Here is a 57,671-nt window from a genome sequence, read left to right on the forward strand (position 1 = left end):
TTTACAAGTGTGGACGCTTTTGTCCGAAACAAATATGGAGCGAACTCCTCCTGCAGCGGCGTAATATCTGCGCGTATCTTGCCCACCCCGTTTTTATAGACAATCTCGCAGTAATGAGTGGATTTAATCGTCTCGATATAGTAGATATCGGACAACATTACTTTCCTCCAGATATGCTCGCTGTCTTGAATGTAGATGTACTCCTTGTCTTCCGTAATGATTCACTCCTTTGGTCCACTTACATTGAGAAAAACTGTATTACATATAAATTACTACAGAAAGTCCAGCCATGTTTATAAAATTCATATTTTGTCGTTTTTTGTCATATTATGGTGGGGATAGTAAAGTGGACGCCAATGGGAAGGTATGGGGCAGATGCTCCGATGCGTACGGGAACTCCGACTATCACGCAGATTTTCCTGTAATCTTACATGACTTACAAAAAGACCTCCGGGGAAAGAAATTTTCAAGATTTCTTTCCCCGGAGGTCTTTTCAAGCAATTCACGTTCTTCATGTCTTTTTAATCGCCGGGCGGGCTAATCGGAGCCTCGGACACATCGGAGCAGATGTCATCCGGCTTCCGCCCGGCGTCCACTTTATCACTCCTGACTAATCCTCCAGCCCGTGTTCTACAATTGCCGTCATAGCCTTGAGTGCCTCTTCTTCCCCTTCTCCTTCGCACATAAGCTCAATCTCATCACCTTCTTTGACACATGCTCCGAGAATGCTCAGGATGCTCTTTGCATTTGCCGTCGTGTTCCTTATCTGGAACATCACTTTACATTCATACTTAAGAGCCTCGTTGCAGAATATTCCTGCCGGCCTCAGATGCAGTCCTGTCGGGTTGGTAATCTTTACCTTCTGGCTAACCATAATATCCTCCTATTCCTTGTCCTCCAGTACAACTTTCACTTTGATGCTCTGCTCAAGTGAACAGCTGGCCGGAAATTGTATATTGACCGGTATCTCATATGTTCCTGCTTCTTTATAGTTTTTCAAGTCTATGCCCGCTGTGATATCCACGCCTGTTTCAAGCTTATCCAGAATTTCTCTCGGTCCGCGTATCTGAATCTCTATATTCTCCGCCATTGCGTATGTCAGCTTCAGGTCTTCCGACAGATTGTTGACTGTTATAGAGCCGAGCGGCAGCTCAAAAGATTTCGCACCGTTCTTTTCCACGCTGATGGATACGACTATGGAACCGGCATTTTCGTCTGCCAGATTGATATTATCCGGAAGGTACAGGGTGATATCGACTATCTTTTCGGTCTTTTCACTTACATCAGACACCTCCAGCGCACTTGCAGGAATCTGGATGCTCGTAATCTCCTCCAGTGCGTCTGCCTCCCCTGATATCTGTATCTCCTGAGGTTCATAAGTAATCTCGGAAAATGAGTAGCCGTCTGCAGCAGATATCCCAGAAGTGTCAAATTCGAGCCCAACCTTCTTCGTGTGCAGCAGCTGTATGCTGACTCCTACTCCTTTGCTGCCCAGGTTATTTGTGAGCAGTGACTGGTCTATCTCGTTGTTGTCTTCATCGTACAGTGTCAGCTGGGACTTCAGCACCGCATCAGACGACATGCCCGATACATCGACTTCCGCTGCCACTCTGCTGATTTTGCTTATGACAGATTCCGGTCCTCTTATGAATACGGACTCCGGATCTGACGCTATCTCTCCGAGCACATAGCCGTCTCTTACCGTGCCGGTCGTCATCGGAGTAATCGGGAATTTCTTGCCCTGCTCCTTCTCAAGCTTCACCTGCAGATTCCTCGGCGTGGCATAGGCGCTGCTGTATCGCCCCTCGTATCCATTTACCGTGATATCTATCGGAATCTGGGTCTTCAACGTCAATTCCTTCATATCAGCCGTAGCAAGGATGTCCTCCGCCTTGATTTCATTCAGCAGCTTCCTCTTTCCAACCACGGTTACGCTCACCGTCTGGGTCCCGTCTACAATCTGATAGGTCTGCGGATTCTTAGGATCCGCCGTCAATACTTCCTCATTGGTCACGGTTACCGGTATATTGGTAAATGTCTTGTCAACAACCGGATTGTCGATATTAACCACTATGAGCCACAATAGCAGTGCCGCAAAGAAGGCTAATATCTTGAGACCAATATTATTCATCAGTCTTCTCTTCATGGCTGTGCCTTCCTTTCCACATTGCTATTAATTTGTTCGTATCCGTCTTTTTATTCTGGATAGCGGCAAGCTTATCCCTAAGCTCCTCACGGCTGATATTCCGGTACAGCTGTCCGCCCGAAGCCACGGATACTGCGCCGGTCTCCTCGGAAACCGCTATAACGAGCGCATCGCTGACCTCGCTCATGCCCACTGCCGCCCGGTGCCTCGTCCCCAGATCTTTGCTGAGTCCCATATTGTCAGAAAGCGGCAGATAGCATGTGGCAGAGACAATCCGGTCTCCCCGGACGATGATGGCCCCGTCATGCAGCGGCGTATTATGTTCAAATATATTAATGAGCATCTGCCTGGACACGATACAGTCCAGACGGATGCCGGTACTTTCATATTCTGTCAGGCGGATGGCCTGCTCAACAACTATCAACGCTCCTGTTTTGACGGCTCCCATGCTGTAAGCCGCATCAATCATGCTGTCCATCGTCTCTTCACTGAACCTTACCCGCTCCCGGTTCGTCTCAAAGGGCACGACGGACGTAAGAAATTTCCGTTCTCCCAATTTCTCGAGCGCCCGGCGCAGCTCCGGCTGGAATACGACGATAGCCGCCGTTGCCATGACCGTAACCGAATTTCTTGCCACAAACAGAATCGTGTGCATCTTAAATATGGCAGCAACAAGAATAAAAACAGCAAGCACGATGATTCCCTTCAGAAGCATCCACGCTTTTGTATTCTTGATCCATATCATTATCTGATAAATCAGAAAAGTCAGAATCATCACTTCGATGATATCTGTCAGATGTATCTCTGGAAAATAGACGTCCACGATACTCAGATAACGTTCCATCATTTGTGTAATCCGCTGTTCCATCTTGTCACCTCCTTCTTAACTATCCATACTTCCCCACCATATTATTCTTTATCCAGGTTCAGATCTTTTTTCATGCTCTGTGTCAGCAGAATCTGTTCCGTGTTGCCTATCACGCGGCCCTTTGCAGAAGGCCCTCTCTTAGGAGCAGGTTTTTTCCTGTCCGCTGCCGGTGCTTTTGGGGCTGCTTCTTTACCGGAATGCGCCCTTTTTGATTCGGCTCCGCCGCGTCTCGCCTTCCTTCTTACTTCTTCCGTATCTATAATCTCTGTCTCCTGTCGTTCATTGATGCGCTTTACCGTCTTTTCAGGCGTGGCCACAGATATCTTCGGAATCGCCTTCACGAAATAATAGTATTCGTCATCCTCATACTGCAGGTTCTCGCTTCTGGCATAATCTACCGAGAAGAAGAAAAATTCCAGCACGAGTCCGATTATGACCGCGGCTATACTTCCCACTATCAGAGTTCCATATGAAGTATGTACTCCAAGAGCAATATCCCCTGCCGCTATGACGACTACGTCTGCGACAGCTCCTGCCACGACCGCTATCTTCCAGGCATGGTCCATGGACTGCCTGCGAAGCGTGTATACGACAAAGAAGCAGATGATGAATGCTACGATTACTATCCACATCTCTTTGCTTTGAAATACCTGTTTGGCATATGCGCTGATCTGTGTCATGAGCCCTTTGGCTCCGCTGCCTTCTATGACTGCCGCCGTACTCTTTACATATTTCAGCATATAGAATACGACCGTACCGCAAGCAACTGCCACAAGAGATACCGGGGCGCTCACAAGGCCGAAAGCTACCGGAATGACATATGGTATCTTAAAGGCGAACGCAATCGGCGTAAGCAGCACGATCAGCGTCATCTTCGGTGTCAGGCGGAAATAGAAGATATACATGACGAGAAATACAATTGCTGTCACTGCAAGCGTTGCAAGTGAAACAGAAAATGTATGTGCCAGTATAAGAACCGTAGCGGCGATGACTATCATGACCATGGGAAGAAATGTACATATGACCGCCAGAGCGACCGTAGCGGCCGGTGATGCTGCCATCTTCATAAATCCTATGTTATGATTGATCAGATAAAATGTTACAAGTGCAAGAACAAACTGGATTGCCTTATCTATAATCTTAGAATTTCTGGCATACACTTCCTGCAGCCGTCCCCGAAGTACGAATAAACTTTCCATTTACTTATTCTCCTTTTCATACATCTTAAGCAGTCTCGTCAGATTATGATTATACTTCTTAACACGCTGTCTTGCTTTCTTATGCCTCAGATTATAAAGGTGGCTCGTTATGACCGCATAAGCAATGACCAGTACGATATATCCTATAATCACGGCCAGGCCCAGCGTGAGTATCAGACCATTGGACATCTTGGCCATCAGGTTCTCCATGCCGGCCAGAAAAATGAGTGCGAGCGCGCATACATAACCGACCGTCACCCATAGGATGGAGCAGATCGTATGCATCCCCGCATAATCCTTTCTATAGTATTCACTTATCTTAAAATCCTGCTTCCCCTGCGTCTGTTCATAGAAGGCAAGCTGAGTCATCAGTTTTATTCTCCGCTCATCTAACATAATCCACCTCAAATTCCTGTCACATATAATTAAACATCATTTTTAGTATAACAAATATCAGTATCCTTGTCCAATACTTATAGTCAAAAAATAGACATTTTGAACTCCGGACTTTTTCAGTATTTCGGCAGCCGCATCTATCGTATTTCCTGTCGTATAGATATCATCGACAAGCAGGATGGACGGAACCGGTACGAATCTTTCTGTGACTGCGAAAGCTCCCTGCATATTCCGCTTCCTCTCCCTGCTGCCAAGCAGCTTCTGCGGACTAGAGCTGCGTATCCTGGCCAGCCCCTTGCTGTCCACGCGGATGTCCGTCAGCTTCCCGAGGCAGTCTGCCAGCACTTCTGCCTGGTTATACCCTCTCTTGCGTCTTCTGGCCGGATGTAACGGGATGGGAACGATTAGATACGGATTACATGCTCGTATAAATGTATTGCAGCACTCTGTCATTTTGTTAGCATAGTAGCTTCCATAATTTCTCTGATTCTGGTATTTAAACCGATAGATAGAATTGCTGACAGGTGATTTATGCAGCCATATGCTTCTACCCCTGTCATAATGATGATATGTATGCGAACAGTCGCGGCAATATTCCTCTTCTGCCCGCCGGACAGGTTTGCCGCACTGCATGCATCTTGGTTCTTTCACTTCCAGCCGCTTCACTGCAGCCAGACAGGCCGGACATGCGCCGCCTCTCCACACCTTTCCACAGAAAGGGCATGTATCCGGCCAGAAAAGCGACAGCACTTTTACATCTCTCATTTTAATTCCTGGATTCGTTCCGCCAGACTCGTATTCCGGTTCTGCTCATTCGTGTTCTGAATCATCTCCCTGAATACCGTGTCACTCCCCACAAGTGTTACGCATTGTCTCGCCCTCGTCACCGCCGTATATAGAAGGTTCCTGTGATACAGCTGTCTTGGCCCCTGCAGCAGCGGTATCACTACCGCGGGGTACTCGCTTCCCTGAGACTTGTGTATAGTAATAGCATATGCAAGTTCCAGCTCGTCTAATAAGCTAAAAGGATACTTTACTACTCTGTGTTCATCGTATTCTACCGATATAGTTTCTTCATATGTATTGATATCCTTTATAATACCCATGTCACCATTGAATATCCCAAGCCCTTTATCTATCGTCATCCCATATTTTGTAGACACTTCCCATTCAAGCTGGTAATTGTTCTTAATCTGCATCACCTTGTCCCCGGTGCGGAATATCCGGTCTCCATATTCCTTTTCCTTCTTGGACTCTGCCGCAGGGTTTAAGTATTCCTGCAGAATCCGGTTCAGACGTTCCACTCCAAGCAGGCCTTTGCGCATCGGAGTGAGCACCTGGATATCATAAGGCTTTGCGTCCACATATTTAGGAAGCTTCTTCTGTATGAGCTGTATGAGCACGCTGATAATAACATTCGCATCCTGCCTTTTCAGAAAGAAGAAATCCCGGCTTTTGTTGTCGAGCATGACCTCTTCCCCTCTGTTGATCTTATGGGCATTGACTACGATATCGCTTTCCCCCGCCTGGCGGAAGATCTTCGTAAGCATGACGACCGGAAAGCACTGTGCGTCAATGATATCCTTCAGCACGCTTCCGGGACCTACGGATGGCAGCTGGTTTCTGTCGCCGACAAGCACAAGCCTGGTCCCCGGACTTACAGCATAAAGCAGGGCCGCCATAAGAGGCAGATCCACCATTGACATCTCGTCTATAATGACCACGTCCGCCTCCAGCGGATTCTCCTCATTCCGCAGGAAGCCTGTCTTTCCTTCTTCTTCCGGATTCCCGTTTACTTCCAGAAGACGGTGTACCGTCTGTGCCTCATATCCTGTGGCTTCTGTCATACGCTTGGCTGCTCTCCCTGTCGGTGCAGCCAGGAAAATATCCATTCCTTCACTTTCAAAGAAATGTATCATCGCGTTGATGGTCGTGGTCTTACCAGTTCCCGGCCCTCCGGTCAGCACGGTGATACCGTGTGCGGCAGCTTCCATGACCGCATTCCGCTGCATATCATCGAGCAGAAGCTGCGTGTTCTCTTCAATGGCATGAAGCCTGTGTCTCAGAACACTTTCCGACAAATCAAAGGTAATATTCAGATCATGCAGCATTCTTGCAACGTTCAGCTCCATATAATAATAGTGTGACGCATATACACGTACACCGTCCTCAGCGCCCTTCATGATAATCTTCTTCTCCATCGCCAGATCCATGAGATACTTCTCGACGTGCTTTATCTCTACGCCGAGCAGCTGCCCTGAACGGTACAGGAGGACTTCCTGGAGCAGGTAGATATGGCCCTCGTTGATGCTCTGAAGAAGGGTATAGAAAATACCGCTGCGTATGCGGTAGTCAGAATCGGTATGAATTCCAACCTTAGCCGCAATCTCATCAGCGGTTTTAAAGCCCACCCCAGATACATGGTCCGCAATCTGGTATGGGTTCTCTTCTATTACCCTGTATACGTTCTGTCCGTAATGCTGGTAGATCTTTGCAGCCAGGGCCGTGGATATCCCATACTTCTGGAGGAATATCATGGCCTGGCGCATGTCCTTCTTCTCTTCTACCTGAAGCGCAATCTCTCTCGCCTTGCGCTCGCTGATTCCTTTGACTTCCGCAAGCCGTTCCGGCTCTTCTTCTATAATGCGGAACGTATCTTCCTTGAACCGTCTCACAATGCGTCCCGCCAGTGCCGCCCCGAGCCCCTTTACAGCTCCTGATCCGAGATAACGCTCTATCGATACCAGGTCTTCCGGCTCGCACACTTCCGAGGATTCTACAGAAAACTGCATACCGTACAGCTTATGCGTCGTGTAACCGCCGCTGAGGTTCAGAAGCTCCCCTTCCTCAATAAACAGGAAGTTGCCGACGCACGTCAGCTCCCCGCCTTCATTGTTCAGGTTAAATACCGTGTAGCCATTGTCTTCGTTCCGGTACACGATGTGTTCTACATATCCTTTTATCGTTTCCATCAAATATCTTTTCGCCCACTCATAAATTCGACGAACTGGCCTGTCCCAATCGCGACCACTTTCATCGGATCTTCCGCTGTCATCGTGTTGATTCCTGTCTTTTCCTCGATAAGCTCTTCCAGTCCGCGCAGCATGGCTCCGCCCCCGGTCAGTACGATGCCCCGGTCCAGAATGTCGGCAGACAGTTCCGGCGGAGTCCGCTCCAGCACGCCTATGACAGCTTCCACTATCTGTCCCGTAGTCTCTCTGAGCGCCTCTTCCGTCTCAGAAGAGGTAACCGTGACCGTCTTCGGAAGCCCCGTCACCAGATTCCTGCCTCTGACTTCTATCGCCTCATCCTCAATCAAAGGGTAGGTCGTTCCAATCTTAATCTTTATATCTTCAGCAGTACGCTCTCCAATCAACAGATTATGCTTCTTGCGCATATACCGGACGATTGCCTCGTCAAAGTCATCCCCCGCTATCTTGATAGAAGTATTCACTACTGTCCCGCCAAGAGAAATCACAGCAATATCAGCAGTTCCGCCGCCGATATCCACAATCATGTTCCCGCACGGCTTGGATATGTCTATTCCCGCGCCGATAGCCGCCGCTACCGGTTCTTCAATAAGGTTTACTTCCCTTGCCCCTGCCGCGTATGTCGCTTCTTCTACCGCTTTCTTCTCTACCTCTGTCACGCCGCTCGGCACGCAGATGCTGATACGCGGCTTTTTGAACGTGCGTTTTCCCATCGCCTTCTGGACAAAATACTTGATCATCTTCTCTGTCACCGTGTAATCAGAGATAACGCCCTGCCTGAGCGGCCGGATAGCCACTATATTGCCCGGCGTCCTGCCGAGCATAAGACGGGCCTCTTCTCCTATCGCCTTGATTGCATTCGTATCCCTGTCAAATGCGACGACGGAGGGCTCCTTCAGTATTACGCCCTTGCCCTTCACATATACGAGGATACTGGCAGTCCCTAAATCGATTCCAATATCTACTGACATTCTTCTTCCCCTTTCATTATGCTATCTATATGATTATCATTTGTTTATCATCCACAGCACGCATCTGGATAATCCTGGGAACGTGCATGTATCATTATAATCAAATTTTCAAAAAATGGAAACCCCTTTTTCCTTAATTATTTGTGAATCAATGCGTAAGACCAGGAACTGCAGGCGTTTTTCTAATAATATGCAACAATCGGGCCGGATTTATGCATCATTTGTTTTGCGGAGCATGGCATCGATATATTTCCCTGTATATGAGACAGGATTCGCAGCAATCTCTTCCGGCGTGCCTTCGGCGATTACCGTCCCTCCTTTGTCCCCTCCTTCAGGTCCGATATCAATGATATAGTCAGCCGTCTTAATCACATCCAGATTATGCTCGATGACGATGACCGTATTGCCGTCAGACGCCAGACGTCTCAGAATCTCGGTCAGCTTATGCACGTCTGCAAAATGGAGGCCTGTCGTTGGTTCATCCAGGATGTATACCGTCTTTCCTGTGCTCCGCTTGCTGAGTTCCGTCGCGAGCTTAATACGCTGCGCCTCACCGCCGGAGAGCTGCGTGGACGGCTGGCCGAGGCGGATATAAGACAGTCCGACATCATAAAGCGTTTCCATCTTTCTGCGAATGCTGGGCACATTCTCAAAAAATTCCAGTGCTTCTTCCACTGTCATGTCCAGCACATCATATATGCTCTTTCCTTTATACTTTACATCCAATGTCTCTCTGTTGTAGCGTTTTCCCCCGCACACCTCACAGGGGACGTATACATCCGGAAGGAAGTGCATCTCAATCTTGATGATGCCGTCTCCGCTGCACGCTTCGCAGCGGCCTCCTTTTACATTGAAGCTGAACCTTCCCTTTTTATATCCTTTGGCCTTTGCATCCGGCGTCGCCGCAAATAAGTCCCGTATCAGGTCAAACACTCCTGTATAAGTAGCGGGGTTGGATCGGGGTGTCCTGCCTATCGGGGACTGGTCGATATCTATCACTTTGTCGAGCTGGTCGATGCCTTCGATATCTTTGTGTCTGCCGGGTATGGTCCTGGCACGGTTCAAATCCCTCGCCAGCCGCTTGTACAGAATCTCGTTGATAAGCGAGCTCTTGCCGGAACCGGACACTCCGGTCACACACGTCATGATTCCAAGCGGTATCTTCACATCGATATTCTTCAGGTTATTCTCTCTTGCCCCTTTGATTTTCAGCCATCCTGACGGCTTGGCTCTTCTGTCCGGGACAGGGATTGCCAGCCTGCCGCTCAGATATGCGCCGGTAATAGAATCTTCCTTCATCATAATCTCTTCTGCCGTGCCCTGGGCCACGACAGCCCCACCGTGTTCTCCGGCGCCCGGTCCGATATCCACGATATTGTCCGCCTCGCGCATCGTGTCCTCGTCATGCTCGACCACGATGACAGAATTCCCAAGATCTCTCAGATGCTTCAGCGTATGCAGCAGCTTGTCATTATCCCGCTGGTGCAGCCCTATGCTCGGTTCATCCAGTATATACGCCACGCCGACAAGACCGGAGCCAATCTGGGTCGCCAGACGGATACGCTGAGCTTCCCCGCCTGACAGGGAACCTGTCGCTCTGGACAAAGTCAGGTAATCCAGTCCTACATCCATGAGGAATTTGATTCTCGCTTTTATCTCTTTTAGTATCTGTCCGCCGATAAGCATCTGCTGCTTATTCAGTTTCAGACTGTCCAGGAATTTCTGAAGCCTTCCTATAGAAAGGGCGGTCACTTCCGCTATGTTCCTGCCGCCTATCGTAACAGCGAGCGCACCTGGCTTCAATCGCTGTCCGCCACACTCATGACACGGCGTGATGCGCATGAAAGTCTCGTATTCCGCCTTGGATGATTCGGAACCCGTCTCCCTGTAACGCCGCTCCACATTTTTGATCAGGCCTTCAAACGCCACATCGTATACACCTTCGCCGCGCTGCCCCTTGTAGTGTACCTTAACTTCTTTTCCGCCGGTGCCGTAGATGAGGACATCGTGTATCTTCTTCGGATACTTCTTAAACGGTGTTTCCAGCGAGAATTTGTACGTATCTGCCAGGGCGTCAAGTATTGCCCTCGTGAAGCTTCCCTTGTCCGTGCATGACTGCCATCCCATAACCGCGATTGCCCCTTCGGCTATGCTCAGATTCTTGTCAGGAATCATCAGGTCCTCATCGAACTCCATCTTATAGCCGAGGCCGAGACATTCCGGGCAGGCCCCGAACGGATTGTTGAACGAGAAGCTTCTCGGCTCAATCTCATCTATGCTGATACCGCAGTCCGGACAGGAAAAGCTCTGGCTGAAGTTCATCGGCTCTCCGCCGATGACGTCCACGACGAGAAGCCCTTCCGCCAGTGCCAGGACGCTCTCCACGGAATCCGTCAGCCGCTTCTCGATGCCTTCCTTCACGACAAGGCGGTCCACGATAATCTCGATATTATGTTTGATATTCTTATCCAGGACGATATCCTCAGACAGCTCATACAGATTACCGTCAATGCGTACGCGGACATATCCGCTTCGCTTCGCCCGTTCCAGAAGCTTCTCATGTCTCCCTTTTCTCCCTCTGACAACCGGAGCCAGGAGCTGTATCTTCGTACCGGAAGGAAGCTCCAGAATCTGGTCTACCATCTGGTCTACCGTCTGCTTCCTGATCTCCTTCCCGCACTGCGGACAGTGAGGCGTTCCCACACGCGCATACAGCAGCCGGAAATAGTCATAGATTTCCGTCACGGTGCCCACCGTAGATCTCGGATTACGGTTCGTAGACTTCTGGTCGATAGAAATCGCCGGCGAAAGCCCCTCGATGCTCTCCACATCCGGCTTCTCCATCTGCCCGAGGAACTGCCTCGCATAAGAAGACAGCGATTCCATGTACCGTCTCTGCCCTTCCGCATAAATCGTATCAAACGCCAGGGAAGACTTCCCAGAACCGCTAAGGCCGGTCAGGACGACCAGCTCGTTCCTGGGAATATCCAAATCGATATTTTTCAGATTATGCTCATTGGCGCCTCGTATCTTGATATATTGTTTCTCATCTGATTTGTTCTGCATCATACATTCCTTTCCGTCAATTTCCATAGGGGTCAGACCCCTGCTGCGCGAGGGGTCTGACCCCTATGGAAATTTTATAAGTCTTCTGATATCTTTTTCAATTCAACTAATTTATCACGCAATTCTGCTGCCGCCTCAAAGTTCAGTTCTGCCGCTGCGGTCTTCATTCTCTTGGTTATCTCTTTTATGAGCTTGTCCAATTCTTTCTTGCTCATAGATTCGGGATCTTTTTCCAGGCGCATCTCTTCTGCCGCAACTTTCTTCGAGATGCTGATAAGGTCACGGACAGCCTTCTGAATCGTCTGAGGCGTGATGCCGTGTTCTTCATTATACTTCATCTGAATCTGGCGCCGGCGCCTCGTCTCTTCAATCGCAAGCCGCATAGAATCTGTCATCTTGTCTGCGTACATGATGACATGTCCTTCGGCGTTACGGGCCGCACGGCCGATAGTCTGGATTAACGATACTTCAGAACGCAGGAAGCCTTCCTTGTCTGCATCCAGAATCGCCACAAGCGTAATCTCCGGAATATCGAGGCCTTCTCTCAGCAAGTTGATGCCTACGAGCACATCAAACACATCGAGACGCATATCTCTTACAATCTCGGTCCGCTCCAGCGTATCGATATCAGAATGCAGATATTTTACACGGATCCCGAGCTCACGCATATAATCGGTCAGGTCTTCTGCCATACGCTTTGTCAGCGTCGTTATCAATATCTTGTTCTTTTTCGCCACTTCTTTATTCACTTCACCGACCAGATTGTCAATCTGACCTTCCACCGGCCGCACTTCCACCTCGGGATCCAGCAGCCCCGTCGGACGGATGACCTGTTCTGCCCGCAGAAGCTCATGTTCTTCTTCATAGCGGCCCGGTGTGGCCGAGACGAACATCACCTGGTTCAGCTTTCCCTCAAATTCTTCAAAGCTGAGCGGCCTGTTGTCCTTTGCCGAGGGCAGACGGAATCCGTATTCAACGAGCGTAGACTTCCTGGACTGGTCTCCGTGGTACATGCCGCCAATCTGCGGCACTGTCTTATGGGATTCATCTATCATCATGATAAAATCGTCCGGGAAATAATCAATCAGCGTATGGGGCGGCTGTCCCGGAGCCAGCCCTGTCAGATGTCTGGAATAGTTCTCTATTCCGGAGCAGAATCCGGTCTCCCGCATCATCTCTATGTCAAAATTCGTCCGTTCGGAAATCCTCTGTGCCTCAAGAAGCTTTCCTTTGCTTTTAAAATACTGAATCTGTTCTTCCAGTTCCACTTCTATCTCTTTCACTGCCCGCTCCATGCTCTCTTTTGAAACGACGTAATGGGAGGCAGGAAATATAGCGATATGGTTCCGTTCGTTCTTTATCTCACCTGTCAGCGCATCCACTTCCGTGATACGTTCTACTTCATCTCCGAAGAATTCTATACGGATAACGTCACAGTCATTCATGGCCGGAATGACTTCCAGCACATCTCCCCGTACCCGGAACGTACCGCGCTTAAAATCCATCTCATTGCGGTCATACTGGATATCTATCAGCTTCCTGATAATTTCGTCCCTGTCCTTTATCATGCCCGGTCGCAGGGATATTACCATCTCCTGATAGTCGATTGGACTTCCCAGGCCGTAGATGCATGATACGCTGGCGATGATAATCACATCCCTGCGCTCGGACAGTGCCGCTGTCGCGGAGTGGCGGAGCTTGTCAATCTCATCATTGATGGAAGAGTCCTTTGCGATATATGTGTCGGATGACGGTACATAAGCCTCCGGCTGGTAATAATCGTAGTAAGACACGAAATACTCCACCGCATTATTCGGGAAGAATTCCTTGAACTCTCCATAAAGCTGTGCTGCCAGTGTCTTATTATGCGCAATGATCAATGTCGGCTTGTTCAATTCCTGTATGACATTGGCCATCGTGAAGGTCTTTCCAGAACCGGTGACGCCGAGAAGTGTCTGGCATTGGTTGCCTTCCTGAAATCCCTTTACCAGATTAGCAATAGCCTGAGGCTGGTCTCCGGTGGGTTTATATTCACTGTGTAATTTGAACTCCATAATGTGTTTTTACCTCCTTGGTACCCCAATAAACAGTACATCAATTACGTTCTTCTGAATCAAGCCGCATAATATCTCTTAGAGAGACCACGATAATTAGCAACACTACGTGTAGCCAATTGAGCCTTAAATAAAGTTCGATAAAACTATGCTGTATTCTATGCTGTCTCTCGCCATTATATCAGAGTATATAAAAAAAGTACAGAGCAAATCCGAATGTTTGTTCTGTACTTTTGCATATAATATTTCAGATCAACTTATTCCAGGCAACACTTTTTTGCCGACTGCATACTGCCGAATAGAGTGACCTCAAAACCACTGCTTTATGGCCTTTTAACAGACGGCTCCAGCGGGGTGACAGGCGTATGGGCGCTCAAATATCCACGCACGGCATCTATGATGGGGATATCTGTCTCGCGTACATTTCCGCTCTGTCTGATCTCATCGTTAAAACCTTTCTTATTAAAAGCTACCGTATAGCTGGCGTTCTCGTCAAGCATTGAGCCGGATTGCCTCCGATTGAAGCTGCACGGTTTCCTCAATAAAGAGACCTCGCTAAGCGGCGCGCTTTATGCTCCTGTCCGGCGTTCATTGAATTCTCGTTGTATTTCATATCGATTATTTCCCCTTACTGCGTTGGATACAGCCTATATAGGCTGGTATGCCGGTATTTACACTAGATTTTCATGTATCACGCTTCCAGCTCCCGAATCAGTTCCCGGAGCCTTGACTTAATCTTCGTGCGGTGAATACCGGTGAAACCCACTTTTTCCGCCAGACGAAGCAGGTACTCCCGGTATAGGGCCACAATCTCAGGCTGGGAGATTTCAAAGACGGTAAATGGCTTGGAGGCATGCACCAGAAGAGCTCTGTGGTTCTCCTTGACCATAAGGGAGCTCTCCTGTTCTACAGGTCCCTCCAGAGGGACAAAGTGATAATTGTCGTGTGTCTCCAGAATATGCAGAATCTTCTTCAAGTGCAGGGCATAGGTCTCCGGGGTGTAGTAAAGGGCGCCGACCGACCCGCAGGTGGCAGTGATGGGAACCCTGCCGGAACGAACCTGTTCAGCACTGGCCAGATGTACGATATCAATCAGATTGTACTGGTCCTGCTCCTGCTCCAGCCGCTTCATCTCCTGAAGGTAAAGCTCGCCCAGACGTTTCTGTTCGGAATCTTCTCTTCTCTCGATGGAGTCCGCGACAAGCTCGAAGGGCGCGGTCACTGCGGACAGGGATATCAGCTTTTGTATGCGGAAGCCCTGAGGCGATAAGAATTTCATGAAGCACTGAAACAGCTTTTGGGGTTCCGAGTAGGTATTCAGCATCGGCCGGCACAGGGCGAGGTAGGACTGAAATTCCGCTTCCGTCGCCCGGAGCACCCCAGGGTCTGTGGTCAGCATAGTGGCGTAGCTTGTGGGCTCGCCCGCCATGGAATGGGAAGCAATCGCGATTTGCCCGGGCGCCATGATGATGGTGTGCCGATAGAGACGGTCGCGGATATGGGGATAAAAGTAGGCTTTTACCTTGCCGGTCATGTAGAGCGGAATCCAGCGGGCAAGAGATTCCAGAATCTGGTCGCCCGAGTAGATCGGCGGTATAATATGGCAGATCTGGAAGCCCCTCCGGATACAGTCCAGCAGCCAGGCCTGCATTTGAGAGGTGAAATCATAATCTTCCATCAGCCAGTCGTCGGTCTCATCGGCAAGAATACAGATTGTGCCCGGTTCCTGACGGGCCAGCAGGTGCTGGTACATGGAACGCACCGCGGCACGCTTCCCCTCATTTCCAAAATGAATAAAATTCCCTTTACGGCTGATTGTTGCGGCCTCCAAGGTGGAGTCCGGCGCCACTCCCTTAATGGTCAGCGATTCGAAGCTGCGCATGAAGCGGTCCACTCCGTCGGCGTCACCGCACAGCCAGCAAAACAGAAATTCCGACAGCTGCTCCTTCTTGTCCATAAGGACTCGTCTGACCCCCGCCATCTCCGACAGAGCTCTCCTCTGATATTCGCCGGTACAGCGTTCGGCAAGGAAATCCGCCATACTGCGCAGAGGCTCCACATTGCGCGGGACCCCTCTCTTCCCACTGCGGAAACGGCTGATGATAGAGGGGTCTACCTGCGCTGCCGAAGCCAGCTCCCGGTTCGTCGTTTGAGTCAAATTCATGACAAAAATTAGCTTTTCATAGAACTGCACAGTCTTATTCTCCTTTTTTATACCAGTATACCGTAAAGCAATTAAGTTTGCAACAAAATTTGCATTATTTGTCATTTCAAATGACACTAAAATGTCATTGTCAATTGCTGATAACCCCTTGTATTTTGCTTAAAAAAGAAGTATTCTATAATATATTATTTTTATAATTTATATTTTGTCATCTAAAATGACAAACTTGCGTCATTGTGTCATCTGCAATCGAAATAAAATACATAACCTGAAGGATTGAGTGTGAATCATGCTATTAGAAAGAAAAATATTAGTAGTTGAAGACAATGAAATCAACCGGGCGTCGCTGCGCGTCATCCTGTCTTCTCAATATACGGTTCTGGAGGCGGAAAACGGAGAACAGGCCCTGTCTCTTTTGGAGAAATACAGAGAGGGAATCTCTTTGATTCTGTTGGATATTATTATGCCGGTCATGGATGGCTACACCTTTCTGAAACACCTGAAAGCAGACCAAAGGCTGAATTCAATTCCGGTCATTGTCACAACATCCAACGACAGTGAAGCGAATGAGGTGGCCGCCCTTTCCCACGGAGCCACAGATTTTATCGGCAAGCCCTACCGCGCCCAGATTATTTTACACCGGGCAGCCGGCATTATCCGCCTGCGGGAGACCTCCGCCCTCATCCATCAGATCCAGTATGACCGGATTACCGGAGTGTACAGCAAGGAATATTTCTGCCAGCAGGTCCGGGACATCCTGTTTCGGAACCCGGATGTGAAATACGATATCCTCTGTTCCGACATTGAGGACTTCAAGCTGATCAACGACACCTTCGGCATGGCCGCGGGCGACCGCCTGCTGCGTCAGGTGGCCAAGCTCTGCACCCAGCGGCTGGGTGACCGCGGAATCTGCGGTCGCCTGAGCGCGGACCAGTTCGCCTGCCTTTTGGAGCACCGTGAGGACTATGCGGACGAGATGTTTACCCAGTCCGACAGCAGAATCAACAGCGGCTTCGGCGATCAGAATGTAATCATGAAATACGGCATCTATATGGTGGAGGACCGGGAGGTCTCCGTTGAGCAGATGTGTGACCGGGCGCTGCTGGCGGCGCACAGTATTAAGGGGAAATATGGCAAACACTTTGCCCTCTACGACGACAAGCTGCGGGGCACGCTGCTGCGCCGGCAGGCCATCACGGACGGCATGGAGACCGCTCTGGCTACGGGACAGTTCGAGGTATACCTTCAGCCCAAGTACCAGATACGGGACGGCCAGCTTACGGGAGCCGAGGCTCTGGTCCGCTGGAACCACCCGGAATGGGGCTTGCAGCCGCCTGCGGAGTTTATCCCCATCTTTGAGCGCAACGGCTTTATCACCAAGCTGGACCAATATGTCTGGGAGCAGGTCTGCGCCCTGATGCAGGCGTGGGATGAGAAGGGCTATCCAAGTGTTAACATTTCCGTCAATGTCTCCCGGATGGACATTTACAATACTGATCTGGTGAATCTTCTCACAGGAATCATCCGGCGGCACGGACTTTCTCCCTCCCGTCTGCATCTGGAGATTACGGAGAGCGCGTATACAGATACGTCAAGACAGCTCATCGAGACCTTGGGCGCTCTGCGCAGACTGGGCTTCGTCATTGAGATGGACGATTTTGGCAGCGGCTACTCATCCCTGAATATGCTCACGGAAATGCCCATCGACGTGCTGAAGCTGGATATGAAGTTTATCCAGACAGAGATTACAAGACCTGCCGGCCAGGGCATCCTGCGCTTTATCGTGGATCTGGCCCGTTGGATGAGATTGAGCGTAGTAGCGGAGGGCGTGGAGACCCGGGAACAGCTGGAGAGACTACAACACGACGGATGCGACTACGCTCAGGGCTATTATTTTGCCAAACCCATGCCTGTGGAGAATTTTGTTGCAGTCTTGACGGCGCAGGCCTCTTCCCCAGAGGTGGAAAAAAGCCGGTCTGCCGGCTCTGCAGACCACATGGGCAGGATTCTTCTGGTGGCAGACGAGAACGAGGAATACCGTGCCCAAGTGCGCAGGACCTTTTCCGACTGCTTCAAGGTACTGGAGGCGGCCGGCCATGAAGAGGCAGTTAAAATGCTGGGAAGCCATCCTTATCAGATATCGGTCGCGATTCTCAGTCTGACTCTTCAAGGCGGCGCTGATATCCTGACTACGATTGAGAAGGAACGGGGAGCCTGGGAGACACAGTGCATCGCCACAGGACCGCCGGATATGGAACTGGAGCGGGACGCCATGGAGCGGGGCGCCGCCGACTACGCGGCTAAGCCCCACAGTCAGGCATCGCTGCGCAGGCGGGTCCTGCGGGCGATGAGTATCCATACCCTTCAGTTACGGATGCTGTCTCTGCAGGATGAGACCTGCAGAGATGCTATGACCGGCCTTCTCAACCGCAGGGGACTGTACACCATCGCCGAATCACTGCGGCATGAGCTTTCCTCCGCTGTTTATCTGTTTGAACTGGACAACTTGAAAAGGTTCAACGAGAAGTACGGCTATGTGGAGGGCGATCATTTGATTTTCCACTTCGCCTCCCTGCTGCGCGCCCACACTCGGGCGGACGATGTGCTGGCCCGGCTGGGCGGGGATGAATTCCTGATAGTGATGCGCCGCATAGATACCATGGAAGATGCCCATAAGAAAGAGACGGCTATTCGCCGGGCTTATTACGAGAGCCGATACGTGGATTCAGATTCCATATCCTGCTTTTCCGGCACAGCCCTCTGGAATGCAGGGGAACCTTTGAATGAAATTATACACCGGGCCCGGGAGGCCATGTATGCAGCAAAGAACGGCGGTGAGGACGAGCGCCTTTTACGGAAGGGGATGAGTGTGTGATGTGTCAATATACAAATTTAGAAGTAATCTATGTCTCTCCGTCCAGCAGGCTGCTGCGCGGAAAAGACGCGGGCACCGGCAGACAGGTGGTCCTTAAGACCGGAGGCCAGGAGCATATGACTCAGGAGGCCACAGCGCGGCTCAGGCGGGAATACCAGATTATGCAGCGGATAGACAGCCCCCATGTGGCAAAGGCCCTTGACGAGGTCACGCTGGACGGGCGCTGCTATCTGGTGGAAGAATTCTGTCCGGGAATCACGCTGAGCAGACTGCTGAAACAGGGGGCTCTGGAGATGTCGGATTTCTACCGGATTGCAGAACAGCTGGTGATGGCCCTGCGGGACATACACAAGGAAGGCGTTATCCACAAGGATGTGACCCCCGCCAATGTCATGTATGACGCAAACTCCGGCCGGGTGATGCTGCTGGACTTCGGTATCTCTTCCATGTTTATGCATGAACAGATGTCAGGGACCAGACTTGAGAATATTGAGGGGACTCTCCGCTACATCGCCCCGGAGCAGACCGGACGGATGAATACGGAGCTGGATTACCGCGCGGATTTTTACTCTCTGGGCATAACACTGTATCAGATGCTGACGGGGCGTTATCCATTTGACGCGGAGACCCCCACAGAGCTGGTTTTTTCTCATATTGCGAAGACGCCGCCGGATCTTCGCGTGATTTTGCCCAATATACCGCCCATGCTCGCGGCCGTCATAGACAAGCTCCTTTCCAAGATGGCAAAAGACCGCTATTTAAGCAGCGAGGGCCTTCTCTATGATCTGACGCGGTGCCAGACGGAAAAGGAATTTGTCCTTGGAGAAAAGGATTTCAGCCGGCGCTTTGAATTCACCCACAGGCTGTATGGGCGGGAAGAAGAAACCGCCCAGCTGAAGAACGACTTCAAGGAGGTGGCGGCCGGTTCCAGAATTCTCGTCTCCATCAGCGGCTATTCCGGAATCGGAAAGACCTCGCTGGTCAATCAGCTACAGGAGGAGACTCTGCGGACAAGCGGTATGTTTCTGCAGGGTAAATTTGACCAGTATCACGCCAACGTACCCTACTTTGCCTTTTTCGAGGCCATCAAACAGTTTTGCAGCATGGTCTTTCTGGAGCCTGAAGAGGACATTCGCAGATGGAAGGAAACACTGTCGGAACATTTGGGGGACGACACGGCATTGCTGACCGGTAAGGTGACGGAGCTGGCCCTGCTGACCGGCGAGCAGCCAGCCCCCGAGGAAATGGGACCGCTGGAGGAGCGGACCAGGTTCAAATCCGTGTTGGAAAAGTTCCTGTCCCTGCTGGCAGCGCCGGAGCATCCGCTGGTCCTTTTTCTGGACGACGTACACCGTGCGGATATGGGCTCCTTGGAAATGCTGGAGGAGCTGTTCAAAAATGAAGATATCCACGATTTAATGATTGTCGTCTGCTACCGCGACAACGAAGTAAGCAGCGGGCATCCGCTCACCCTCAGCCTGAATAAGATTATACAGCGGGGCGGCCGGGTCACACAGCTCAGCTTAAAAGGACTGGACCCTGAGAGCACCGTACAGATGCTGGGAGATATATTCAAAACGGAAGCGGACACGATTTCCGTGCTGGCAGAGATTCTATATAGGAAGACCAAGGGAAATCCATTTTACATCAAGCAGTTTCTTAGGCTGTGTCATTCAAAAGGCTATCTGAAGCTGGATATGGACACCGGAAGCTGGAGCTGGAGGGAGGCTGAGATACGGGCCTGCCCCGCCCAAGAAAATGTTGTGGACTTCCTGACGGAAAATCTGAACCAGTTTTCGGAGGAGACAACATCCCTTCTGTCCTATGGCGCCTGCATCGGGCAGAGCTTTTCTGCGGAGGATCTGTCCTCTGTCTGCGGCCTGCCGGAGCGGGAGATCAACCGCAGGATGATTGCGGCAGTAGAACAGGAGGCAGTGTATCCCGTCGGAAAGGATGGGAAAAACGGCCGGCAGACCATGTATCAGTTTGCCCACGACCGGTTCCAGCAGGTGTTCTATACGGTCCTGTCCGAGAAGGAGCGGTCAGATGTCCATTACCGGCTCGGTAAGCGGTATGAGGAATGCTCACGCGCCGCGGACGACCTGGACGAACGGGTATTTGAAATAGCGGACCACTATGCCAAAGGTCTGGGGGAAGCAAAGGCCCCCAAAGAACGGCGCCGGATTCAGGAATTCCTGCTTGGTACGGCACACCGGTGCGGACTCGTGTCCGCCTTCGATACGGCGGAGCGGTATCTTAACCTGCTGCTCTCCCAGCCGGAGCCTAAGTGTCCGGAAAACCGCCCGTTCCTCACCAAAATCTACATAGAATATCATGCGGCGCTGTGCAATCTGGTCAAAGAGGAAGAATGTGACCGGATCTATGGGATGCTCTGCCAGCTGGTGACGGAGCCTTTCGAGCTTGCAGACAGCTGCTGCCTGCAGATTTCAAGCTTCTCCAACCGGGGCCGGTATGAGGACGCCTTTGAAATCGGGCTCGCCCTGCTTGGGCAGATGGGGGTCTCCTTCCCCGGCAAAAATGTCAAGCGGACTCTGGAGCGTGAAATCGCATCCTTTTATCAGGAGCAGGAGGCCCTTGGAGCGGAAGGTATCCTGAGCCTCAAAGAAGCCGAAGACCCGGTGGAGGCCGTAATCAGTAAATTGTTATGCCGCCTGTGCGGCCCGACCATTTTCTTTCATCCCGATTACTCCTACTGGACGGTACTTACGGCTGTACGGCGCATGTTCCGGCATGGCTATACTCCCCATGCCCTGCAGATGTATTCCAACCTGATGATGCCTCTGGGGGAACTGCGAGGGGATTACCGGACGGCTTACGCGGCCGTCAAGTCGGCGGTGCCTCTGGCCGAAAAGCACCAGTACAGGGAGGTAATCCACTCCATCTACTGTATGTTCGCCCTCCATACCGGCCATTGGTTCGAAGATGTGGTCCATGAGATTCCATATGCGAAGGAGTCCATCAGGGGCAACGCCCAGATGGGTGATTTTGAATACGCCTGCTACGGTTATTATGGGCTCATGATGGCGGTCATGGATAGTGGAACCCATGTGGAGGAGCTGTGGAGTGAGGTACAGGCCGGAGTCAAGTTCGCAAAGAAGACCGGCAGCGACCATGCGCTGGGGAGCTTTTTGAGTTTTCAGCAGCTGTGCAGGAGCGTCCGCGGAGAGCTCTCCCTCACCGGAAGCTTTGACGGGGAGGGATTTTCCGAACAGGCACATCTGGAACGGTTTTCCCACAACCTGCAGGCAATCAGCTATTACCATGTCATCCGGGCCCTGTCGGCAGTTATCTACCGGGATTATCCCACGGCCTTCCGGCTGTGCCAGGATGCGCTGCCCCTGCTCCCGTATGTCTCCAGCTTTTACAATGTGGCGCTTCACAATTTCCTGTATTCCCTGTCCATCTGCCAGATTCTGGAGACCGGGGACTATGAGCCTGAGGCAAGGCAGCCGCTTCTGCGTGTTCTGGAGGAAAACCAGAATTGGCTGAAGCAACGCAGCAGTGATGCGTTCTGCAATTACGGCCACCTTTATCTTGTAATCGAGGCGGAGCGGAAGGTGGCGCGGGGCCGTACCGGAGAGGCCCTTAAGCTCTATGAAGAGGCCCTGCAGGCCGCGGAAAAGCATGGACGCAGCCTTCATCATGCCATCCTCTGCGATGTGGCCGCGCTGCGCTATGAGAGGCTGGGGGTCAAGTCATCGTCCAGACATTACCTGACAGATACCTACCGGCTGTACGGCCATTGGGGGGCAGAGGGCAAGTGCGCCCGGATGCGGCAGGACTACCCGGAGCTGGCGGGCCTATGGAAGAATGACAGCCGTCAGAATACCCTGTCTGAAGATTCTATCCACACCACCGCTTCGCTGGATATGCGCTCCGTACTGAAGGCATCTCAGGCTATTTCGGAGGAACTGGAGCTTAAAGGCATTCTGGAGAAGCTGATTCACAGTCTTCTGGAATGTGCGGGAGCCCAGCATATCTATTATCTGAGCCGGACGGATTCCGGGTATGAGATTCAGTCGGAGGGCCACTCCGGAGCCAAAGACGTATGCATCGTATCAAAGCGGCAGGCAAAGGACCGTGATATTCCGCTGAGCATCGTATCGTATGTGGAGAGAACACTGGAGGCCGTGATTCTCGATGACGGCGAGAACTCCAGAGTCTTCGGGAAGGACATCCATATCAAGGAGAATCGGTGCAAGTCGGTCCTGTGCATGCCCATCCTCAGCAAGGGGGAGATAAAGGGCATCCTCTATCTGGAAAATAATCTGGCTTCGGGCGTCTTTGACCAGCGGAGAAAGGAAAACCTGATGCCCATTGCGGCACAGCTTGCCATATCTCTGGAAAATGCCTATTTATATGAGCATCTGCGCTTTCTGGTAGACGAGCGGACGAAGGCGCTGCAGGAGGAAATCAAGGTGCGCAAACGGGCGGAGGAAAAGCTGGCCCATATGGCAAATTATGACGCACTCACCGGACTGCCCAACCGCAGACTGTTTCATAAGATCTTGTCCCGGCTGCTTCTGGAGGCGGAAACAAGCGGACATCTGCTTGCCGTCCTCTATATGGATTTGGATGGATTTAAAGAGATTAACGATACCTACGGCCACGATAAGGGTGATCTGGTATTGGAAGAGACAGCGAGACGGCTGATTCGTGCCGCGCGCGGCAGCGACATCGTGTCCCGTATGGGCGGCGACGAATTCGTTCTGCTGCTGGCCCGAATCACGGAGGACGAAGAGATCCGGCAAGTCTGCGAACGGATTCTCTCTGAAATCAGGCAGCCTTTCCAGATCTCAGAGGACCTGTTTGTGGAAATGACCGCGAGTATTGGAGTCAGTGTCTATCCAAGAGACGGTCAGGACGAGAAGAAGCTTCTCTCCTGCGCCGACCAGGCCATGTACAGGATTAAAAAAAGTGACAAAAATTATTACACGTTTACAGAGCCTCCTTCTGAAGCACAGGAGAGCCCTTGAAAAACAAACCGGCAAGCGGCCGGCATGATAAAGACCATTGCCGGCCATGGAAAGGATTTTAAAAAAATGGAAAAATTAATGACAGCCTGGGAGACGTTTCAGGCTTTTTGCAGCGCCTGGTTCGAGCGGAGAAGCGCAGAGGAGGTCTATCCCTTTTTAGGCGATGAGTTCTGCTTTGTAGGCACCGGGGAGGACGAGTTCGCCCACAGCCCCAAGGAGATGAGAGAATATCTGGAACGGGACATTCAGGAAATCCCTGAACCCTTCACGGTGGAGCTTACGCTCTTTCAGGAGCAGAAAATAGCCGCGGACATCCGCAACCTGTCCGTGGGAATGGTCCTCAGTAATACGCAGTACCGCTGGCGGCTGCGGGGATTCTTTACTCTGGTCCGGCAGCAAAAGTTCTGGCGGCTTCGCACCCTGTGGTTTTCCGAGCCCAGCAGCAGCCAGCAAGGCGAAGAGCACTATCCCCAAACTCTGGTGATGGAAAACATGGTCAGGCAGCGGCAGAATCTGCTTAACGACTCCCTGCCCGGAGGCATGATGGGCGGGTATATTGAAGAGGGCTTCCCCTTTTATTTCGTCAACAATCGTATGCTGGAGCATCTGGGCTATGCGGACGAGGCGGAATTTGTCGCCGACATCAGGGGGCTGGTGACAAACTGCATGCACCCGGACGACCGGGCCATGGTGGATGCCGAGGTAGACAGCCAGATGGCCGGGGGCGGCCAATACGTGGTGGAATACCGCATGAAGAAGCAGGACGGCTCCTACATCTGGGTCCATGACATGGGGCGCAAGATTACGGCTGAAAACGGCAAACCGGCCATTATATCGGTGTGCATCGACATCACCGCACAGAAAATGGCTCAGGCAGAGGTCATGCACCTGTACAACAATGTCCCCGGCGCGGTATTCCGCTGCCGGTATGACGAAGGTTTTTCCGTCGTCAGCGCCAACGACGGCCTTTACAAGTTTCTGGGCTATACCAGAGAGGAATTCGCCGCTCTGGGAAACCGGATGTCCAAGGTGGTCCATCCGGAGGACCTGAATTCTGTGCAGGCTAAGCTGGAGCTGGACCGGGACCGCGGCGGCACAGTTCAGGACGAGCACCGGCTGGTCTGCAGGGACGGCAGCGTCAAATGGGTGTCTCTTAAGGCCCAGCGGCTCACAGAGGATGACGGAAATCAATATTTCTACGGCGTCTTTGTGGATATTACAGAGGAAAAGCAGGTACAGGCGCGGGTCAGGGAACTCTACGAGAAGGAGATGGCCTATTTTGCCCAGACAGCTTCTGCGGAAGGGAGTAATCAAGGGCGGCTTAACATCACGCTGGACTATGTGGAGAGCTACCAGTCCACCGCAGGTCTGGCACTCTTCCGGCGGGGGGATTCCTATGGGGCTGCCGTAGAACGGCTGGCTGACTCCGCCGTGGACCCAGAATATGGCCATTACATTCATTCCGTACTTAACCGTACTTGTGTGTTAAACGATTTTTCCAATGGAAAAGCCGATTACCACTTTGAATTTCTCCGCAAAAAGAAGAACGGCGGGGTCTTTTTATGCAGCACCAGCTTCCGCCTGCACACCAACCCGGAAAGCGGAGACGTCATCGCCTTTTTCTACACCCTTGATGTGACGGAGCAACGGATGCTGGAACGGATGCTGGAGCGGGTTTCCAGTCTGGATTACGACGTTATTACGGAGATTGATCTGACGAGCGGCGCCTACCGTCTGGCGGTCTGCGGCAGAGAGTGGAATCCCAGCATCCCTCTGGAGGGGAATTTTCAGGAAGAAATCCGCCGGGTGGCGGACTGCTGTATGGATGAGGCGGAGCAGCGGGAGTTTTTGGAGAAGCTGGATCCGGCGTACATGCGGCGTGAGCTTGCCCGGCAAAGCTCCTACACCTTCGTGCTGGAGCTGCGGCAGAACGGCCAAAAACGGATCAAACGATTCCAGATATTCTACATCGGCGAGGAGCTGGGACGGGTATGTATGACCCGGGCCGATGTGACGAACATCGTCCGGCAGGAACAGCAGCAAAAGGAGGCGCTGGCTGCTGCCCTTGCCGCAGCGGAGCAGGCCAACGCGGCGAAAACAGACTTCCTCTCCCGCATGAGCCATGAGATCCGCACTCCCATGAACGCTATCATCGGAATGAGCGCCATCGCCGCCCAAGCCGTCGGAGACGACGAGCGGGTGGCCGAGTGCATCTCAAAGATCGGCATCTCCTCCCGGTTCCTGCTCTCTCTCATCAACGATATTCTGGACATGAGCCGGATCGAGAGTGGAAAAATGCTGCTCAAAAATGAAAAAATCCCCACGGAGGACTTTATAAACGGCCTCAATGCCATCTGCTACAGTCAGGCTGCGGCAAAGGGCGTGGAATACGAGTGCATCGTCGATCCCACCCTGAACGATTTTTATACCGGGGACGCCATGAAGCTGCAGCAGGTGCTTCTCAACATCCTGTCCAACGCCATTAAATTTACCGGCGAGGGCGGCAAGGTCACCTTCTCGGCAGCACTGCACAGGAAGAGCAGGAACGGCGCTACGCTGCGCTTTATCGTCAACGATACGGGCGTGGGCATCAGCGACAGCTTCCTCCTTCACCTGTTCGAGCCCTTCTCTCAGGAATCCATCGGTACCACCGCCCAGTACGGCGGCACCGGTCTTGGACTGTCCATCTCGAAAAACATCATCGATATGATGGGCGGCAAAATCACCGTACGCTCCATCAAGGGCATCGGGTCTGAATTCACGGTGGACGTTAAGCTTGGCATCACGGAGGAGGAGCTGCTCCGCCACAACAGGAAAAAGACGCTCCCCAATTTTTCCGCCCTGAAGACTCTGGTGGTGGACGACGACGTGGCGGTATGCGAAAGCGCCGTGGACACACTCAAGGAAATGGGAATCACCGCCGAATGGGTAGACAGCGGACGCAAGGCCATCGAACGGGTGCAATCGATGTGGGACACAGGAAAGCATTACGATATGATCCTCATCGACTGGAAGATGCCGGATATCGACGGCATTGAGACTGCCCGGCGCATCCGGGCCATCGTGGGGCCGGAGGTCACCATCATTATTATAACAGCCTATGACTGGGCTTCCATCGAGCACGAGGCCACCTTGGCAGGCGTCAATCTGCTGATGAGCAAGCCCATGTTCAAGTCCTCCCTGATCTCCGCCTTCTCCAAGGCGCTGGGCGAAAAAGAGGAAATCAGTGCAGGGAATAAGCCTGCGGTCTTTGATTTTACCGGACGCCGGATCCTTTTGGTAGAGGACAACGCCATCAACACCGAAGTAGCCGTGGCCCTGCTTGAGAGCAAAGGCTTTACCGTGGACACGGCGGAAAACGGGCTGCGGGCAATCGAGCTGTTCAGCAAAACGGAAGCAGGCTTTTATGACGCCATTTTGATGGATATCCGGATGCCCCAGATGGATGGGCTGGCGGCAGCCAATAATATCCGCCACATGAGCAACGCCGACGCCAAAACCATCCCCATCATCGCCATGACCGCCAACGCGTTTGACGACGACATGGAAAAGAGCAAGGCGGCCGGCATGAATGCGCATTTGGCCAAACCCATTGAACCGGAGCGGCTGTATCAGGTCCTCTATGACTTTATTCTGGGGCAGGAGGAGGAATAGAAAATGACAGATCTAAAAGAAGTCTTTCAGAAATACGGTGCGGACTATGAAACCACAATGGCCCGATTTATGGACAGCGAACAGATGTATTTGAGAATACTCGCCATGCTTCCGCGGGATGAAAATCTGCATAAACTGGACCAGGCATTACAAGCCGGCGACTACCAGGCCGCTTTTGACGCGGCCCATGCATTAAAAGGTATGGCCGGCAACCTCGGCCTGGCACCGTTTTATCAGGCGGTCTGCGATATCGTGGAACCGCTGCGAGCCGGGGGAAAGCTGGATTACTCTCCCCTGTTTCAGTCTGTTCAGAAGGAGTATGAACAGGCCGCAGCTTTGTTGGAGCTGCTGAAATAAAAGAAAATATCCGGTTTAAACCGTTGCTTCTTATTCTCTCCGCCTCTGCCTTCGTGATAATCCTTTGCCTCACCATGCTGTCCAGGACCTGCCCCGCCCGTCTCCTGGCCGCCTCCTTGTCCGTATCCGGAGAGTAAAGAGATGGTGCATTTGGAACTCCTGCCAGCATAGCCGACTCATAATCGGTCAGTTTTGACGGCTCTTTTCCGAAATAGCCCATAGACGCCTCGTATATGCCATAATAGCCACTGCCGAAATAGACGGTATTGGCATAGAGCTCAAAAATCTCCTCCTTTGTATATTTGGATTCCACCTCCAGTGCTGCAAATACTTCTGCGAACTTCCGTTCCATCTTTTTATCTTCTGTAAACAGCAGGTTCTTGACAAGCTGCTGGGTGATGGTGCTTCCGCCTTCCACGAATGCTCCTGCCTTTATATCAGTCCACGCGGCACGGGCAATTGCAAACGGATCAATCCCGCAGTGGTCTTTGAACCTGTGGTCTTCCGTACATATAGCCGCCTTGATATAAAACTGCGGCAGTTCCATACATGTAGTATATTCTTTTACACCGCGGATGTCCCTGATTCTTTCATCCAGCGATTTTGCCGCTATCGCTTCCCGATACAGCCCATAACCTTTCCCAGCGTAAAATATACCGGTTCCCATCATTATACAGAGCAGAACAAGCAGCAGTCCAAAAGCCGCTTTTCTTATACGGTGCCGTGTTTTTCGCTTTCTCTTCATGTCCTCCATCCCTTCCCGGCTGCCTGCAGAGGTTTAAATAATGTCATCCCGAAGTGCATCAATAATGTTCTCTTTCTTTATCTTGCTGACAGCGTACAGCATTGTAATGAAGATGACCAGGAACACGCCCAAAATGCTGGCTCCGATGCTGGACCATGGAAATGTATACCTGACCTGCCCGCCGCCAGCGTCCAACCCTACATAGATAAGCCATGACAGAATCCCGGCAGCAGGAAGGCCGATAAGCATGGTCCGATATCCATAGAGTGCACACTCGAAGCGCATCATCTTATTGAAATCCCGGTCGGACATGCCCACGGAACGCAGCATGGCAAGCTCCCGTCTACGCAGCTTGATGTTGGTAGCGATAGTGTTGAATACATTCGCGACTGCAATCAGCGTCATCATAATGACAAAGATGGCTGTAAACAGATTGACGACAAATAATATATTCCGGTTTTCCTCAAGCAGCTGATGGACATTATATAAGGTATACCCGGCGGTAACGCCTGTCCCGTCGATTATCGCCTTCATCTGCTCCACAGACTTTCCCGGATTATCTGACCAGAATGTCAGGCCCAGCTTCTCAGGGGCACTTAGCATATCAAACTGGGACTTCATGCTGTAAGGGACGACCGCCATGAAAGTGTATCCCTTCACTTCAGACGGCTCCACCGGCGGAGGATCCAGCGGATACGTATCTGCAAATGTCGCATGGATTGTCTTAGACTGTCCGCCGGATGGCGCGGCAAGCTTAAGATCCGCGGAGCGGCTTTTGAATAAATCCTCGCTCGCTGTCTTTTTACCTACGACAATAACATTTCCATCCTGCCCGCTGCCATTTACCGCCGGCAGGTCCAGGCTATCAACGAATTCTTTGTAGATGCCATCTTCAATGAACTGGACATCCATCTTAAGATCTGCTGTCTCACCAGTCTCATCCATACCGGAAGTCTCCTGGCAGCTGTCCCAGAATTCCCTGGTAAGGCTGCTTTTGTCCACCTCGCAGGAATAAGTGGCGAGCGCCTGATAATTGCTTTTGGTGATTCCATCCGCTCTCTCCAGATCGTCATAGAGCCGGAGCACGTCATTTTCTTTCATATCTTTCGTATAGAATAAGATATCACCGTCGATTTCCACAGACGACCGTTCTCCTATCTGGCCCAGATAGGTCCGGAATGCACCTGCAGACACGAACAGCACGACGCTTAACGTAAGTGACAGGACGATGCTTCTGTAACGCCGCTTATTTCTCTTAAAGTTCTTTATCGCAAGCATTCCTTCCAGGCCGTACACGCGCCTCATGAATCTTGATGTCTTGATAGCTCTCGCTTCGACTTTCACTTCATTCGTCTGCCGGATGCACTCCATCACCGGCATAGCGGCTGCTTTCCTCGCCGGAATATAGGCTGATATCAAAATAGTAGCCAGGCTGATAACTGCTGCTGCCACAAGGGCTGGAATCGATACCTTCAACGTCAGCTGTACGTTGTCATACAGAATGTTTGTGAAGTTCTTGGATACCAGCGAAAGAACAAGCCAGATGCTTGGAATGCCAATGAGCATACCAAGCGGAATACCGACAGCACCGATGCAGAACCCCTCAAACAGAACAGAATTACGCAGCTGCTTTTCCGTGGCCCCTGCGGACATAAGAATACCGAACTGGTGCGTCCGTTCGTTTAACGATATATGGAACGAATTATAAATCAGGAACACGGAACCGAGCATCACAAGTGCTACCAGTATGCCCCCGGCCGCATAGAGCAGCGCATTAAACAGCTTATCATCCGAAAAACCCATGAAACGCAGTACATCATCATTCAGGAAATAATCATGCCCTTCTGCAACCTCTTCTGCATATGCATGGACCTCTGCCGGGTTCTTCAGCGTGACAAAGGTACTGAAGCCGTGTGACGAAGCTTCTGCATCTGCCTTTGTTATCAACGTATAGCCGGGAGCTGCAATCTCTTCAAAAGCAGGCCTCTGACAGATGCCTGTGACGGTGTATGTCCGCTCTGTTTCCACATCCAGCGTCTCTTTCCCGGGGACATACGCGTCATGCTGGTTCAGCGTTCCCCCTTTGTTCTGCCTCGTTCCCACAGATAGAGTCAGCGTATCGCCGACCGATATCCTGACGCCGCCGTTCGAGGCAACATGGGCCGGTACCAGAATCTCCTTGCTGTTTTCCGGCAATCTGCCTGTAATCAGAGACACGGGCAGTGTGTCAAAGGTCTTGTTGTCGAAACCTGCGATAAACAGGTATGGCTTGTCGGGATTTATGCCGTCTTCGAGCGCGGCATAGCCTATATTCTCAAATGAAGCCACATTGGCAGCCCTGCCGTCTTCTGCCTGGCTGTCCGCAAAAGAGGCATCCGAATCGGTAAATGCGACATGCCAATCCCCGTATTTTGCAATCGCTCCATTTATGACATAGCTCTGCAAAGATACGGCAAATGTGGCGACGGCCGTAATCATAGCTGCGGACAGCGCTACCCCGATGATTGTGACGAAGGTCCGTGTGCGGCCTTTCTTCAGCCCCTGGAACGCAACTTTATGAAAGATGTTCATCATCTCGACACCTGCCTCTCGTCCCGCACTATTCTCCCATCTGCGATGGTGATGATGCGGTCCGCCTGTAAGGCGATGTTCTCGTCATGGGTGACGAGAATCAAAGTCTGTCCATACTTCTGGTTGCTTTCTTTCAGCAGACGGATGATTTCCTGTCCGTTACGGCTGTCCAGGCTTCCTGTCGGTTCATCGGCCAGGCAGACCTGGGGCGCGTTCATCAGGGCACGGCCGATGGCGACGCGCTGCTGCTGGCCGCCGGAAAGCTGATTGGGCAGATGCGCTTTCCTTTCTTGCAGGCCGAGAAGTTCCAACAGATCGTTCAGCCGTTCTCTGTTCACTTTCCGCTTATCCATCAGAACCGGCAGCGTTATATTCTCGACCACGTTCAATGTAGGTATGAGATTGTGGAACTGATAGATGAGCCCGACCTGCCGCCTGCGGAAAACAGCCAGATTCTCATTGCTCTGGGCATATACATCCTGCCCGTTCAGATACACCTTTCCTCCCGTCGGCACATCCACGCCGGCAATGGCATGAAGCAGTGTGGACTTGCCGGAACCTGAGGAACCGATGATTGCGGTAAACTCCCCTTTTCCGATAGTAAGCGATACATGGTCCAATGCAGTGACCTGGCTATCACCTTTGCCGTATACCTTGCACAGATCTGCAACTCTTAAAAACTCCATTATGTGAGCCTCCTTCTATAAATCTGTCCAATTCCTGCCTGTGAATCCGGCCGGTCCTGAACTTACTCATATAATAGAACAGTACCCTTACATCTTCGTGACTTTTTGGTGACTGATTCGTCACTTAGGGAATCGAATCGTAAATAAGGCCCCGCCCTGGGGATGGTTTCTTGCGGTTACCGTCCCGCCCTGACGGGTGATGATCGTCTTGCACAGGGCCAGCCCGATGCCATATCCTGACGCATCAGAATTCTTTCCACGATAAAACCTGTCAAAGAGATGGGGCAAGTCTTCTTTCTCGATGCCCTTCCCGCTGTCACGGAGAGTAATCTCCGTATAGAGGGGGGTATCGGAACAGCCAATATCTATCTTGCCGTTATCGCCCGCACCTTCGATACAGTTTTTCAGAATGTTCTGCACAGCTTCCGAAAGCCACCCTGAATCGCCTGACACCACCGTTCCTGCCGGCACGTCCGTCCGCACCTGTATATCGTGCAGTTCCATTGATATCTGGAACGGGCGCAGCGAAGCATCTATGAGGCTTTCCACGTCAACCGGCCCAATACGGAACACTACGATGCCTGCGTCCAGACGGGACAGCTTGAGCAGGGAAGTGATGAGCCATTCCATCTGGATAAACAGTTCCTCCGTCTCCCGGAGCAACGCTTTCCGCTCCTGTTCTACCGGGTTATTCTTCAACAGCGACAGGATGAGGTTTGCGGAAGTAAGCGGCGTACGAAGCTGGTGCGCGATATCGGCAAGAGATTCCGCCAGATGGCTCTTCTCTTTTTTCAGGGCCTCGTTCTGTTCCCTGATACGCAGCGTCATTTTGGTGATTTCACTTTGGAGGATGGAAAGCTCTCCTTCTTCTGACTCACTGATATACAGATAATCTGCATTATGGAGCACGAGGTCGATCTGGTCGGAAATCTGTGCGATGCTTTTGTACCGGGCCCTTGTGAATGTAAAAAATACGGCACCAAAGGCGGCGGCGGAAACAAGGGCCATGATTCCGGCCGCCGGATTGATGAAGAATCCCATCGCAGCTGTAGCGGCAGCTATGATGGAAAACAATACGGTAAGCCGTCGGATCTCTCTATTGCGAAACATAGCTGCCTCCCAGCCTGTAGCCTATGCCCCTGACAGTCAGGATGATATGCGGATCTGCAGGGTTATCCTCAATCTTTTCCCTCAGCCGCTTGATATAAACCGTCAGTGTATTATTATTGACAAATTCGCCTGCAGCATCCCATAATTCATCCAACAGTCTGTCCCTCGTGACAATACTCTCAGGATTGTTGATAAAGACAAGGAGCAGGCGGTATTCCAAAGCGGACAGGAAAACCTCTTTGCCGTCTTTTTTTACGATTCCGCCCGCCGTATCTACAGAAAGCCCGCATATTTCAAACGCAGACGGGACCCGCCCTGATTTGCGCAGGGCGGCTTCTATCCGGGCAACCAGTTCGCGCGGCCTGAAAGGCTTGGTGATATAATCGTCCGCGCCCATGTTAAGTCCGGTCACAACACTCGCCTCATCTCCGGATGCCGTCAGAAAGATGACCGGTATATCCTGCGCCTGCCTGATCTCGGTGCAGACCGCAAAGCCATTGCCGTCAGGCAGGGATATGTCCACCAGGGCCAGATCGAATCTGTCCTCCGCAATCATTCCGGCAGCTTCTCTCTGTGTAGAGGCACGGCTGACCAGGAAGCCTTCCGAGCGCAGCAGCCGGGCAAGATTTTTCGCGATTTCTCTATCGTCCTCGACCAAAAATATCTTTTTCATATATTATTATCTCCTTTGAAACGTTAAACACTATTATATCCCAACAGTATCGATAAGACAATGTCATCCGCTTCCAGGAGCAGAAGGTAATGATCTAGCTGAGTATCTTTTTCAAATCCTGCTCCGGCGTGCTTATCGAAGAGATATCGTAGTTGTCCACGAGATAACCTAACACGTTGTCGGAAAGGAAGGCAGGCAAGGTCGGTCCCAGATAGATATTCTTAATCCCGAGATGCAGCAGCGTAAGAAGGATGCAAACTGCTTTCTGCTCATACCACGATAGTACCATGGACAGCGGCAGTTCGTTAATTCCACAACCAAATGCGTCTGCCAGAGCAGCCGCCACTTTAATGGCACCGTAGGCGTCATTGCACTGGCCCATATCCATTATCCGCGGGAGGCCTCCTATCGTTCCCAGATCCAAATCATTAAAACGGTATTTTCCACAAGCCAGGGTAAGGATTATAGAGTCCTCAGGCGTCTGCTTCACTAATTCCGTATAGTAGTTCCTGCCCGTGCGTGCGCCATCGCATCCTCCGACCAGGAAGAAATGACTGATTGCGCCACTCTTCACCGCGTCGACCACTTTGTCCGCCAGTCCTAATACTGCACCATGTCCAAAGCCCGTCATCAGTTCAGTCCCTCCGTTGATTCCTGTCATCTCGACATCCGCAGCATACCCGCCGAGTGCCAGCGCCTTTTCTATCACCGGAGTAAAATCTTTATCTTCTCCTATGTGCACCATCTCAGGATATGATACGACCTCTGTCGTAAAGATGCGGTCCGCATAGCTTTCTTTTACAGGCATGAGGCAGTTCGTCGTAAATAGGACAGCTCCCGGTATGTGGTCGAATTCCTTCTGCTGGTTCTGCCATGCGGTGCCGAAATTACCCTTTAGCTGTGGATACCTCTTCAGTTCTGGATATGCGTGGGCCGGAAGCATCTCGCCGTGCGTGTAGACATGTATCCCTTTATCCACTGTCTGCTCGAGTAGAAGCTTCAGATCCTTCAGATCATGCCCCGTAATTACGATAAAAGGACCCTTTTCCATCTTCGTCGTCACCTTAACCGGAACAGGTGTCCCATATGTCTGCGTATTGGCCCGGTCCAGAAGCTCCATGCAACGAAGGTTGGCCTCTCCGGTCTCCAGCACTATCGGAAGCAATTGCTCCATGGTCATGTCATAACTGATAACTGACAGTGCTTTATAGAAAAATGCATTTACCTGTTCATCTTCGTATCCAAGCACAAGCGCATGGTACGCATAAGCAGCCATCCCTCTTATGCCAAATAGAATAAGCGACTTCAAAGACCGGATGTCTTCCTGGTCATTCCACAGGCGGTTCATATCATAGTCATCCATATTCCCGCATTGGGCGAAACAGGCTGCGCAATTCGGCACGATTCGTTCTTTTTCCCTTTTTACCTTTTCAATCATTTCTTTCAATGTGCCATCATGAAAGCTTACATTCGTTACTGTCGTAAACAGTCCCTCGATGATAAATCTCGTCGTCTCTTCCCCCTGCAGGTCATTCCCGCATGCTTTCGCAAGGCCGATCAAGGCCCCTGTCAGCTCATCCTGCAGCCTTGCCGTAACAGAGCCCTTTCCGCATACGCCTGCATTTCCGGTACATCCGCTGCAGCCTGCCGTCTGTTCGCATTGAAAACAAAACATCTTATTATCCATCTTTCATCCTCCTTGTATCTCTGCCTTATTGCTTTTATGAGGAAATTATATTATAATAAAACCAACATTTCAGTTGTAATTACAACATATTGAGGATTATTATGATGAATAGATATATACCATTGCTTCAGAATACAAAGATGTTCAGCGGAATCGATCCACAGGAGATAGACGCTATGCTGAGCTGTCTGTCAGCTAAAATTCAAAAATACGACAAAGGTTCCTATATTATCCGCACCGGGGAACCGGTGGATGCTCTCGGAATGGTGTTATCCGGCTCTGTCCTGATTATAAAAGAAGATTTTTGGGGGAATCGGTCTATCATCTCTGAAATACTACCGGGAACTATCTTCGCGGAGGCTTATGCCTGTCTGCCTGATATGCCGATTGAGGCAAGTGCAGTGGCAGATTCGGATGCAGAGATTATGTTCTTCGACATCAGAAGGATATTGACGGTCTGCACTTCAGCCTGCACCTTCCACACGAGGCTCATACAGAACCTGCTGGCAGCTATCTCAGCGAAAAATGTAGCGCTCACGAAAAAGATGGAACACCTGACGAGACGCACGATACGGGAACGGCTGCTCTCCTATCTGTCCGCGGAATCGCTGAAATACGGCTGCTCCACCTTCGAGATTCCTTTTAACCGACAGCAGCTGGCGGATTATCTGTCCGTAGATCGGAGCGCCCTGTCCAATGAGATAAGCAAGCTTCAGGCGGAAGGTATCATCGTATGTAAAAAGAATAGGTTCTCGATGCACAAGGGGAAAGTATAAGCGAATTAGTCTGCGGATGCATCAGGGCATCGACCGGCCGGCTTTCCGCCGGCGTCCGGTTTACTTAACCCCTACCACTTCCTTAAGTGTTCTACGCAGCACGTCCACATCCACCGGTTTCGCCACATGGGCATTCATTCCGGCATCGGCAGCCGCCTTCACATCCTCTGCAAACGCATTGGCAGTCATGGCGATTATCGGTATCCTGGCGGCATCGTCACGTTCCATACGGCGGATGGCACGTGTAGCCTCATAGCCATTCATCTCCGGCATCTGTATATCCATGAGGATTGCATCGTATGTATCCGGCCCGGCGTCCCGGAACGCCTTTACCACCTGCTGCCCGTTTTCTTCGACGACCGTTTCCGCTCCATACATTGCCAGCAGTTCACACAGTATCTCTGCATTGATCTCATTGTCTTCCGCGACAAGAAAGTGCATCCCTTCAAATACGCCGGCCTCTGCCACGCCAGATCCTGACAGTTTTCTGTCAGCTCCTGCAGCTTCATGATCCATCTCTGCATGTTGGAATTCCAGCTCTACCTGGAAACGGCTTCCCTTGCCTGGTGAGCTGTCCACATATATCTCTCCTCCCATGAGGTCCACGAGCCCCTTCGTGATACTCAGTCCCAGTCCTGTTCCCTCGATGCGCTGCGTGCCGTTGCTGCGCACGAACGGGTCAAACATATGTCCAAGGAATTCTTCCGACATCCCGACTCCTGTATCGCTCACGGTAAACCTGTAGCGCAGAGACTCCGGGCACCTTACGGGCGGAATCTCTTCTATGAGAAACTCCACGCTCCCGCCCTCACGCGTATATTTTACCGCATTGCTCAGTATATTGATGAGAATCTGGTTGATCCGCAGCGTGTCGCCGCAAAAATAGCTGTTTCGTATGTTTCCGGTCTTTATCTCGAACCGGAGGCCTGCTTCCCTTGCCTGCGGAGCAATGATGGCTGAAAGCCTCTCCAGCATCTCCGGAAGATATATTACCATATTGTTCATGGTAATCTGCGCACTTTCAATCTTGCTCATGTCCAGAATATCATTAATCAGGCTTAAAAGATGTCTGGAAGATATGGAAATCTTATCGAGGCAGTCTGCCACGCGGTCTTGTTCTCCCAGATGGGCTCTGGCCAGCATCGTCATCCCGATGATGGCATTCATAGGTGTCCGTATATCATGGCTCATAGCGGACAGGAAGTCGCTTTTAGCCTGGTTCGCTTCTTCGGCTAATACAAGCGCATTCTCCAACGCCTTCTTATTCCTCCTTTCAGCAGCCAGCATATCTGTCACATCTGCCCGCACGAGGCAGATTGTACTGTGGTTGAAATCCCCCCACATGACATTAATCTGCTTATACCGCTCTTCACCCTCGCGTGCGTATGGAAATAAAAAGTCGTATCCATTCTCTTCTTCCTCCAGCCTTCTCTTCATCGTCTCCGTCCGAAAGCTTTGATATACTTCATCCCGGTTCTCTTCGGTTCCATAATCCTTCACAAAGTCACGGACCCCTGCGTCGTAATCCTCGATAAAGTAAGGCTGCAGATTATTCAGTACCGTATCTCTCGTGTACATCGTAAAGCTGCCAGAACTGATGTCGATAAATCCGGCAAGCTCAAACGTGTACGCAATGACACGCAGCAGCGCCTGCTGTTCACGGATCGGCTCTGTAATGTCTGTCCTGGAAAGGGATACCCTGCCAATCCGCAGATCTACAGCAGATACGGTCAGGTTCTTCGTGCGGATATCTCCCTCCTTTTCACTCACCGAATAGGCAAAAGTATAAGAACGTCTGCTTTCTAGTTTTCTCCGTATATTTGCGGCATCCAGATTCTTCCTGAACCGTTCCCGGTCTTTCGGGACCACCCTCGATTCAAGCATCTCATCCACCCATTTAGAATGGCATCCTTTTTCCGGGGGCATGCCGCTTCCATTTTCGCCATATGACAGAATGTTATAAGTGTCCTCGTCCAGATCTATGTCCGCGATAAAATCATAACCGGAAGAGGAGAGCTGATGCATGATACGGTCCGCAACCGTCTGGCGGGTACTGTCCGTCACTGCGAGTACGCCTGTGACATCCCCGCTGTCCGGTGTGGATACAAGATTCATCTTAATCTGGACGTACCGCCCTTTCTTTTCCTCCGGCAGCTTCATAAAACACTCCATCTTCTGCTCTGTCTCGCCACGCGCGAACGCCTCCAGCGAAGGCTTGTTCAGATACCTGGCATAAAACTGCCGTCGTTCCTTCTCATCTACGATGAACCCACCGATTCCGGTGAAGAATTCATCCCTCACGGTACCGAACGTATCGAGAAGGCCTGAGCCTGTATAATCGCTGATTTCCAGAATCCTGTTCAGCGTCACATTGCAGTGGCCGAGAACAAGTGTATCCGCTCCGTGCGTATGGTAATGCTGCATGAGCATATCCTGATATTGGCGTCGCAGCTTCTCCTGTTCCTCACGCTCTTTTGTCATGTCCTGGAACATGGCGTAGATACGCCTTTCTCCCCCTTCATTCTCTATGAGGGACAGGTTGTTCTTCACCCAGACATAGCCGCCGCTTCCTTTCTTCAGACGATATATGATTTTCCAGCTTCGGGCTTCGCTGGCTATATATTCATTCATCTGTTCCGCCACATGTTCCCTGTCGTCAGGATGGACCCCTTCCATGGCGTCCTTCTTATACAGACGCCACGCCTCATCTGGTGTCATCTCAGTAATCGCCGCAAAGCCGTCGGATAAGAATTCCGGCGTCATACTGCCGTCTTTCTCATAGTGGACAACGGCGACACCTCCGGGAAGGTTGCTGAGAATCGTCTGAAAATACTGCTCCAGCCGTTCTTTCTCTTTCCGGGTCGTAACCTCCTGCGTGATATCACTGATAAATTTGACATATGCCGGTATCCCGTTCCAGACCGTCTCCCGGAAACGTGTGCTGTAATAACGCCCGGTACCCGGTACTGCCATCTCATGTTCCCGTCCGTCCGGACTATGGCTTCCAAGCGTACAGAACCCGCACACCTCATCCCTGCAGTGAAGCGCTTTGTAGCATTTCTCACCGAGACAGTCCCTGCTGCCGGCGAAAAGATCTTTTGATTCATTGACATAGAGCAGCTCATAATTTTCTTTTGCGATGACATAGATGCCGTCCGCCGTCTCATTAGCCATTTCCTGAAAGATACGGGTCTCTGCAGACATACCCGTAAATACGGCGTAAAACCGCGTAACATCCGCCAGCGGCCCCATCCGTCTGCCATTGAGATGGACCCATATGAGATTCCCGTTCTTATGCCGCGTTCGATAGGATACATCAAGGACCTCGCCGCTTAAAAGGGCTTCTGCTGCAGCTTTCATCACCCGCTCCCTGTCCTGCTCGTATATGATGTTCAGCGCATCCCCACGGATAATCTCTTCGTACTCCTTTCGTGTATGGCCAGTCAGCTCCATCACGCCATCGGAATAGAAGGTCGGAACAAACCGGTTCTCCACTACCTGGTAGCTGGCGATGCCGCCCGGAATCGAGTTGATGATATGACTCATCTCCAGCTGTGCTTCCTTAATCTCGGAAATATTGTGGAATACACAGTGGAGCAGAGGGCATCCATCTTCCTCTCCCATCCATTTGACCTGTGCCCGGACCCATACGATATGCCCGTCCCTGTGCTGCTTGCGGAATTCAATGCTGGCTATCCCGCGCGATTCTATGACCTCACGTGCCTTTGACACTACCATCTCCGTATCTTCCCGATAGGTCATCTCGGCGGCGTCACCTTTGACGAGCTCTTTGTATTCTTCCACTGAATAACCGGACAATTCCGGCACTCCGTCAGAGAAATACACTGTTTCAAATCTGTCTGAAACTTTATAGATTGCCACACCGCCTGGAATTGCGTTAATGATGTCCTGCATCTTTTCATTGGACGCCTTCAGCTCCTCTTCCAGCCGCCTGAAACGCTCTTCCTCTTTCTGCATCTGTTCCGCCCTCCTCAAATTATCCGCACTGTTTTAATGAATGTTATTCTCAAGAAACTCGTCCACGTTATCTATTGTCACTTTAAAATATGGTAGATAACAATATCTTTCATTCGTAAGTCCAACCTCATCCAGCTCCCCACCGGTTACAAGTGCCTCCGCCAGCTTTGCCATGGCTTCTGCCTGTCCTTCCTTGTCATTATATACCGTCCCGGCCAGACGCAGGCCGGCAACTGCTTCTAATCCCACATCCGTCCCATCGATTCCGAAGAACACCGGCAGGTTCGTCTCCGTATAGTTCAGCTTCTTATAGGCATCAAGCGCTCCAAGCGCCATATCGTCATTATTCGCCAGGACAAGTTCAATATCATTCCGATACTGGCTGATCATCTGCTCCATCCGGTTCTGCGCCTGTGCCCGGTTCCAGTTGGCAATCTGGTAGCCCTTTTTCTCAAGAACTATGCCATTCTCTCTCAGGCTTTCGACCGCTGTCTCCGTCCGGATAATTGCATCCTGGTGGCCCGGTTCACCTTCCAGCACCACATATTGGATCTTACCATCCCTATTGCGGTCAATCCGGCTGTCTGCCTTTATCAAATCGGCTGCCAGCTCGCCCTGCATCTGTCCCGACTGTCTTGCATATGCGCCAACATAGTATAGCTTGTCCCACTGCATCATATCCTCTGCAACCGGCTCCCTGTTAAAGAATATGATGGGCACGTCATATTCTCTTGCAAGGTCTATAATTTCTGACGGGTCGGCCCTGTCTACCAGATTGACGCACAGAACATTGCAGCCTGCATCGATAAGTTCCTTCACCTGGTCATTCTGGGTTTTCTGCAAACCGCCCGCGTCCTGGATTATCACCGAAGTCTCGAGGCCGTCCCGCTCGCACTTTTTAAGCTGCTCTTTAAAATCAGTGAGCAGCTCGCCTAAGAATGTATCGCTCTGGTCATAGTATGTGACTCCGACATGCACTTTCTCTGCCGTATCCGTCTCTGTCCTGCCGCAAGCGCATAACAGCCCGATACTTATGCACAGTACAATCCCTGCCGCTAGCATTTTTCTCATCTTCATTCATATACCTCTGGTTTTCTTCCTACTGGCTCATGGTAAAGAGAATTTCTTGATTTTCTTTCGAGAACAGTGTGTCGCTTCGGATGACCGTATACGAGACCGTGATATCCCGGGACCTTCGGAGACGATTCCCGAGACTTTCTGCAACCTCTGTCAGGCTCTGATACCCTACGTTGAATTCATCCGGAACCACGAGACATTCCACGTATCCTGCATCCAGATAATAAGCTGCTTCCGTAGAATTCCCGATACCATACACAATGGCTCCATGCAGATTATTGGCTGCAGAACATTCCCCGGCTGTTGTAAGGCTGTTGTCATCAAGCGCCACCACAAGATCCGCCTCAGGCTGGTCCTCCAGCGAAGCATCGCCGTCTTCCTCATATGCGCGCGCGGTCGTCCATTGAATCTTCGCACCTGCACCTTTTATACCATCTTTGAATCCCTGCTTCCGCTTTTTTGAAGCCTCCGAGTCCCCTGACTCCATCAGAATCCCTATGGTCTTTCCATCTAAATTCCCGTTATAATCGTTGAGCAGTTCCTCTGCCATTGCCTTGCCCATGGCATAATGATCCGGTTCCGTGGTTGGGAGCACAGAGGCGTCCCTCTCCTTGGTCGCAGCGTATCCTGCCTGCATGACAGGAATCCTGTTCCTGACCCTTTTTAACATCTCCTGCGTGTCCGGTCCCGGTACAGGCTGGACAATGACTGCGTCGGCTCCGTTCTCGATTTCGCTTTCTATGAGGCCTTTCTGTTCTTCTACCGTCAGCATCGTTTCGGTGTTGACGACCAGCAGTTCGACCTTTTGATCCGCTGCTGCCATTTTCAGCCCATATATGAAGGCCGCCCATTGATTGTCACCTGAATTCTGGACGATGACAGAGACCTTATCCATATCCCGCTCTGATTTTTCTGACAGAAGAAAGATTGCCATTGCAAGAACAATCGCCGCCAGAACTGCTTCTATCAGAATAAACACTTTTTTGTCATTCTTCATCGCCAATCTCCCTGTCATTCATTTCTTCCATGCTGAAGATATGTCCCTGTTCCAGAACTTTTTTATTTTCCTCTGTATACAAAACTGCCGGAAGGCGAATGAAAACCGTGGTACCCTCGTCCGGCTCGCTTTCGATAGCAAGGCCATACTCTTTTCCAAAGAGAATCTGGATACGGTTATTGACATTCACAAGTCCGACTCCGGAGCCATGTTTGTGAACCCGCTCACTGTCTGTCAGGACAAGCTCCGCTTCCTCCCTGGTCATGCCCATTCCATTGTCTGTCACAGCAAGAATCAGATCGCTGCCCTCCAGCCTGCCGGTCACCGTGATTTCCCCGCAGTCATCCATGCCGCTGACCCCATAGTTAATGGCATTTTCCAGTATCGGCTGCAAGATCAGCTTTACCGTACAATATCCATAGATGGCCGGATCCACATGAAATGATATGGAAAAAGTATTCTTATAACGAATCTTCTGTATATTCATATAGCTCTGTGCATGCTGCAGCTCATCCTTCACAGTGATTACCGTACTTCCTTTGGAGAGGCTGATGCGGAAGAGCTTCGCCAGCTGCGAAAGCATGAATACCGCTTCATTGTTCCGCTCCCCTTCCACCATCCATACGATCGACTCTAATGTATTATATAGAAAGTGAGGATTAATCTGGCTCTGCAGCGCATCAAGCTCGCTTTTCCTCCGTTCATTCTGCTCCAGGACAATCTTCTTCATAAGTGTGTCGATCTGCTCATACGAACGCTGTATCGAGTGGCCGAGATGCCGGATCTCAAGCGACCCGCCTATGTAGATTTCCGGCGTTTCCCCTGCCTCATATCCTTTGACCGAATCGTCAAGCTTTAAGATAGGGCTGGAAATCCTGACGGAAACGACACGGTTGATCACTACCAGCATCATGGCCATGAGGAGCACTAAGATGGCAATAAAATACCGGATACTGACCGTTCCGTGGGTGAACGTGGCATTCGGAATTACACCCACCAGCTTCCACCCGGTATAGCTGATCGTATTGACCACGACCTTACGGGATTCGCCTTCAAAACGTTCGTCATAGACGCCATCCTTGTAACCGGCAGCTGCTTTGCTGTTTTCATTGTATATCCCGTCGCTGATCTGTATCTGCCGCGGATGGTAGATGATCTGCCCGCTGCTGTCGCACAGATAATAATATTGTTCCGTATTAAGCGTATTGATCTGTTTCATCATACGTGAAATGCTGGAATAATCCATATCTACAAGCAGAACGCCCATCTGAGACACTCCATTGCCTGTCAGCTCCACGACACGGCTTAGAGATATGACCCAATAATAACGGAAGGTACCGTCATCAAACAGGTTCTGGATATGAGGGGTGGAAAAATGTACATTCTCCATCTCTTCCATCGCCTGCTTATACCAGTCCTGCCTTGTCACATCGGGATCCTCCTTCTGTGCCGCAACCGGTTCCGCCATCCGCAGACTCCCATGGTTGTTATAGATTGCAATGCTCCTTAAGTTGTCCCTGTTTGCCTCATATAGAAGATTCATCTTGGTCTGGATATCCTGATCCTGGCTTGCAAAATCATTTTCTTTTATGACATTATAATACGCAGCATCTGATATCTGCCTCATGCTGACAAGATAGTCCTCCAGATTTTCCCCTGTCTGTTCCATCAGCTTCTGTGTACTTTGTACTGTCTCCTGCCTGGATAAATTGGAGAATCTGATGTACATGACAATTCCAAGGACCATCATCAGAGAGAGCGAAATCAGGGAAAATGCAATCATAATCGTAGACTGGATCTCTCTCGGCTTTACTTTATTCAAACGCCTGAAATATTTATCTTTCACTTCTTCGTATGCTCCACTCTGTATTTGGACGGGGATACGCCAAACTGTCTTTTAAATACATAACTAAAATAATTCGGATCCGTATAGCCCACATTCTTAGCGATAATGTAATTCTTTTCGTCTGTTTCTATCAGCTGGCGGGATGCCTGTTCCATACGATATTCCGTCAGATAACCGATGAACGAATTCCCGGTCTCCTTTTTGAAAATGGTGGAAAAGTAAGAATTTGACACGCCCAGAATCTTACAGATGCTGTCCAGTGACAGTTCCTCATCCGCATAGTTGCTATGGACATGCTCCTTTGCCTTGCTCACGAATGATTGCGTGGAACTGCTCCGGGCACTCACCAGCCTGTCCCTAAAAGAAAGGCTCATCTTGGTGAGCCATCTCCCCATCACATCCGGTTCCAGATCGAGGAGTCGGCTGTACAGCTTCCTCATATCGCCAAGGCAGTCTTCCACATCCAGATTATTATTCGTTGCAAATTTGTATAATCCGCTGACCAGCTCCATAATCGCAATATGGTACTGCTGAAGGGATTTTGCCGAGACAGATAAATGCTCCAGATACGCGCCTGCGGCTTCGGTTATCTCCTGTGCCGGGCTGAGCCTAATCGCCTTAAAGAGGTTCGACAGCTTCCCATCGGTCATCGGTCCGGATCTGCCGATTTCCCGCGGAGCAACCTCTTTAATATTGATTGCCTTTGGCGCTCCATATATCACCCGGTACGAGACGGCCTCTCTTGCGCTGTCATAGGATAGCGGCAGATCCAGGATATTCTCGCATACCCGGCCGATACCCACCGTGACGACAGCTCCGATGATGCGCTCGGCATACCGGCAGAACCTGTCGCATTCATCCGTCAGCTCTGAAGCCTTTTTTTCGTCTTTCATCTGTACAATCAGGACCGTATTCCCGAGATAAGAGATGCATTTTGCCTGCCACTTCTTCCCCAGGTACTCCTCCGCCTGCTTCTGGACCGCGGTGGATAACAACAGGGGGTTCATATGCTCCGGCACATGGCTCGGCGAGGTATAGATTACAAGACAGCCAAAGAAAGGCCCGGAAAAAGCAATCTGGTAATCCGAGAGATACTTCGGAAGCTCTGCTTCTGTGATTCTCCCCTCGATCAGCGTGGAATAGAAGTTCGCCTGTAGAAGGGGCAGGGACTCCAGATAATATTTCTGCAACGTCTCCACGTTCCGTTTTTCACTGATTTCCTGATTCAGCTTCTCTTTCATCTGTATAAATACATTGGTCAGCTCCACGGAATTCACCGGTTTGAGCACATATTCCTCAACCTCCAGATGTACCGCTTCTTTCGCATATTCGAATTCATCAAAGCCCGTAAAGAGCAGTATCTTAGTCGCGGGCCATTCCGCTTTGATGTGTTTGCACAGCTCCAGGCCATCCATATAAGGCATCTTGATATCTGTCATAACGACATCTGGCTGGAATTCCTCCACCATCTCTAGCGCCTTCACCCCGTTATTGGCATATCCGATGACGGAAAAGCCGAGCCATTCCCAATTTATCTTCTTTATGATTACCTGGATGACTTCTTCCTCGTCATCCACCAAAAGCACTGTATATGTGTTCATCTTTTTCTCCGTAAGCGTGTACGTGTGACTTCATTCATTATACCAAACAGACCTATAACTGTAAATAGCGGCGCTCTCCCCCCAGGCAATACGAAAAGAGCCAGAACGATGTCTGGCTCTCTCGGAAACATTATCAGATTATTTTTTCTGGACATATTTGAGACAGTCAAGTGTTACTGCCACCAGAATGATGATACCGGAAAATACGAACTGAAGGTTCGTATCAATTCCAAGGATGGTAAGAGAATAGGTAAGGGCGGTGAAGATACATACACCGACTACCACACCTGATATCTTACCGATACCGCCGGTAAAGGATACGCCGCCTACTACGCAGGCCGCGATGGCATCCATCTCCCAGCCCTGTCCATAGGCTGCGGAACCGGAGCCGACCATTCTCGCACATTCCAGCCAGGAGCCAAATCCATAGAGGATTCCTGCCAGTACAAATGCGCCTACTGTTACAGCAAATACGGAAATTCCTGACACTGCTGCCGCCTCCGGATTTCCTCCGACTGCATACAGGTTCTTTCCGAATGTCGTCTTATTCCAGATGAACCATATGATTGCGATGGCTGCCACTGCCCATAATATGATCGTCGGGAAACTGTTCACCTTTGGTATGATCATATTCGGAATCGTCGGTTCAATCGCACCGAATGACACGCCCTTTGTCGCATATGTAACAAGTCCGAAGATGACAAGCATGTTTGCCATAGTCGAGATAAAAGGATGCATCTTGAATTTGGCGGTAAAGAAGCCTGCAATTGACGTAAAGAAGGTACACAACACGATACACACTACGAGCGCTAAGATGACTCTCACACCGAGCGGCATATCTGTAAAGTCAAATATGTGGCCGAACACGGCACCTGTGTTGATTCCCTGATGCATAATTATCGTGGCGGTCGTCATCCCCATACCGACCATACGGCCGATAGACAGGTCGGTACCTGTAAGGAGTATCAGCCCTGCAACTCCCAGGGCAAGGAACATTCTCGGCGAAGCCTGCTGCAGAATATTCAATACGTTATTATACGTAAGCAGCGGAGAATGTTTGATGATTGGTGTTATGATACACAGCATGATAAATATCAAAATAATGGCAATATACAATCCGTTCTGCAGCAAAAATGACCTGCGGTTGAATGTATACTTGTAATTCTCCCATTTCTGTGCCCTTGTCTCCATAAATGTAAACTTCGACATACGGAGCAGGTCAATCAGATGATATTCATATGCATAAGCTGCATGTCTTCTGTCCTTTACCTCCTGAAGCCCTTTCTGCATCTGTATCTTGGCATCAAACAAGAGGTTCTTATGCACGTATTTCTCGTCTTTGATTTCCTGATGATCGGAAAGTTTAGACAGATTCTGCTGGTGCTCTTTTTCCAGCTCTGCAATTTTCTGCCGGTATTTTTCCTTTACGAGCTCTTTTTCCTGCTCGCAGCTTTCTTTGACCGGCTGATAATATTCTTTGTCAAAATGAGCCTTGAGATAACCTTCTGCATCTGCAATCAACTTTGCTATCTCATCTTTGTTTCTTACTTCTACTTCTTTTGCCTTTTCCAGTCCGGCACGAAGCTGTGCGATCCGGTCTTCCTTCTCGCCTTTTGTCAAGGTACGGTCTCTCTTTAACCCATCAATACTGTTTTGAAGGGAGATAACCTTATCTGTACCTTCCACTCTGAGGCTGTCGATCTGTGCCTGAATCTTACCGACATAATCCTCGATTGGCTGACGCAGCTGTAATTCCTGTTCAGCCGTTAGAACTTTACTATTTCCTTTAGCCATATCCATCCATCTCCCTCGTTATAGGTATTTTGCACTGAGTCTTAAAAGCTCTTCCTGATCTGTGTCTTTTGTATTCACAATTCCGGAGAGGCGTCCGTTCGACATCACGCCAATGCGGTTCGTGATTCCCAGAATCTCCGGCATTTCAGACGATACGACGATGACCGTCTTTCCCTCTTTAGCCATCTTGATAATCAGCTCATAGATTTCATATTTTGCACCGACATCAATTCCCCGGGTAGGTTCATCCATCATGAATACCTGCGGACTGCGCTCCAGCCATTTTCCGAAGATGACTTTCTGCTGATTGCCGCCGGAAAGGCTTGAAATCATGTCACTTGGCCCCATACATTTCGTATGCATCGTTTTAATCTCATCGGAAGTTGCCTTTATCATCTTCGTATCGGAAAGTGCCAGACCAGACTTATACTGATCCAGATTAGCAATCGTTGTATTAAATGTCAGATCGGCCTTGATGAAAAGCCCGTTCGCTTTCCGTTCCTCCGTAATCATGGCGAATCCATGGTCCATGGCTTCCCTGGCACTGTTAAAGTTCATCAGACGGTTCCTGAGATACACGCGTCCCGCCGCTCTCGTGCGGACACCGAAGATTGTCTCCAGAAGTTCCGTACGCCCCGCGCCTACAAGCCCATACAGCCCGAATATCTCCCCTTCCCTTACATCGAATGAGATGTCAGTCAAATGGGGCTCAAATTTTGTAGATAAATGCTGAATAGACAGAATCGGCTCCTTCGGTGTATTGTCGACCGGAGGGAACCTGTTTTCCAGAGAGCGCCCGACCATCGCTGCAATCAGCTCGTTCATATCTGTATCTTTGGCGCTCTTCGTCATGACCAGGTCTCCATCCCGAAGTACGGATACGTCATCACAGATTCTGAAAATCTCATCCATCTTATGTGAGATGTAAATCAGGGCAATTCCCTGTTCCTTTAACATGTTCATCATCTCAAAGAGCTTTTCGACTTCCTGTACGGTCAGGGATGAAGTCGGCTCGTCAAGGACGATGACCTTTGAATTATAAGAGATTGCCTTGGCAATCTCGCACATCTGCCTTTGTGACACAGACATGTTGCGCATCGGCTGACTCAGGTTGACCGTCATGCCTAATTTCCGAAAGAGGTCTGACGCCTCCTTTTTCATTCTTCCCTCATCTATTACACCAGCCGAATTGACTGGATATCTCCCAAGAAACAAATTATCAACTACATTCCTTTCCAGACACTGGTTCAATTCCTGATGAACCATCGCGATGCCGTTTTCAAGCGCATCTTTGGGTCCGGAAAAGCTTACTTCCTTTCCACAAAGGAAGATATCTCCCTCATCTTTCTGATATGTACCAAAAAGACACTTCATCATCGTTGACTTACCGGCGCCGTTTTCACCCATAAGTCCCATGACACTTCCCCGCCTCACATCTAAGCTGATATGATCCAGGACTCTGTTGCGGCCAAAGGACTTGCTCATACCGCGTATCGATAAGACTATGTCATCTTTCTTATCTGCCATCATTTTACTCCTGTCCTGTATACGTATATTGATATTAACGTGTTGCCCTGCAGTTTCGAGATAAACTTTCGGGGAGAATTCCTTCTCCCCAATCGTCTGCTTATTTTAATTTTACTGACTGCTTCTACTGAAGTAATGATGTGTAGGAAGCCGCATTGTCTGTCTTAACCATGTTGATAGCGAATGCATCATACTGATTCGGATTTCCAAGACGGTTCGTAATGTTGGACTCTGTCTGTCCGTCACCGCCGATATACTCGACATCAAGGTTCATGAGCTTGTCATATCCCTGCAGAAGCGGCTGATATGTTGAGCTTAAGAAGTTATCGGATGCGTTGTAGATGTTAAGCCATACTTTCTTTGTAGCACTCTTGCTTTCATCCAGCTGGTTTGATACAGGCTCATAGAGCTTGGTAGAGTCTGTGAAATCTTGATAGTTGTCAGCTGTAACCGCAACATTAAGTGCATAGTAGGAACGTTCTTCTTCATTATATGTATATACATCATCCGTCAGGACGTTGCCTGCGTCGTCAGCTGTTCCGATACCTGTGTCGATGTCTACGCCGTCAAGAGCGTTACGAAGAACGCGAAGGGTCAGATATGCCTGTACGTCTGCATGCTGGCTGATCGTTCCGCCGTAGCCTTCTGCGATTGCTGCCACTGCATCACTGTTGGCATCATAACCGAATGTCGGAACCTTGTTGTCCTTGGACCATGCGTTGAACATGGACATGCCCATACCGTCATTGTTAGAGGCAACGATATCTATTGCATCGCCGAAAGAAGAGCTCCATGTGCCGATTGCGTTTCCTGCTGTCGCTGCATCCCATGTAGCTCCTGCTGAGTTCTTCATCTCCTGGGAAGCATATTCTCTGACTTTGTAAGTCTTTCCGCCTACTTCAAGTGTTCCGTCCTGTACGATAGAGGAAGAGCCGTCTGCATTTGTACCGACCGGCTCACTGTTGATCTCTCCGTCTTTCTCAACGCCTGTACCAAGTGCTTTACGGACACCTCTTGTACGTGCGATAGAGTCATTATGTCCGATATCGCCGATAGCAAGGACATAGCCAATCGTTCCGTCACCATTGCGGTCAATCTTATCGATGTTTTTCTCGATGTAGTCTTTTACCATCGTGCCCTGGAGTTCTGCACCCTGGTTCGCATCAAATCCAACATAATAGGTATCTTTGTTGAAATTCAAAGCCGTCATATCCAGCTCTCCTGTAGAACTGTTGGAAGGCTGGCGGTTAAACCATACGAGCGGTTTATCTTTATTAGCCACCTCTCCGCCTGAACTTTCTTTTGATGATGAATCTTTCTTGTCAGATCCTCCCGATCCACCACATGCCGTCAGTGAAACTGCAAGCAGTGCTGCCATTGCCACCATAGCTGCTTTTCTTTTCATAATACAATTCTCCTTTCTTCCCGCACATTTTATCTGTGCTCTTTGTTGATATGTACAGCTTATCCTATATGGCTTTCGGAGAACATAGAATATTTTTTCATTATCATTGAAATTTTTTAGGTGCTTTTGGTCATATCTTACAATCATGGCTTTCAGCTGTCATTGCTTCATCTTGGACCCCAAGATTCTTCCAGTTGCCTATCACAATCTTTTTTGTCCATCGCATCTCCCTACCATATAAACCGTTTAGCACCGTTTCTGATCAGAAAAGGCAGCGGAGGGGCTGTCGCCCATTCCACTGCCTGGAAATAGCATTACTTATCTGTCTTCTTTTTCTATACAAGCGCAGCGATAGCGGACAGCTCTCTGAGCGGGAACCCGTTCTGATGCCGAGACGCTGAACTCTCCGTGGAGGTAGCCTTGTCAATACAGATATTCTTAACTTCTGTCGATGCAAAAGGGCCGTCCATACCCTGCACATAGACCGCATCTCATTCGCAAAAAGATTCCATACTGGAATACAATGTAAGGCTCCGGCTGACTTACATCCGTCCCCAACCCGTACTTATGCATCGACAGAACTCAAAAGGGTATCCAAGCTAATTATTTTGCAGCCTTTACTTTCGTAATAAAGCAGCATTTCATCAATCTTCCTTTTATCATAACTTGTGATGCAATCGGATAAGACAGTAACGCCGTACTTTGCTTTACGTAAGTTGAAGCAGGTCGATTTGACACATGCAGCCGCATCTGCCCCTGCTATGTAGAAATCATCTACTCCATTGTTTAACGTTTTTTCCATAAGCATATCAATAACCTCCTGTGGTTCCAGCACTTTGACCGAGTCACCAAACCCCAGGAGCATGGAGAGCCACATCCGGTCATTTTCTATCCCGCGCGTCACTATAACAAAATCACCGTTCTCACGTTCTTCGACAATTTTTCCTTTCATGTATTCCATGATGGGAACCCGGGCCTGTGCTTTACACAAGATTTTGATGGGGATATGCCGGCAATGGAGAGCGCATCTATATCGCGCACAATCGCCCGGACCGACACCTCAAACCGCTCCGAGAGTTCTTTTGCCGTAACGACATTGCGGTTCAGCAGATACATTGTAATTCCGATAAGACGGTCAATTTTCAAATATGGTCACCTCACTCGATATCATTTTTATAGTAGTATAGTTAACTATATTATTTCACTTAAGGAAATGGGGACGGGGTTTTTTTAAAAAACCTCCGTCCCCATTTCGTTTTAACCTGTCCCTTTAGAAGCTTGCTATATTTTCCACGTAGCTCCGCATTTCTTCCCGGCTTTTGACTTGTCTGGCGCCTTCTACGATCTTATCCTGCTTTGCTTTCGGCATAGACGCAAATTCGTTCAGGATATCCGAATGCTGCGCCAGCTCCATCGTAAAACCGATAGGAAGTTCGCTGTTATCTATCATCGTGACATCACCTCATGCTTAGTATGCCAGTATGGACGGTCTCTATACATGAAATTTTTTCTGCATTTCTTCTTTAAACTCACGACCTTTGAATATGATGAGCGCCAGCAGGAACAGGAAACTTAAGCCGGCGCAGAGAACTGCCGGCGCCGTTATGGTTATCACTTTTGTAAGCAGCAGTATGAATGGCACGAGTATGCTGTATGCAGACGCCATCACATAATATATCATATATTCCCTTGCAGTGTGGGACTGAAGTCTGGATATGATGAGCATGGACAGTTCAATAATCACGCACACGGAAGGCAGCACAAAGTTCACCGACCACTTATGCCAGCCGGTGAATGCATCCCAGACGATACATCCGATGCTGACGACCAGCAGCTGCCACATGGCGTTCTTGAGCAGATTATGCCTCTTAAAGAATCCGATTGCCAACGCCAGCCACATACTGAACGCGCCCGCGGCGACAAACGCTGCCCAGTAGCGTTCCGGAGATATGATGGCATTCAGCATGATTCCCACTACGATTGCCGCGATACAGCAGAAAGAAAAATATTTAAAAAATTTCTTTCCTTCGTAATTCAGCTGTACCTCTTCCGGATATGCCGGCTCCTCCACCTTGGTCTGCACCCCGATTTCAGACAGGATCCTGAAGAAGTTCCTCTGTATGTTAGAACTGTCATAGCGGGATGTAAAGCCGAATGTCAGAGTATCGTTAAACGAGCAGACGCACAATTCTACCTTTGGCGTGCTCGTATATACACCGAACCTCTCAATATAAGGCTCATATTCCCCAGGCATCTTTACCGCGCTCATATTGGAAAACACAGCGGTAACTTCCTTCTCCGCCAGCTTTGCACCGGCCCGGATACAACGGTTCTTAATCTCAAGCGGCGCCCATCTCAGCACTTTATGCTTTTCAAAAGCGATTAGTTCATTCATATGTCCGGCAATATGTTCTTTTGTAAGATAATCGCTGAAATATACTTTTACCTCTTCGAGTATCTCGTCCAGGCTGTCTTTCCCCTCGCCAAACCGATGGCCCGGCTCTATCCACCCGAAAAAGTTCAGCATGGATTCCGACGGAAAGAACTTACGCAGGTTTACAGGCACCATCAGTACGACCGGCCTCTTCTCCTGTACTTTCGTCATCTCCTCATGGATAGCGCACATGAGTACGGCAGTCATAAGCACAGTCATCGATACGCCCTTTTCTCGCGATACGGCAAGAAGCTCTTTGACTGAGACAGTCCCTTCCGTCACCTGAAGCTCACCGTACTCTTTCTTCATCATCTTAATTTGATACGCTCGGATCTTCTTCTTTTTCTTCCGTTTGACATCCGGGGAATAATACTTGGAAAAGCTGTCATTCTCCTGGTCTTGCACGGTCGGCCCGTCACCGGCGAGCTCCACCTCGGCAAGACCTTCTTCTCTATGCGACAGGCAGAGGTAGTTCTTCACAAGCTCCTTCAGGAATTCTGTTGCTCCTGTACCATCCGTCAGTGCATGGAACACCTCGAAATTAATACGCTTTTCAAAATATGTCACCTCAAAAAGAAGCGCCTTTTTATCACGTACATAGAGGCTGCTGCACGGCTCTTTGTATTCTTCCCGGACCACAGGCCTCAGCTCGCTCTTTTCCAGATAATGCCAGAACAGGCCTTTCCTCATGACAGACAGAAAGACCGGATACTTCTTTATCGTCCGGTTCAATGCTTCCTGCAGAATATCTCCGTCAATATACTCTTTTAATACACAGTAGAACCGGAATACCCGCGTGTCTTTTGCATTGCTTGTGGCTGAAAACAACTTTGCAGCATTGTCCAGGTTCCTCCAATAAGCTCTCTTCTGCTGGAACACTCTCTAGTCCTCCCTCAAAAAATTATTAATCAGTTCAAAACTTTCCTGTACATGGTAATATTTGATTCCCAGCGCAAAATAACCATGCAGCGCATCCTTTATCCGGTGTATCTCGACCTCATTGCCCGCCTTTCTCAGTCGATGGCCATATTCCTCCCCCTCGTCCCGGAGAGGATCGTATTCCGCTGTCAGCACGAGCGTCTTCGGCTGGCTGCTGTAATCCGTCTCCATCAGAGGCGCAAGATATTTATTCTTCTTGTCTTCCTCACATGACGCATATAGGTCTATATAGTCCCGCATCTTTCCCGCCGTCAGAAGATAGTCTGTCCCGTTTTCCCTGACAGATTCAAACGGCGAACTGGTACTGTAATCCCAGTTGACCGCAGGATATATGAGAATCTGCTTTTTCGGAAGAAACACCCCTTTGTCCCTGGCCATGAGTGACACGGCTGCCGCCAGATTTCCGCCTGCACTGTCCCCGATAATCGTAATCTGTTCCGGGTCCACATTCAGGATAAACCGCTTCGTAAATATAGCCTCCGCCACCGCATAGCAGTCATTCAGCCCGGTCGGGAACTTGTGTTCCGGTGCCAGCCGATAATCCACTGACACGACGATATGATTCGTGTCAGCTGCCATACGCGCACAGATACGTTCATAGTTGTCAATGCTCTCGGTCACCCATCCTCCACCGTGAAAGAACAGAAGCACCGGAAGACCGTCCACCACCTTCTCCTTTGGCAGATAGATACGAACCGGAATCTCATGCTCTTCATTGTATATCTTATAGTCAATCGTCTTGTGGAATATCCGCATCGGATCAATGGCTTTCAAATTAGCCAGATTCCTTGACGCCTCTACCTCGATGCCGTCAAAAGACAGCGCCTTCAAGACCCTTCTCATCGATTTGTTAATTGTCATACAATTTCCTCATTTTTCAAAGGGGTCAGACCCCTGTATGCACAGGGGTCTGACCCCTTTGAATTTATTCACACAATTTGAACTCTTTTACATTGAATAGTCCTCTCGGCGTAATGCGAAGTTCGGGGATTACGGGGAGAGCCATGAACGATAACGTGATGAACGGGTCCATGGTCTCCGGCACTCCCATCTCGTGTGCCTTTCTTATCATTTTCTTTAATGTCTTATCTACGTCATCATAGCCGGCATCGCTCATAAGTCCCATAATGGGGAGCGCAAGCGTCTCGTATACTCTACCTTTTTCTATGACAGTGTACCCGCCCTGGGTACGTATCAGTTCCTTCACCGCCAACTCCATATCTGTATCGTTATCTCCGATTACGATGATGTTGTGGGAATCATGCGACACGCTGGATGCCACTGCACCGCCGCTTAAGCTGAAGCCTGCCACAACGCCTACGCCCGTCTTACCGGTACCCTTATGCCGTTCTACAACTGCAATTTTATTATATTCATTGTCTGCTGTAAACTCTTTTTTACCCGGGATGTCACATACGACATCTTTCGTGACTATCTGCCCTTCCTGCATCTGGATTACGTGGAGGGGGCCCTCCGGTTTCAACAGCTTTAGGCTGTCTCTGGAAAACGTATCCAGATGCACCGTATGCTTGAGTTCTTCCGGGCACTGCAAGACACCCGGCTCTGCACCGGCATCAAGTTTGATTCCCCTGTGGTATACGTCCAGAATATTCATTTCCTCCAGATTGTCGAACACGATCATATCCGCCTGATACCCCGGCGCAAGAGCGCCGAGATGATGAAGCCCGTAGCATCCCGCCGCATTGACCGTAGCCATCTGAATGGCGCTGACGGCAGGGATTCCAAGGGATATGGCCTTCTTGACATTATAGTTGATATGTCCGTCTCTCTGTATATCTTCTATATGTTTGTCATCGGTGCAGAAGCAGAATCCTTCCGTGCGGGTGCCATGTTCCACCATCCCTGTAACGATGGCATCCAGATTTCTGGCCGCGCTGCCTTCCCGGATGAGTATCGTCATGCCCAGACGGCGTTCCTTCATGGCATATTCATAATCGATGCACTCATGGTCCGTACCGATTCCCGCCATAGCATACGCCTGCATCTCGTCATCTCCGAGCCCAGGCGCATGGCCGTCAAGCGTCCTGCCTTCAAACAGCGCAAGCTTCTCATGCATTCCGGCATCCCCGTCAACGACGGACACGTAATCCATCACCTCGCCAAGTCCAAGCACCCTCGGGTGCTCAAGATACGTCTTCATCTTTTCTGCCGTAAAATCACATCCATTGTCGTCCACAAAAGTAGAGGGCACACAGGACGGCATCATGACATATACGTTCGCCGGCACCTTCTCCGTCTGCCCAAGGATATAGTCGATACCGGCGGCTCCGGCTACATTGGCCGATTCATGGGGATCCACGATAAACGTCGTCGTCCCGCACTTTGCCGCCTGCACTATGAGCTCTGACGGTGTCACAAGCGTGGATTCCAGATGGAGATGGCTGTCGATAAAACCAGGGCAGAGATACTTTCCATCAAGGTCTTCTTCCAGAAGCCCTTCATAAGACCCGATACCCGCAATCCTGCCGTCCGAAACCGCCACATCAGCCTTAAGAATCTCTCCCGTAAATACATTCACTACATTTGCATTCTTCAGTACAAGCTCTGCCTTTTCCCGGTGCCTGGCCACCTCGGCGCACCGCCGGTAATCTTTCCGTTCCATAACGCTGCCCCCTTCGTATATGTTCTTATTATGCTACCTGATATAACCTTCCGCGTAAGCCTTTGCGCGGTTGAAAGAATACATCTCCGCAAATGACGCCTCTACATATGGCATGACATAGAATATGTTTACAATGCCGCAGGTAATCCCGCCCAGCAGATACCAGCCGATAAAAGACAGGTCCATTATAAATGTCTCCAGTTTCTGCCCAGTCATCATGCGTTTGCTGATTGCAAATGCTTCCTTATAGCTCATGCCCGGATTCTCAGAAAGGATATAAGGAATCATACGATATTCATAAGATTTAATAATTCCAGGCACGATCAGCAGCAATGCCCACAGGAATATAAATAAATCTCTCAAAAACATAGTGAGCACGATATTGCCATAATGTCCGGATCTAAAACCATCCAGTACCGCTCCCACGCCGACACGCTCCGTCTGATTGCGGACAAAGAATCTCTTTCCGCCGACTTCCAGCACATTTCCAACAAATATCATAAGCAGCGTACCAAGCAGCGCCAGCATGATCGCCACAGCCCCCAGAATCGCTCCGAACGCAGGCCATCCAAAAGAGAACGAGTCCGTATAGGCCGAACCATTCCATAAGTCTGAACTGTCGCTGTAGTATGTCGTCTGGCGCAAAGATGCCGTGCTCCGGCTCGCACCTCCCGAATTCATCACCATAGATATGACTGACATGAGAAATGCCACCCCGACACACGGCCAGTAATTATGTTGAAATGCCTGCTTTCCCCGCATTTTAAGTTCCACTCTGTTCCACATATTATAGTTTCCTCCTCGTTTATCTATGTTTGCATTTTATAATATTGAATCCATTATACCCCAGTCTCAGAGCGAAATCTATAAAAGAGCAGAAACTTTACAAAGTTTCTGCTCTCTGTCTTAGTCCTCCTGAATAAAATTAGTCGCAATCTTCGGCTCGTATACCGGCGGCTTCACTCCCGCTTTCCTGCCTGCGTCAATGCACCGCAGCAGCCAGGCCATATTCTCTCCAAGCGTACGCATCGTCTGCAGCCCCTCTTCATCTTTCCTCACATCTTCGGGCGTAAGCCCATGCACCTGGTTCCAGTACTGTGACGGTACGACCGGCATGCTGCTGATGGTAAAGTATTTGTTCAGCCTGTCAAAGGCGGCGGAAGCGCCTCCCCTTCTGCACGACACGACAGCCGCTCCCGGCTTGCCGGCCATCGCGCCTTTGTTCGAGTAGAACAGCCGGTCCAGAAATGCGGTCAGCTGTCCGCTCGGGCCCGCATAATAGACAGGGGAACCGATTACAAGCGCATCCATCCCGCCAAGCCGCTCCCCAACTTCGTTCACTTGGTCGTTCCAGATACATCTGCCCGAGTCTGCACACTTCCCGCAGGCGATGCATCCGGGGATAGACTCCTTCCCAAACTCCTTTTACTATTTCTTTTTCTCATACGGCGTGCCCGAAAGCGGC

At 50.3% G+C, this 57,671-nt stretch carries 40 protein-coding genes and 1 pseudogene (2 of these 41 cut by a window edge); 5 read left to right on the plus strand and 36 right to left on the minus strand.

Annotated elements, in window-relative coordinates; translation table 11 throughout:
* From HJV72_RS07305 to HJV72_RS07365, 13 genes are all read right to left on the minus strand, one after another.
* Nucleotides 1-158, minus strand: the 5' portion of a protein-coding gene (locus tag HJV72_RS07305) for a LytTR family transcriptional regulator DNA-binding domain-containing protein (RefSeq protein ID WP_227185743.1). Its footprint begins 154 nt before the window's first position; the window shows 158 of its 312 coding nt (coding positions 1-158); the start codon lies at nt 156-158; the stop codon falls past the left edge of the window.
* 452 nt (nt 159-610) lie between these two features.
* Nucleotides 611-874 (minus strand): HPr family phosphocarrier protein, encoded by a 264-nt coding sequence (locus HJV72_RS07310; protein ID WP_208069936.1) that lies wholly within the window; start codon nt 872-874, stop codon nt 611-613.
* A 9-nt stretch (nt 875-883) separates the two neighbouring features.
* On the minus strand, nt 884-2,146 hold the full coding sequence (locus HJV72_RS07315) for a CdaR family protein (RefSeq protein ID WP_208069938.1): 1,263 nt from the start codon (nt 2,144-2,146) through the stop codon (nt 884-886).
* Nucleotides 2,124-3,014 (minus strand): diadenylate cyclase CdaA, encoded by an 891-nt coding sequence (gene cdaA, locus HJV72_RS07320; RefSeq protein WP_208069939.1) that lies wholly within the window; start codon nt 3,012-3,014, stop codon nt 2,124-2,126. Before cdaA ends, HJV72_RS07315 begins: the two co-directional genes overlap by 23 nt.
* 41 nt (nt 3,015-3,055) lie before the next feature.
* Nucleotides 3,056-4,213, minus strand: a complete 1,158-nt coding sequence (locus tag HJV72_RS07325; RefSeq protein WP_208069941.1) for a hypothetical protein — start codon at nt 4,211-4,213, stop codon at nt 3,056-3,058.
* Nucleotides 4,214-4,609, minus strand: coding sequence for a hypothetical protein (locus HJV72_RS07330; RefSeq protein WP_208069943.1), 396 nt, complete (start codon nt 4,607-4,609; stop codon nt 4,214-4,216).
* Between the two features lie 57 nt (nt 4,610-4,666).
* Nucleotides 4,667-5,374 (minus strand): ComF family protein, encoded by a 708-nt coding sequence (locus HJV72_RS07335; RefSeq protein ID WP_208069945.1) that lies wholly within the window; start codon nt 5,372-5,374, stop codon nt 4,667-4,669.
* Nucleotides 5,371-7,581: an SF1B family DNA helicase RecD2 gene (recD2, locus tag HJV72_RS07340; RefSeq protein ID WP_208069947.1), complete on the minus strand. Its 2,211-nt coding sequence runs from the start codon at nt 7,579-7,581 to the stop codon at nt 5,371-5,373. The genes HJV72_RS07335 and recD2 overlap by 4 nt, the downstream gene beginning before the upstream one ends.
* Entirely contained in the window at nt 7,581-8,570 is a 990-nt protein-coding gene (locus HJV72_RS07345) for a rod shape-determining protein (RefSeq protein ID WP_049729390.1), read from the minus strand. The genes recD2 and HJV72_RS07345 overlap by 1 nt, the downstream gene beginning before the upstream one ends.
* A 210-nt stretch (nt 8,571-8,780) precedes the next feature.
* Nucleotides 8,781-11,663 carry an excinuclease ABC subunit UvrA gene (gene uvrA, locus HJV72_RS07350; RefSeq protein ID WP_330618864.1) on the minus strand — a complete coding sequence of 961 codons (2,883 nt, stop codon included), beginning with the start codon at nt 11,661-11,663 and terminating at the stop codon, nt 8,781-8,783.
* Between the two features lie 47 nt (nt 11,664-11,710).
* Nucleotides 11,711-13,690: an excinuclease ABC subunit UvrB gene (gene uvrB, locus HJV72_RS07355; RefSeq protein WP_208069948.1), complete on the minus strand. Its 1,980-nt coding sequence runs from the start codon at nt 13,688-13,690 to the stop codon at nt 11,711-11,713.
* A gap of 323 nt (nt 13,691-14,013) precedes the next feature.
* On the minus strand, nt 14,014-14,190 hold the full coding sequence (locus HJV72_RS07360) for a hypothetical protein (protein ID WP_208069949.1): 177 nt from the start codon (nt 14,188-14,190) through the stop codon (nt 14,014-14,016).
* A 191-nt stretch (nt 14,191-14,381) separates the two neighbouring features.
* Nucleotides 14,382-15,884 carry a hypothetical protein gene (locus tag HJV72_RS07365; RefSeq protein WP_330618865.1) on the minus strand — a complete coding sequence of 501 codons (1,503 nt, stop codon included), beginning with the start codon at nt 15,882-15,884 and terminating at the stop codon, nt 14,382-14,384.
* Between the two features lie 259 nt (nt 15,885-16,143).
* Here HJV72_RS07365 and HJV72_RS07370 point away from each other — a divergent pair, with 259 nt between their 5' ends.
* The 4 genes from HJV72_RS07370 (at nt 16,144) to HJV72_RS07385 (ending at nt 27,737) form a co-directional block, all read left to right on the plus strand.
* Entirely contained in the window at nt 16,144-18,729 is a 2,586-nt protein-coding gene (locus tag HJV72_RS07370) for an EAL domain-containing protein (protein WP_208069951.1), read from the plus strand.
* The gene (locus HJV72_RS07375) at nt 18,729-23,726 is read left to right on the plus strand and encodes a diguanylate cyclase domain-containing protein (RefSeq protein ID WP_243765571.1); all 4,998 of its coding nucleotides are present in this window, start codon (nt 18,729-18,731) and stop codon (nt 23,724-23,726) included. The genes HJV72_RS07370 and HJV72_RS07375 overlap by 1 nt, the downstream gene beginning before the upstream one ends.
* Before the next feature lie 66 nt (nt 23,727-23,792).
* Nucleotides 23,793-27,380: a response regulator gene (locus HJV72_RS07380; RefSeq protein ID WP_208069959.1), complete on the plus strand. Its 3,588-nt coding sequence runs from the start codon at nt 23,793-23,795 to the stop codon at nt 27,378-27,380.
* A gap of 3 nt (nt 27,381-27,383) precedes the next feature.
* A complete protein-coding gene (locus tag HJV72_RS07385) occupies nt 27,384-27,737 on the plus strand; it encodes an Hpt domain-containing protein (RefSeq protein WP_208069960.1) in 354 nt (117 codons plus the stop codon).
* 85 nt (nt 27,738-27,822) lie between these two features.
* On the opposite strand, the pseudogene HJV72_RS20310 reads toward HJV72_RS07385, so the two are convergent.
* The 6 genes and pseudogenes from HJV72_RS20310 to hcp all read right to left on the minus strand — a co-directional run.
* A pseudogene (locus HJV72_RS20310) lies at nt 27,823-28,491 on the minus strand (transglycosylase domain-containing protein); the annotation flags it as partial.
* A gap of 24 nt (nt 28,492-28,515) precedes the next feature.
* The gene (locus HJV72_RS07395) at nt 28,516-31,053 is read right to left on the minus strand and encodes an ABC transporter permease (protein WP_208070052.1); all 2,538 of its coding nucleotides are present in this window, start codon (nt 31,051-31,053) and stop codon (nt 28,516-28,518) included.
* The gene (locus HJV72_RS07400) at nt 31,053-31,739 is read right to left on the minus strand and encodes an ABC transporter ATP-binding protein (protein WP_208069961.1); all 687 of its coding nucleotides are present in this window, start codon (nt 31,737-31,739) and stop codon (nt 31,053-31,055) included. The genes HJV72_RS07395 and HJV72_RS07400 overlap by 1 nt, the downstream gene beginning before the upstream one ends.
* Nucleotides 31,740-31,859: 120 nt before the next feature.
* Nucleotides 31,860-32,849: a sensor histidine kinase gene (locus tag HJV72_RS07405; protein WP_208069962.1), complete on the minus strand. Its 990-nt coding sequence runs from the start codon at nt 32,847-32,849 to the stop codon at nt 31,860-31,862.
* The gene (locus tag HJV72_RS07410) at nt 32,836-33,522 is read right to left on the minus strand and encodes a response regulator transcription factor (protein ID WP_208069964.1); all 687 of its coding nucleotides are present in this window, start codon (nt 33,520-33,522) and stop codon (nt 32,836-32,838) included. The genes HJV72_RS07405 and HJV72_RS07410 overlap by 14 nt, the downstream gene beginning before the upstream one ends.
* Before the next feature lie 94 nt (nt 33,523-33,616).
* Nucleotides 33,617-35,209 (minus strand): hydroxylamine reductase, encoded by a 1,593-nt coding sequence (gene hcp, locus HJV72_RS07415; RefSeq protein ID WP_208069966.1) that lies wholly within the window; start codon nt 35,207-35,209, stop codon nt 33,617-33,619.
* A 101-nt stretch (nt 35,210-35,310) separates the two neighbouring features.
* On the opposite strand from hcp, the gene HJV72_RS07420 reads away from it, so the two are divergent.
* Nucleotides 35,311-35,985 carry a Crp/Fnr family transcriptional regulator gene (locus tag HJV72_RS07420; protein WP_227185760.1) on the plus strand — a complete coding sequence of 225 codons (675 nt, stop codon included), beginning with the start codon at nt 35,311-35,313 and terminating at the stop codon, nt 35,983-35,985.
* A 60-nt stretch (nt 35,986-36,045) separates the two neighbouring features.
* On the opposite strand, the gene HJV72_RS07425 is transcribed toward HJV72_RS07420, so the two are convergent.
* The 17 genes from HJV72_RS07425 to xdh all read right to left on the minus strand — a co-directional run.
* Nucleotides 36,046-39,963 carry a PAS domain-containing protein gene (locus HJV72_RS07425; RefSeq protein WP_208069968.1) on the minus strand — a complete coding sequence of 1,306 codons (3,918 nt, stop codon included), beginning with the start codon at nt 39,961-39,963 and terminating at the stop codon, nt 36,046-36,048.
* Nucleotides 39,964-39,996: 33 nt separating this feature from the next.
* Nucleotides 39,997-41,040, minus strand: a complete 1,044-nt coding sequence (locus tag HJV72_RS07430; protein WP_208069971.1) for a galactose ABC transporter substrate-binding protein — start codon at nt 41,038-41,040, stop codon at nt 39,997-39,999.
* Nucleotides 41,041-41,062: 22 nt separating this feature from the next.
* Entirely contained in the window at nt 41,063-42,037 is a 975-nt protein-coding gene (locus tag HJV72_RS07435; protein WP_208069973.1) for a sugar ABC transporter substrate-binding protein, read from the minus strand.
* A complete protein-coding gene (locus tag HJV72_RS07440) occupies nt 42,027-43,883 on the minus strand; it encodes a cache domain-containing sensor histidine kinase (protein ID WP_208069975.1) in 1,857 nt (618 codons plus the stop codon). Before HJV72_RS07440 ends, HJV72_RS07435 begins: the two co-directional genes overlap by 11 nt.
* Nucleotides 43,880-45,484, minus strand: a complete 1,605-nt coding sequence (locus HJV72_RS07445; RefSeq protein ID WP_208069977.1) for a response regulator transcription factor — start codon at nt 45,482-45,484, stop codon at nt 43,880-43,882. Before HJV72_RS07445 ends, HJV72_RS07440 begins: the two co-directional genes overlap by 4 nt.
* A 138-nt stretch (nt 45,485-45,622) precedes the next feature.
* The gene (locus HJV72_RS07450) at nt 45,623-47,278 is read right to left on the minus strand and encodes a galactose/methyl galactoside ABC transporter permease MglC (protein WP_208069979.1); all 1,656 of its coding nucleotides are present in this window, start codon (nt 47,276-47,278) and stop codon (nt 45,623-45,625) included.
* Nucleotides 47,279-47,296: 18 nt separating this feature from the next.
* Nucleotides 47,297-48,805, minus strand: coding sequence for a sugar ABC transporter ATP-binding protein (locus HJV72_RS07455; protein WP_208069981.1), 1,509 nt, complete (start codon nt 48,803-48,805; stop codon nt 47,297-47,299).
* 124 nt (nt 48,806-48,929) lie between these two features.
* Complete coding sequence (locus HJV72_RS07460; protein ID WP_208069983.1) at nt 48,930-50,210, minus strand: substrate-binding domain-containing protein; 1,281 nt, start codon at nt 50,208-50,210, stop codon at nt 48,930-48,932.
* 565 nt (nt 50,211-50,775) lie between these two features.
* Nucleotides 50,776-51,171: an isochorismatase family protein gene (locus tag HJV72_RS07465; RefSeq protein WP_208069984.1), complete on the minus strand. Its 396-nt coding sequence runs from the start codon at nt 51,169-51,171 to the stop codon at nt 50,776-50,778.
* Nucleotides 51,159-51,356: a helix-turn-helix transcriptional regulator gene (locus HJV72_RS07470; RefSeq protein WP_208069987.1), complete on the minus strand. Its 198-nt coding sequence runs from the start codon at nt 51,354-51,356 to the stop codon at nt 51,159-51,161. Before HJV72_RS07470 ends, HJV72_RS07465 begins: the two co-directional genes overlap by 13 nt.
* Before the next feature lie 124 nt (nt 51,357-51,480).
* Nucleotides 51,481-51,660: a hypothetical protein gene (locus HJV72_RS07475; RefSeq protein ID WP_208069989.1), complete on the minus strand. Its 180-nt coding sequence runs from the start codon at nt 51,658-51,660 to the stop codon at nt 51,481-51,483.
* A gap of 42 nt (nt 51,661-51,702) precedes the next feature.
* On the minus strand, nt 51,703-53,523 hold the full coding sequence (locus tag HJV72_RS07480; protein ID WP_208069991.1) for a DUF6320 domain-containing protein: 1,821 nt from the start codon (nt 53,521-53,523) through the stop codon (nt 51,703-51,705).
* A gap of 3 nt (nt 53,524-53,526) precedes the next feature.
* Complete coding sequence (locus tag HJV72_RS07485; protein WP_208069993.1) at nt 53,527-54,444, minus strand: alpha/beta hydrolase; 918 nt, start codon at nt 54,442-54,444, stop codon at nt 53,527-53,529.
* 64 nt (nt 54,445-54,508) lie between these two features.
* The gene (ade, locus tag HJV72_RS07490; protein WP_208069995.1) at nt 54,509-56,206 is read right to left on the minus strand and encodes an adenine deaminase; all 1,698 of its coding nucleotides are present in this window, start codon (nt 56,204-56,206) and stop codon (nt 54,509-54,511) included.
* Between the two features lie 33 nt (nt 56,207-56,239).
* Entirely contained in the window at nt 56,240-56,992 is a 753-nt protein-coding gene (locus HJV72_RS07495) for a DUF975 family protein (protein ID WP_208069997.1), read from the minus strand.
* Between the two features lie 120 nt (nt 56,993-57,112).
* Nucleotides 57,113-57,610 carry a flavodoxin family protein gene (locus tag HJV72_RS07500; protein ID WP_208070054.1) on the minus strand — a complete coding sequence of 166 codons (498 nt, stop codon included), beginning with the start codon at nt 57,608-57,610 and terminating at the stop codon, nt 57,113-57,115.
* A gap of 24 nt (nt 57,611-57,634) precedes the next feature.
* A protein-coding gene (xdh, locus tag HJV72_RS07505; protein ID WP_208070000.1) for a selenium-dependent xanthine dehydrogenase crosses the window boundary here: on the minus strand, nt 57,635-57,671 show its 3' end. Its footprint extends 2,519 nt past the window's final position; only the last 37 of its 2,556 coding nucleotides appear in the window; its start codon lies beyond the right edge, outside the window — the gene reads right to left on this strand; its stop codon occupies nt 57,635-57,637.

The organism is Extibacter sp. GGCC_0201 (assembly GCF_017566055.1).
Lineage (GTDB): Bacteria > Bacillota > Clostridia > Lachnospirales > Lachnospiraceae > Extibacter.

Coding starts and splice junctions, on each gene's coding strand:
- HJV72_RS07495 (WP_208069997.1), bottom strand. CDS start 56,992: ATGTGGAACAGAGTGGAACTTAAAATGCGGGGAAAGCAGGCATTTCAA.
- HJV72_RS07460 (WP_208069983.1), bottom strand. CDS start 50,210: ATGAAAAGAAAAGCAGCTATGGTGGCAATGGCAGCACTGCTTGCAGTT.
- recD2 (WP_208069947.1), bottom strand. CDS start 7,581: ATGGAAACGATAAAAGGATATGTAGAACACATCGTGTACCGGAACGAA.
- HJV72_RS07310 (WP_208069936.1), bottom strand. CDS start 874: ATGGTTAGCCAGAAGGTAAAGATTACCAACCCGACAGGACTGCATCTG.
- HJV72_RS07465 (WP_208069984.1), bottom strand. CDS start 51,171: ATGGAATACATGAAAGGAAAAATTGTCGAAGAACGTGAGAACGGTGAT.
- HJV72_RS07385 (WP_208069960.1), top strand. CDS start 27,384: ATGACAGATCTAAAAGAAGTCTTTCAGAAATACGGTGCGGACTATGAA.
- HJV72_RS07405 (WP_208069962.1), bottom strand. CDS start 32,849: ATGTTTCGCAATAGAGAGATCCGACGGCTTACCGTATTGTTTTCCATC.
- HJV72_RS07485 (WP_208069993.1), bottom strand. CDS start 54,444: ATGACAATTAACAAATCGATGAGAAGGGTCTTGAAGGCGCTGTCTTTT.
- HJV72_RS07425 (WP_208069968.1), bottom strand. CDS start 39,963: ATGCAGAAAGAGGAAGAGCGTTTCAGGCGGCTGGAAGAGGAGCTGAAG.
- HJV72_RS07400 (WP_208069961.1), bottom strand. CDS start 31,739: ATGGAGTTTTTAAGAGTTGCAGATCTGTGCAAGGTATACGGCAAAGGT.
- HJV72_RS07435 (WP_208069973.1), bottom strand. CDS start 42,037: ATGAAGAATGACAAAAAAGTGTTTATTCTGATAGAAGCAGTTCTGGCG.
- HJV72_RS07475 (WP_208069989.1), bottom strand. CDS start 51,660: ATGATAGATAACAGCGAACTTCCTATCGGTTTTACGATGGAGCTGGCG.
- HJV72_RS07450 (WP_208069979.1), bottom strand. CDS start 47,278: ATGGCTAAAGGAAATAGTAAAGTTCTAACGGCTGAACAGGAATTACAG.
- HJV72_RS07395 (WP_208070052.1), bottom strand. CDS start 31,053: ATGAACATCTTTCATAAAGTTGCGTTCCAGGGGCTGAAGAAAGGCCGC.
- HJV72_RS07325 (WP_208069941.1), bottom strand. CDS start 4,213: ATGGAAAGTTTATTCGTACTTCGGGGACGGCTGCAGGAAGTGTATGCC.
- ade (WP_208069995.1), bottom strand. CDS start 56,206: ATGGAACGGAAAGATTACCGGCGGTGCGCCGAGGTGGCCAGGCACCGG.
- HJV72_RS07410 (WP_208069964.1), bottom strand. CDS start 33,522: ATGAAAAAGATATTTTTGGTCGAGGACGATAGAGAAATCGCGAAAAAT.
- HJV72_RS07370 (WP_208069951.1), top strand. CDS start 16,144: ATGCTATTAGAAAGAAAAATATTAGTAGTTGAAGACAATGAAATCAAC.
- HJV72_RS07455 (WP_208069981.1), bottom strand. CDS start 48,805: ATGGCAGATAAGAAAGATGACATAGTCTTATCGATACGCGGTATGAGC.
- cdaA (WP_208069939.1), bottom strand. CDS start 3,014: ATGGAACAGCGGATTACACAAATGATGGAACGTTATCTGAGTATCGTG.
- HJV72_RS07375 (WP_243765571.1), top strand. CDS start 18,729: ATGTGTCAATATACAAATTTAGAAGTAATCTATGTCTCTCCGTCCAGC.
- HJV72_RS07420 (WP_227185760.1), top strand. CDS start 35,311: ATGATGAATAGATATATACCATTGCTTCAGAATACAAAGATGTTCAGC.
- HJV72_RS07335 (WP_208069945.1), bottom strand. CDS start 5,374: ATGAGAGATGTAAAAGTGCTGTCGCTTTTCTGGCCGGATACATGCCCT.
- HJV72_RS07360 (WP_208069949.1), bottom strand. CDS start 14,190: ATGCTTGACGAGAACGCCAGCTATACGGTAGCTTTTAATAAGAAAGGT.
- HJV72_RS07315 (WP_208069938.1), bottom strand. CDS start 2,146: ATGAAGAGAAGACTGATGAATAATATTGGTCTCAAGATATTAGCCTTC.
- HJV72_RS07430 (WP_208069971.1), bottom strand. CDS start 41,040: ATGAAGATGAGAAAAATGCTAGCGGCAGGGATTGTACTGTGCATAAGT.
- HJV72_RS07330 (WP_208069943.1), bottom strand. CDS start 4,609: ATGTTAGATGAGCGGAGAATAAAACTGATGACTCAGCTTGCCTTCTAT.
- uvrA (WP_330618864.1), bottom strand. CDS start 11,663: ATGGAAATTGACGGAAAGGAATGTATGATGCAGAACAAATCAGATGAG.
- HJV72_RS07445 (WP_208069977.1), bottom strand. CDS start 45,484: ATGAACACATATACAGTGCTTTTGGTGGATGACGAGGAAGAAGTCATC.
- HJV72_RS07380 (WP_208069959.1), top strand. CDS start 23,793: ATGGAAAAATTAATGACAGCCTGGGAGACGTTTCAGGCTTTTTGCAGC.
- HJV72_RS07345 (WP_049729390.1), bottom strand. CDS start 8,570: ATGTCAGTAGATATTGGAATCGATTTAGGGACTGCCAGTATCCTCGTA.
- uvrB (WP_208069948.1), bottom strand. CDS start 13,690: ATGGAGTTCAAATTACACAGTGAATATAAACCCACCGGAGACCAGCCT.
- hcp (WP_208069966.1), bottom strand. CDS start 35,209: ATGGATAATAAGATGTTTTGTTTTCAATGCGAACAGACGGCAGGCTGC.